A 57,671-nucleotide genomic window follows, 5' to 3' on the forward strand; every position below is an offset into this window, starting at 1 on the left:
CTACCCTGAAGGTAGTGAAGGAGGCCTTCACGGACTTTGGCGAAACCTCGGGAGTCACAGCGGTCACTGCTGTCACGGAAGCGCGTGAAGGTCCCCTTCCCTCGGCTGAGCCGAGGGAAGGGGACCTTCACGCGCAAAGAGGTCTTAGGGGAGCTTCCACTCCACGGGGCCGGCACCCTGATCGGCCAGCAGCTGGTTCGCCCGGCTGAACGGCCGCGACCCGAAGAAGCCGGCATGCGCCGAAAGCGGGCTCGGGTGCGCCGACTCGATGCACGGCACCTTCCCCAGCATCGGCTTCAGGTTCCGCGCGTTGCGGCCCCACAGGATCGCCACCATCGGCTCGTCCCGCGCCGCGAGGGCCTTGATGGCCTGCTCGGTGACCGCTTCCCAGCCCTTGCCCTGATGCGAGTTCGACTTGCCCGGCTGCACGGTCAGCGACCTGTTGAGCAGCAGGACCCCCTGGTCGGCCCACGGCGTCAGATCGCCGTTCGACGGCAGCGGGTGGCCGAGGTCTTCGCAGTACTCCTTGTAGATGTTGATCAGGCTCTTCGGGATCGGCCGGACGTCCGGCGCCACCGAGAAGCTCAGCCCGACCGCGTGCCCGGGCGTCGGGTACGGGTCCTGCCCGACGATCAGCACCCGCACGTCGTGGAACGGCTGCTGGAACGCCCGCAGCACGTGTTCACCCGCCGGGAGGTAGGTCCGGCCCGCGGCGATCTCCGCGCGGAGGAATTCCCCCATCGCGGCGACCTGCGGCGCCACCGGTTCGAGGGCCTGCGCCCAGCCTGCTTCGACGATGTCCTGCAGCGGTCGTGCGGTCACGGCGTGCGAGCTTACTCACGTCACGCAAGCCGCCGGAGTTCGGCCCGGAACCGCCCCGCGCGCTCGACATACCCGTCGACGACCAGCTTGATCTTGTCCGGCCCGAACGACGTGTTCGGCCGCGTCTTCGCGGGCACGCCGAGCGCGATGTGCCCACTGTCCACATAGGACCCGTAGGAGAGAACCGCGCCCGCGCCGACCATCCCGCCGTCTTCGACGACGGTTCCGTTCAGCACCACCGAACCCGAAGCGATCAGACAGCCTTCGCCGATCCGCGCTCCCTCGATGTGCACGGAATGCCCGACGGCGGAGGACTTCCCGATGATCGTCGGCTCCTTGCGGGTGCAGTGCAGCACGCAGCCGTCCTGGACGTTGGACCGCTCGCCGATCTCGATGTAACCGTGGTCGCCCCTCAAGACCGTCTGCGGCCACACCGACGCGAAAGCCGCGATCCGGACGTCGCCGATCACCGTCGCGTCAGGGTGGACGTAGGCGTCCGGGTGGATCGAGGGTTCGAGGTCACCCAGTGCGTAGATCGGCATACGTCCTCCTAGACCAGCGACTTGCCGTAGCAGATGCTTCCCTGCTCGTCCTTGTAGTACCCGAAGCCCGGGATCTCCCGGTAACCCGACGACTCGTACAGCGCGATGGCCTCCGGCTGCTTGTCCCCGGTCTCCAGCACCATGCGCAGCCGTCCGGCCTCGGCGGCCGTCCGTTCCAGGTCGGCGAGCAGCGCCCGCGCGAGGCCGCGGCCGCGCGCCGAGGCCATCACGAACATCCGCTTGATCTCGGCGTCGCCGGGCAACAGCGGATCCGGCCCGTCGTGCGCCCGCCAGGCACCACAGGCGACCGGGACGTCGTCGAGGTAGGCGGCCAGGAACAGTCCCTTCGGCGGGGCGAACTGCGCCGCGTCCATGGGCGTCTCGTCTTCGCTGCCGTACCGGGCGGCCAGCTCGAGCTGGGCTTCGGCCAGCAGTTTCACCGCGTCGGGGTGGTCGTAGGCCAGCACACGAAGGTCCATGAGCGCGAGATTAGCGATCGGCCCTCCCGCGGGGGAAGCGAGCGCTAGGTTCTGCCCATGTCGATCGAAGCAGGCCTCGCCGAGGCGCAACTCCGCCAGGCCCGCAATTCCGCCGCCTTCTGGGCCGCCACCGGCCGCTCCCGCGGTCACGAAGTGATCCGCCGCAACGGTTTTCTCGCCGTCGCCGGTGACGAGCGCGCGGGATTGCGTGTCCTGATCCAGGAACCCGGCCTCTCCGACGGCGAGGTGGCGGAGATCACGGAGCTGGCCAGGCGGGCGAAGGGTCCGGTGGACGCCGAGGATCCCTTCAGTGTCACCGATCTGAGCCACCTCGGGGATATGCGCAGCTGGCGGATGCCCGTCATGCTGCGGCCGCCCTCCCCGGTCGCCGAACCCTCGATGGAGGTGGTCCGGGTCCACGGCGAGGAAGACCTGCGGGCGGCCGAACGCGCGGTCATCGCGGGCTTCGAGCTCGACCGGTTCGAGCCCTACCGCGCGGGAGAGATGTTCCCCCTGGCCCTGCTCGGCGAGCCGGGTGTCGAGGTGTTCGTCGCGCGGCTCGACGGCGAGGTCGCCGGCGCGTGCGTCACCGTCGTCGAGAACGGCTTCGGCAGCCATTACTGGGTCGGCACGCCGCCGGCTTTCCGTTCTCGCGGCGTCGGGCGAGCCGTGATGCTCGGTTCCCTCGCCCCCTTGGCGGAAAACCCGGTCACCCTCACCGCTTCCCGGCTGGGCAGGCCGCTGTACGAATCCCTCGGGTTCACCGTCGCCGGCGAGTCGACCTGGTGGGCGTCCCGCTCCTAACGCCAGTGCTGCCAGCCACTGTCGTGGCCGTACCGCTTCCCGTCCACCGTGACCCCCGAATCCGGCATGGTGACGACGCCGATCTCGGTCCAGCCCTCGGGCAGTTCGGCGAACGACGGGAAGGTGGCCGCGAACGCGTGGTCCTCGCCGCCGGTGAGCACCCATTTCAGCGGGTCGGCGCCGAGTGCGGTGCCGACTTCGGTGAGCCTGCTCGACACGTCGAGATCCGCCGTCCGCACGTCGATCCCGACGCCCGACGCCTCGGCGATGTGGCCGAGGTCGGAAAGGAGCCCGTCGGACACGTCGATCATCGAGGTCGCGCCGCCGTCGGCCGCACGGATACCCGCTTCGTAGTCCGGTTCGGGGCAGCGCTGCGCGTTGACCACACTGACCGGTGACCGGAAACCCCGGCCGAGCACGGCGAGACCGGCGGCCGCCCAGCCGAGCCGCCCGCAGACCGCGACGACGTCGCCGGGACGCGCGCCGGACCGCGTCACCGGCTCCCGGCCGCCGAGGTCACCCAGCGCGGTGACACTGATCACGATCTGGTCGGCGCGCACCATGTCGCCGCCCACGATCCCGACGCCCGCGCGATCTGCCTCAAGCCACATGCCCCGGGTGAGTTCGGTGACGAGGGCCGTCGGAGTGTCCGAGGGACAGGCGAATCCCATGAGGACGGACGTCGGGCGGGCGCCCATCGCGGCGATGTCGGTGAGGTTCACCGCGACCGCCTTGCGGCCCACCTGCTCGGCACTGGACCAGTCGAGGCGGAAGTGGACGCCCTGCACGAGGACGTCGGTGGACGCCACCGTCCGGCCGTCCGGGGTGGCCACGACGGCCGCGTCGTCCCCCGGTCCGAGCAGCGTCGACTCCGGCTGTTTCCGGTCCGCCGTCACCGCTTCGATCAACCGGAATTCACCGGTCCCGGCGACCGTGCCGTCGTTCGGTGACACCCGTCACCTCCACTTTCCCTTGTCCGGACAAATATCGATCACCGATAGTCGGAAGCCCTAGGTTTTTCCCGGGGCTGGCGATACGTTGCTACAACGTTCCTACCTTGAGCCGACTTTTACGAAGGGGCGCGCCGTGGTCCACGCATACATCCTCATCCAGACCGAGGTCGGCAAGGCCGCCGCGGTCGCCGCGGAGATCTCCACCATCTCCGGTGTCACCAGTTCGGAGGATGTCACCGGCCCGTACGACGTGATCGTCAAGGCCGCCGCCGACACCGTCGACCAGCTCGGCCAGCTCGTGGTCGCCAAGGTGCAGAACGTGGAGGGCATCACGCGTACGCTGACCTGCCCGGTGGTGCATCTGTAAGAGGTGGTGTAGTGGTCCGGTGGCTGACACGGACACCGGCGCTCCGCCGAAACCTCTGCTGATCGCGGCCGCCTGCCTGGCGATCCTGCTCGTCGCGGGCGTGGCCGTCTTCGGGCTGACCCGCGGCGCGGAATCCGACGCCCCGGCCGCGGACGGCCCGCTCCCGCTCGTCCCGGTCCCGGCGCCGCAGTCGGGGTCCCCCGAATGCGCGAAACTCATCGGCGCGCTCCCCCACGAGCTCACGTCGTCCGGCACCACGCTGGTCCGGCGGACGCTGGCCGATCCGGCCCCCGAGGCGACGATCGGCTGGGGCACCGGCGATCCGGTGGTCCTGCGGTGCGGTCTCGGCAAGCCGCCGGAGCTGACCCGGACCTCGCAGCTGCGGACGATCAACACCGTCCAGTGGCTGCAGGTCGAAGGCGAGGGCACCGCGACGTGGTTCGTGGTGGACCGTCCCGTCTACACCGCGCTCACCGTGCCGGACACCGCGGGGACGGGGCCGCTCCAGACGGTTTCGGACGTCATCGCCGCCAACCTCCCCGCGGTGCCGCTGCGGTTCTGAGCACTCAGGGCAGGAGCAGGCTCTTCCCGGTGTACCGCCGCGCCTCGATGTCCGAGTGCGCGGCGGACGCCTCCGCCAGCGGATACGTCCGGCCGATGACCGGGGTCACCGTCCCTCTGCCGCCCGTCGCAGGATCTCCCGCACCCGGCGCGGGTTGTCGGGCCAGAACCCGACCAGCTGCGCCATGTCCACAACGGACAGCCGGGCGCGGTCGGCGTCACCGATCACCGTCTCCGCTCCGCTGGACATGCCGTAGCCGGAGAACCGGCCGCCGTTCGCCAGCAAGGCGAGCGATGCGGCGCCGAGTTCACCTCCGACGCCGTCGAAGACCACGTCCAGGCGATGGCCGCCGGTGAGAGCGAGCACGTCGCCCGTCCAGTCCGCCGCCGAGTAGTCCACCGGCTCGGCGCCCAGTTTCCGCGCGATCGCCGCCTTTTCCTCACCGCGGACCGCCGCGAAGACCGTCGCGCCCGCCGCGCGGGCGAGCTGCACCAGCACGCTGCCGAGCCCGCCCACGCCCGGCATCACCAGGATTCGCTCGCCGGCGGCGACCGGGGTCTTCTCCAGCAGCGCCAGCGCGGTACTGCCGTCGTCGAACAGGGCCACCGCGTGCCGGGGATCCAGCCGCTCCGGGATCGGGAAGGTGTCGTCCGGCAGTGCGACGACCGTGTCCGCGTATCCCCCGCCATAGCCGCCCGGAGCGTGGGTGAGGACCACCTCGCCCAGCCAGGCCTCGTCGACACCGGCGCCCACCGCGTCGACGGTGCCCGCCACCGATCCGCCCGGCACGTACGGCGGCTCGACGGCGAACACGTCGGGGCCGTCGCCCCGCCGGATGAGGGCGTCGAGCCAGCCGACCCCGGCCGCCGTCACCGCGACGCGGAGCTCCCCCGGCCCGGGTTCGGGAGTGGACACTTCGACCTGTTCGAGGACGCTGGGATCGCCGAACCGGGACACTCTGATCTCACGCATGACCGCAAGCTATGACCTCCAGCTTGGTCGAGGTCAACCGAGCACGGCGATCAGCGGTTTGAGCGCGGAATGGAGCGCCTCGCGCGAGCAGCCCGCGTAACCGATGAGGTTCCCGAACACCGTCGGTGTCCCGGCGAAGTGCCGGGCCAGCCCGTCGAGCCGGATCCCGGCGCGTTCCGCAGCCGCCATCCGCGCCGCCTCTTCTTCCGCGGATCCACAAGGGACGACCAGATGCGCGCCCGCGTCGTCGCCGAGCACCGGGATCCCCGCCGACGTCAGCGCGGCCGAGACCAGGGACCGGCGCTCCGACAGTTCCCGCCGGAGCTTCCGCAGATGCCTGCCGAGATCGCCGTGCCGCGCCAGTTCGGCGAGCACCCGCTGCCCCGCGGGCGACGGCCGCGTGCCGGTCGCCTCGCGGTACTCCAGCACCGCGGCCGCGACCGGGGCCGGCGCGACCATCCAGCCCGCGCCCAGCGCCGGGGTGAGGATCTTGCTGGTGGTCCCGAGATGCGCGACGACGTCGGGCGCGAGCGCGGCCAGCAGCGGCAGCGGCGCGACGTCGAACCGCAGCTCGCCGTCGTAGTCGTCCTCGATCACCAGCATGCCCTGGGCACGGGCGAGTTCGACCAGGTCGACGCGGCGCGACGCGCTCATCCGGCTGCCGAGCGGATACTGATGCGCCGGCGAACAGTACACCGCGCGTACGTCGGCGGGGACGGCGTCCGGGCGCAGGCCCTCTTCGTCGACCGGGACGGGCACTACCTCCATCCCCGCCCGGCGGAACGCCTGCACAGCCCGCTGATACCCCGGCTCTTCGATCGCGACACGGTCGCCGCGCGAGAGCATCGCGCCCGCGAGTTCGATCACCGCGGCCGTCGTGCCGCCGGTCGCGAGTACCGTTCCGGCCGCGAGACCGCGGTGCCGCAGCAGGTGTTCGGACACGGCGTCCCGGTACGCGAGCAGCCCGGCCCGGTCCTCGCGGTAGGTCGGGCGCGGATCGGCGGCGGCCCGCCACGCGCGGCGCCAAGCAGCCTTCTCGACGCCGTCGGCCCATGGGACACCCGGGGTGAGGTCGACCAGCATGGGCGGCGCGGCGGGTGTGCCGGGAGCGGGGCCCTTCGACGGCCTGTCCGCGGGCGGCGTGGTGGTGACGTACGTGCCGGAGCCGTGGCGGCCCGCGATCCAGCCCTCCGCGTGGAGCTGCTCGTACGCGGCCGACGTCACCGTGCGGCTGACGCCGAGACGGCTCGCGAGCGCCCTGGTCGAGGGCAGCCTGTCCCCGCCGCGCAGATGCCCGTCGCCCGCGGCCGCGCGCAACGCGTCGGCCAGCTGGACCGCGAGCGGGACGGCCGAATCACGGTCGAGACTGACCGGCAGGGCGGTGTCGGACATGGCGTACTCCTGAAGTGGACTTCTCAAGTATAGGAGAATTGGACATTATTACAGGCCACTCGCGTGGGTGAGACTGATCGCATGTCCACCCCGCTCTCACCCACCGACCGGACCACCCTCGGCCGCAAGAAGAACCGCGCGCTCACCGACCGCTCGGCGCTGTACGCGGTGCTCGACGAAGGCCTGATCTGCCACCTGGGCGTCGTGCGCGACGGCGTCCCGCTGGTCATCCCGACCGGCTACGGCCGCGACGGGAACACGCTCTACCTGCATGGATCCACCGGGGCGAGGAGTATGCGCGACTCCGACGGCGTCGAGGTCTGTGTCACGGTGACCCTGCTCGACGGCATCGTGTACGCGCGCTCGGTCAACAACCACTCGATGAACTACCGCAGCGCGGTGATCCTGGGGAAGGCGGCCGCGGTCACCGATCGCGACCGGAAGATGCACGGCCTCCACGTGCTGACCGACCATCTCGCGCCCGGTTCGTGGGAACACGCGCGGGATGTCAACGCGAAGGAGTTCGCGTCCGTTTCGGTGCTGGAGCTGGACCTCACCGAGGCGTCGGTGAAGATGCGCGGCGAAGGCCCGGATGATCCCGAGGACGAGGTCGCGGCCGATCTCTCGTGGGCGGGGGTGCTGCCGGTGCGGACCGTGTTCGGGGAGCCGGAGCCGTCGGTGGACCTGGTCGGTGAGTGGACGGTGCCGGATCACGTGAAGCGGCGGGTCGGGTAGTCGCGCGCCGCTCTTGGTCACTTCCCCGAGTACTTGAAGGCAAGGTGTGAAGGTCGAGTTTGCTCGGCTGAGCCGAGGGAAGGAGGCCTTCACGCGCATCTCCTGTGACTGCTGGTGCAAGTGGGGCGAATATGGCGACTCGCCCGTCCGTGAAGGCCTCCTTGAGGGACCCTGGGTCCCTCAAGGAGGCCTTCACGGACGTACCCACGACCAGACCGGGGTCACGAGCGGCGGCGCGGCAGCCGCACGGTGAACGTCGTCGCCCCCGGCACGCTCTCCACCTCGATCGTCCCGCCGTGCGCCGAAACCAGCGAGAGCACCACCGAGAGCCCGAGCCCGGTCCCGCCGTTGCCGCGGGTGCGAGCGGTGTCGACACGGTAGAACCGGTCGAAGATCCGTTCCCGCGCCTCCGGCGGGATCCCGGGCCCGGCGTCGCTCACCCGCAGCACGACCTCGGATTCCGACGCCGTGGCCGACAAAGTCACCGCGGTCCCGGGCGGCGTGTGCACCGCCGCGTTGGCGAGCAGATTGTCCAGCACCTGCCGCAGGCGCACCGGATCCGCTTGCAGGACAACACCTTCCGGTAACGCGCCGACGCTCAGCGGATGCTCCGGGCGTCCGGCCGCGAAGGCCTCCCCGGCGTCGGTGATCAGCTCGGCGACATCGACGGCGACCAGCCGCAGCGGCGCCTCGGTCTCCGGCGCGTCGAGGCGCGCGAGGAGCAGGAGGTCGTCGACGAGCACGCTCATCCGCTGCGTCTCTTCCCGGATCTTCGACAGATGCGCTTCGCGTTCGGCGGGCTCGTTCGCCGCGGCGTAGCGGAAAAGCTCGGCGTAGCCCCGGATCGACGTCAGCGGCGTCCGCAGTTCGTGGGAGGCGTCGGCGATGAACCGCCGCAGCCGTTCGTTCGCCTCCCGGCGCGCGACCAGCGAGGAATCCAGATGCGCCAGCATGACGTTGAACGCCGTCCGCAGTTCCTCGACCTCGGCGCCGCCGCCACTCGCCTGCGCGCGCACCGGGAGATCGGCGTTCGTGGTGAGGTCGTGCGACGCGATGTCGTGCGCCGTCCCGGCCATGTCGCTCAGCGGCCGCAGCCCTCGCCGCAGCACCAGCCGTCCCGCGATCACCAGCACCGCGAGCGCCAGCAGGAACGCGACCACCTCGACCATGATCAGCTGGCTGACCGTCCGGTCCAGATCCGCCTGCGGCGCGGCGCTGACCAGCACGATGTTCCGCGCCGGTTCGATCGGGCAGGCCCGGACCCGGTACGTGCCCTTGTCCTCGATGTAGACGGTGCGCAGGACCTCGGTCCGCGTCGCGTCCTCGGCGACCTTTTCGAGCGCTTTCGTGTCCGGCGGCAGGGAACCGCCCGCCTGCGGCAGCGCGTCGCCGTTCTGCACCGCGAAGACGGCGGAGAACCACCCGTAGGCCTGCTGCGGTTTCCCGCCGTGCGTGGTGCGCAGCAACGGCACCTGGCTGATCTGGGTCTTGGCGAGCTGTTCGTCGAGCCGGTCGTTCAGATAGCCCTTCATGATGCCGACCATCACGGTGCCGACCACGGCGAACACGACCAGCGCCAGCGCGCCGAGCCCGAGCGCCAGCCGGGTTCCGAGCCTCGACCGGCGCCAGGCGTCGTACCACCGGCGCAAGATCTTCATCTCGCCGCCTGCCGCACGACGTAGCCCACGCCGCGCACGGTGTGGATCAGCGGCTCGTCGCCCGTGTCGAGTTTGCGGCGCAGATGCGAGATGACGAGTTCGACCACATTGGACCGGCCGCCGAAGTCGTACTCCCAGACGTGGTCGAGGATCTGTGCCTTCGTCATCACCGAGGGCGAATGCCGCATGAGGTAGCGCAGCAGTTCGTATTCGGTCGGGGTCAGATCGGCCGGTTTGCCGTCGCGGGCGACCTCGCGGGTGTCCTCGTTGAGGGTCAGGTCGCCGACCCGCAGCACCGCGGCCTTCGCCTGGTTGGTGCTCCGCCGCAGGACCGCGCGCAGCCGCGCCATCAGTTCCTCGACGGAGAACGGCTTGACGAGGTAGTCGTCACCGCCCCGGGTGAGCCCGGCGACCCGATCCGCGGTCGCGTCCTTCGCGGTGAGGAAGACCACGGGCACCGCCGTCCCGGCCTCGCGGAGCTTGTCCAGCACGGTGAACCCGTCGATCCCGGGCAGCATCAGGTCGAGCACGACGATGTCGGGCACGAATTCGGCCGCCTTGGCCAGCGCGGCCTCGCCCGATCCGGCGGTCACGGCCTGCCAGCCCTCGTAACGGGCGACGGTGGCCACCAGATCGGCGATATGCGGCTCGTCGTCCACCACCAGCAGGCGCACGGGGTTCTCGGTGTTCACGAAGCCATCCTCCGTGAACGCGCGCGCGAGGGCGAGGCGGGACCGCACACGACAGCAAGCCGACAGCTTCCGCCAAGAAAGGTCACAGGTTGGCACAGCAGGCTCGGGGCTTGAACCAGCCTGGAAGGGGCCACGTGTGACCACCATGACGCAGACCGCCGTGAAACCGCGCCCGGCGATCCGGCCCAGGATCGCCGCGCGCGCCGGGCTCTTCCTCTTCCTCGGGGCCAACGTGGCCGCCGTGACCATGCTGTTCTTCGCCGCCGGGCCGTCGGACAACGTGCTCATCAGCATCGGCAGGCTCGCCGGGCTGTACGGGGCGCTGACGATGGCGTTCCAGCTGCTGCTGGTCGCCCGGCTGCCATGGCTCGACCGCCGCCTCGGCATGGACCGGCTCACCGGCTGGCACCGCTGGACCGGGTTCGCCCTGCTGTGGACGCTGCTCGCCCATTTCGTGTTCATCGTCTTCGGCTACGCGCAGGTCGAGGACAACGGTGTGGTGGACGAGTTCGTCACGATGGTGACCGAACTGGAGGGGATCCTGCGCGCGGTCGTCGCGTTCGCGCTGATCCTGCTCGTCGGCGCCGTCTCCGCCCGGTTCGCCCGGCGACGGCTGGCGTACGAGACCTGGCATTTCATCCATCTCTACACCTACGCCGCGGTCGTGCTGGCGTTCACGCATCAGATCGCGCTGGGCGGATCGTTCGCGTCTTCGCCCGGGGCCCAGGTCTACTGGTGGGCCGTGTGGGGTGTCGCGCTCGGCTCGGTCGTCGCCGGCCGGGTGGTGCTGCCGCTGGCGCGGAATCTGCGGCACCGGCTGAGGGTCGTCGCCGTGGTGCCCGAATCCCACGACGTCGTCTCGGTGTACATCTCCGGCAAGGATCTCGACAAGATGCCCGCGCGGGCGGGCCAGTTCTTCCTGTGGCGCTTCATGACGCGGGATCGTTGGTGGCAGGCGAATCCGTTCTCGCTGTCGGCCGCGCCGGACGGCCGCACCCTGCGGCTGACCGCGAAGGCCGCCGGCGACGGCAGTGCGTCCTTGCGGTCGCTCAAGGTCGGCACCCGGGTGTTCGCCGAAGGCCCGTACGGCGCGTTCACCACGATGCACCAACAGAAACCGGACGCGCTGCTGGTCGCGGGCGGCGTCGGGATCACCCCGGTGCGCGCACTGCTGGAGGAGATCTCCGGGCATGTCGTGGTGCTCTACCGCGTCCGCGACGAACGCGACGCCGTCCTCCTGCCGGAGCTGATCGACCTTGCCAGGGCGCGCGGCGCGGTCGTCCGAGTCCTCAGTGGACCGTCCGATCAGGCCGGTCCGGTGCTCGGCGCCCCCAATCTGCGGCGCCTGGTGCCGGATATCGCGGAGCGGGACGTCTTCGTCTGCGGCCCGCCCGGGATGACCTCGGCGACGCTGCGCAGCCTGCGGGAACTGCGGGTGCCGGGCAGCCAGGTCCACGCCGAACGTTTCAGCCTCGCCGCCTGAACCAGGGAGACCCGATCATGAAGAAGACCATCGTCGCGGCCACGGTCGCGCTGTCGGCCGCCGGTTTCCTCGGGGTGTGGCTGTACGAACCGGGCCCGCTCGGCTCGGAGACCGTGGCCGTCGCGGCGCCCGCCCCGGCACCGTCGTCGAGTGCGGACGGTGGCGCGTCGGAAGGCGGCGAGCGCACCATCGACGGCTCGGTGGAGAGCAACCGGTACGGCACCGTGCAGGTGCGGCTGGTGATCTCGGCCGAGGACAAGATCGCCGAAGTCCGCCTGCTGCAACGGCCGACGAGCGGCCGCGGGGTCGACGCGATCCCGATCCTGCAGGAGGAGACGCTGACCGCGCAGAGCGCCGACATCGACACCGTCTCCGGCGCCACGTCGACGAGCGAGTCGTACGTCAAATCGCTGCAGGCGGCGCTGGACGCCAGATGAACCGCGTCGAACAGGTGATGGGACTGCCGGTCTCGGTCGACGTCCGGGCGGGTGGCGGGCTCGTCGACCACGCCATCGACGGCGTCTTCGGCTGGCTGCGGGAAGTCGACGCGCGGTTCAGTCCGTTCAAGGCCGACAGCGAGGTCTGCCGTTACGACCGCGGCGAACTCTCGCCTTCGGAACTGAGCGACGACCTCCTGGAAGTGCTTTCGCTGTGCGACCACTACGAACGGCTGTCCGGCGGGGCGTTCACCGCCCGGCTCCCCGGACGGCGGCTCGATCCGAACGCGGTGGTCAAGGGCTGGGCGGTGCAGCAGGCGGCGTCGCTGTTGCTGGCCGAGGGATTGGACGTGTTCTGCATCAACGCGGGCGGGGACGTGATCACCTCCGGCGAACCGGAACCCGGCCGCGCCTGGCGGGTCGGCATCCGGCATCCCGAACGGCCCGACGCGGTCTGCGCCGTGGTGGAATCGTCCGGCGGCGCGGTCGCGACCTCGGCCGAATACGAACGCGGCGCGCATATCCTCGACGGCCGGACGGGGCGCCCGCCGGTCGGGCTGCTGAGCGTCACGGTCGCCGCCGACGACCTCGTCACCGCGGATTCCCTCGCCACGGCCGCCTTCGCGATGGGGACCGAAGGGATCGCGTGGGTCGCTTCGCGGCCGGGTTGCCAGGTGCTGATCATCGACGCGGACCGGCAGGTGCACCGGTCGCCGGGGCTGCGGCTGGCGTAAACCGTTGGCCGGGTTTCGCGGGCTCGGGCAGACTGCGGCGTCATGACCTCTGTCGTACAGAACTTCTTCTTCGACTGCGCCGACGCCTACGAACTGGGCCGCTTCTGGAGCGGTGTCGTCGGCAAGCCGATGGCCGATGACGACGTGCCCGGCGACCCCGAGGCGATCATCGAGATGGACAACGGTGTCACGCTGTTCTTCGGGCAGGTCCCGGAGCCGAAGACGGTGAAGAACCGGATCCACCTCTGCCTCACGCCGGACATCCCGCGCGACGAGGAGGTGGAGCGTCTGCTGAAGCTCGGCGCGACCCTCCTGCACGACCGGCGCAATCCCGACGGCACCGGATGGGCCGTCCTCGGAGACCCCGAAGGCAACGAATTCTGCGTGCTGCGCAGCGCCGCCGAGAAGGCCGCGACTTCGTGACGGATTACGTGACGGTCAACCGGGCGAACTGGGACGAACGCGCTCCCGCGCACGCCGCGTCGGCCGACTACGGCTACCAGAAGTTCGTCGCGGACCCGACGCATCTCAGCGGTGTGGTCACCTTCGACCAGCCGCTGCTCGGCGACGTCTCCGGGGCACGCGGGGTCCACCTGCAGTGCCATATCGGCACGGACACGCTTTCCCTGTCCCGTCTCGGCGCACGGATGACCGGCCTCGACTTTTCCGCGCCCGCGCTGGAGATCGCGCGACGGCTGGCCGCCGAGACCGGCGCGGAGATCGACTACCACGAGTCCGATGTGTACAGTGCCGCCGACGTGCTGGGCGCCGGGGTATTCGACCTCGTCTACACGGGGATCGGCGCGATCTGCTGGCTGCCGGACATCGCCCGCTGGGGACAGGTCGTCGGGAAACTGCTGAAACCGGGCGGGCGGCTGTTCATCCGCGACATGCACCCGATGCTGGGCACCCTCGACGAGACGCAGCCGCAGATCACACCGAAGTACCCGTACTTCGAGCAGGCCGAACCGCTGGTGTTCGACGAGCCGGGGACCTATGTGGACACCGACGTTTCGTTCCAGCACAACCGGACGCACGAATGGAACCACGGGCTGGGCGAGATCGTCACCTCGCTGCTCGACGCGGGGCTGACGCTGACGCGGCTGGTGGAGCACGACAGTGTGCCGTGGAACGCGCTTCCCGGGTTCATGACCCTGAACGAGGCGACCGAGGAATGGCGGCTGACCGAGGATCCGCAGCGGCTGGCGGCGAGTTTCACCATCGAGGCCGTCAAGGCGCGGTGAGCACGGTGAGCATGGGGCTCGCAGGTCCGTGAAGGCCCCAGTAACACCACCGGTCCCAGCAGTCACAGCGGCGGCGCGTGAAGGCCCCCTTCCCTCGGCTGAGCCGAGGAAACTCGCCCTTGCCAAGTACGTGAAGGCCACCTTCATTGCGCCTAGGTACAGGAAGGGGGCCTTCATGTACTTCAGAGGCGAGAAGGTCACACGTGTCTTGTCAGGGATAGCGTCCTGAAGGCCACCTTTGAGACGTTGGATGTCTCAAAGGTGGCCTTCAGGACATCGCTTCTCTCCGGGCCGTGACGCGCCCCGGGCATCGCGCCACATTCGCCTTACCCTCCAGAAAGTTTTGGGAGAATGCCCGTATGAGCGTCTCCCCTGAGAAACGGCCCCTTGTCGCCGTCGCCGCCCTGGGCGGCACCATCTCCATGGTCCCCGGTGACGGCGAAGACCACGCCGTCCCCCGGCTCACCGCCGCCGACCTGCTCGGCGACCTGGGCGAGAACCTCGAGATGGACGTCCGCGCGGAGACGCTGGCGGGGATTTCCAGCGCCTCGATGGACTTCGCGACCCTGATCAGGACAAGGGACTGGGCCGCCAGGGCGGTGAACGAAGGCGCTGAGGGCGTCGTCGTGATCCAGGGCACGGACACGCTCGAAGAGACCGCGTACTTCTTCGAGCTGACGTGGGCTTCCGAGGCGCCGATCGTGGTCACCGGCGCGATGCGCAATCCCAGCCTGCCCAGTGCCGACGGCGCGGGGAACATCCTCGCCGCGCTGACCGTCGCCGCCGAGCCCCGCAGCCGGGGCCGCGGCTCGCTGGTCGCGTTCAACGACGACGTCCACGCCGGACGCTGGGTCCGGAAGACGCATTCGAGCCATGTCGAGGCGTTCTCCTCGGCGCCCGCCGGCCCGCTCGCGCTGGTCAGCGAAGGTTTGGTGCACTACTTCCACCCGGCGGCCGCCCGTCCGGCGGCGCTACCACTGGAGAACGCGGACTTCTCCGGGCTGGTGCCGATCGTCGAGAGCGGCGTCGAGGACACCGGCGAACTCCTGGAAACGCTGGTCAAGGCCGGGGTCAAGGGAGTGGTGCTCGCCGCCAACGGCGCCGGGCACGTTTCGGCGGGGTCCGCCGACGTGATCGAGCGGGCCCTGGCGGAGGTGCCGATCGTGGTCGCCGGCCGCACCGGTGCCGGGCCGACGTTCCGCGGCACCTACGGTTTCCGGGGTTCGGAGTCGGATCTGATCGCGATGGGCGCGACGATGGCGGGCTGGCTGGATCCACGCAAATCCCGGCTCCTGCTGCACACCCTGCTCGCCACCGGCGCCTCCCGCGAGCGCGTCGAGGCCGAATTCCGCCTGCGGGGCGACCTCGCCTGACGCCCGCATTCAGTCCTCTGAATGCGGAAGGGGTCAGTCCCGGATGGGGCCGGTGACGGGGTCCAGGTGGTATGGCCGCATGGCGCGGGGCCGGTGCCGGTAGACGTGCACGCTGACGGCCGGATCCGGCCCGTCGTTGCGCACCTCGTGGACGTAGCCGGGGCCGAAGACGCGGGACTGCCCTTCCGACAGCGAGTGCAGCTCGGTCACGGCCCGCCCGTCGACCGCGCGCCGGGCGACGGTCTCGCTCAGCTTCCCGCTGACGACGGTGAACGCGCCCGCGGCGAATTCGTGGTCGTGCAGGTCGGTGTGCTGGCCGGGCAGCCAGCTCATCAACCAGATCTCCTGCAGTTCGTCCGCGTCGACGAGCGCCGAAAAGCGCTCGTCGGGGTCGTAACGCAGCAGGTGCCGCCAGCGGTCACGGTCCGCGGCGAACTCGAGCGCGACGCGCACCGGGTGGCGCAGGGCCGGGTTTTCGGGAATGACGAGCGTGTTGTCCGGGACGGCGAACATGGAGGTGTCCTCGCAGAAGAAAGAAGGTGTCGAACTGGGCCGGGGCTGGGTTCACCGACAACAACGACACGCGCACGCGACCGCACCAAGACCCGAGAGGCCCCGCGACACAGTCATCCCACGTGCGAACATGCGCCCAGCGAACCAGTGCGGAGCCCGCCGGTCAACAGATCTCATACCGTGGACCGTGAGTTCCGCACCTGGCGTCCATGCTCGCAACACGGGTCCGCCCCGGTCTGTCGCGATATTGCGGACTTGCTCAGGACCACTCGTGCTTCTGCGACCGCCCGAGCAGTTCGGCTCCCGCTCGCCGCGGGTCGACGCCTTCGTGGCACACCCGGTGCATCGCGTCGGTGATCGGCATGTCGACACCGAGGCCCATCGCCAGTTCCCGGATCGACGTGCACGACTTGACGCCCTCGGCGACCTGGCCGCCGGTGGCCGCCAGCGCCTGCTCCAGCGTCTCGCCCCGGCCGAGGCGCTCGCCGAAGGTCCGGTTGCGGGACAGCGGCGACGAGCAGGTCGCCACCAGGTCGCCGACGCCGGCGAGCCCGGCGAAGGTCAGCGGGTCGGCGCCCAGTTTCGCGCCGAGTCTCGCCATCTCGGCCAGCCCGCGGGTGATCAGCGTCGCCACGGTGTTCGCGCCGAGCCCGAGCCCCGCCGCCATGCCGCAGCTGAGCGCGATGACGTTCTTGCACGCCCCGCCCAGCTCGCAGCCGACGACGTCGGTGTTGGTGTACGGCCGGAAGTACTGGTTGAAGCTCGCCTGCTGGATCGCCTTGGCGTTGTCGTGGTCGGTGCAGGCCAGCACCGCCGCCGCGGGCTGCCCCAGCGCGATCTCCTTCGCCAGGTTCGGCCCGGACACGACCACGATCTGCCCGGCGTCGACCCGCGCGATCTCGGCGATGACCTCGCTCATCCGCTTGAGCGTGCCCAGCTCGACACCCTTCGCGAGGCTCACGAGGATCGCGCCGGAGGGCAGCAGACCGGACCACTCCGAGAGATTGGTCCGCAAGGTCTGGCTCGGCACCGCGAGCACCACGGCCTGCGCGCCGTCGAGGGCCTCGGCCGGGTCGGCCGTCGCGGTGATCCGCTCCGGCAGCTCGATACCGGGTAAATAGGACGAATTGAGATGCCGCTCCCGGATCTCGGCCGCGACCTCGGGCCGCCGGGCCCACATGGTCACGTCGCGCCCCGCGTCGCCGAGCACCTTGGCGAACGCCGTCCCCCACGATCCGGCGCCGAGCACGGTCACCCGCTGGACCTCGGCCATCAGGCGTCGTCCTCCGGCTTCTTCGCGGGCGGTTCCTCCTGGCGGATCTCCGCGAGCAGCGCGGTGATCTCCGTCATCATCAGGTCGGTGACCTCGCGCAGCTTGGACGCGCTGCGGGTCGAACCGTCCTTGTAGGCCGAGAGGTCCATCGGCTCGCCGACCAGGTGCGTGATCTTCTTGCGCGGGAACGGCGTGAACTTCTTCGTGTAGCCGTTGAAGATGTGGTTCGTGCCCCAGCGGGCGATCGGGATCACCGGCACGTCGGTCTCCAGGGCGAGCCGCGCGGCCCCGGTGAACGGCTTCTTGGGCCAGCCGTCGGGGTCCTTGGTGATCGTCCCCTCCGGATAGATCACCACGACCTTGCCGTCGGCCAGCGCCTGGTGCGCGGCCTTGAGGCTGTCGCCGGCGGCGGCCGAACCGCGGGACACCGGGATCTGCCCGGCGCCGACGAAGATCTTGCCGAAGAGCGGCGCCCTGGTCAGGCTCTCCTTGCCGAGGAACCGCGGCACCCGCTTCTGCCGGTGCACGAACACCGCGTCCACCGCCGGGTCCATGTGGGACACGTGGTTGAGCAGGAGCAGCGCGCCGCCTTCGCGGGGGATCCGCTCGGCGTTGCGGTAGACCCGCTTGCCGATGGCCGTCGCCGGGTAGAACAGTGCGGCGGCGATGCCCACCCAGATGCCGCCCTTCTCACGCCGGGCCAATTCGTCCTCCTCGAAGTCACACGTGTCGTCCCAGGCCACTGATCCTGCCGCGCGCGTACGAGCGCGGTCCAGGGAGGGTCGGGTAAGAAGTGAGATGTGGACGTGGACCTGATAGTGCCGATGAAACGCCCCGCCGAGGGCAAGTCGCGGCTTCGCGGCGCGGTGGTGCCCGAGCGGCACGCCGAACTGGTGCTGGCGCTGGCCTACGACACGTTGTCCGCGGCGACCTCGGCGGACGGGGTCCGGCGGGTGCTGGTGGTCGCCGCCGACCCGGCGTCGGTGGCGGATCTCACCGAGCTGGGCGTCGAAATCGTCACCGAACCGTCGCGCGGCGGATTGAACGCCGCCCTGCGTCACGGCGAGGAACTGCTGCGCCGGGACAGGCCGTCCGGTCTCGTCGGTGCGCTGCAGGCCGACCTGCCCGCGCTGCGGACCGAAGACCTCACCGCCGCGCTGGCCGGGGCCGCCGGTCATCGGGCGTTCGTCGCGGACCGGCAGGGAACGGGCACCACCCTGTTGCTCGCTGGTGCCGGCCAGGCGTTGGCGCCCCTTTTCGGCGCGGGTTCCGCGCGGGCGCACACCGCCTCCGGTGCGACCCCGCTCACGATCGCCGCGGAATCGCTCCGCGCCGACGTGGACACCGCGGATGATCTCGCTCACGTCCGCACCCTCGGTGTCGGAAAGCGCACTTCAACGCTGCTGGGCACACCCTGCGTGGTGATGTGACGAGAGTTCACCCTGCCGACCCGCGCGCGGCGCACATAATCGCCCCGGGTGGTGAACAATGAAGCCCGTGAGCACAAACGAAGGCGGCACCCCGAACTCGGCAAGGAAGCGGAAGACCTCCGCCGCGAAACCGGAACCGGACAACGGCACGGCGAAACCCGTCCGTGCGCGGAAGACGAACAGCTCGACCCCGCGCACGGCCGTCCGCGCGACGCGAGGCGGTTCGGCGAGCCGTCCCGCCCAGGAGTTCCGCGCGCTGCCCGCCGCGCCGCCGGCGGTGACGGCGGCGCCCACGGCCGCCGGGAGCCTTCCCGACGACCGGTACTTCAACCGTGAGCTGTCGTGGCAGGACTTCAACGCGCGCGTGCTCGCGCTGGCCGAGGACGAGTCGCAGCCGCTGCTCGAACGCGCCAAGTTCCTGGCGATCTTCGCGTCCAATTTGGACGAGTTCTACATGGTGCGGGTCGCCGGGCTGAAACGCCGCGACGAGACCGGCCTCCCGGTCCGCAGCGCGGACGGGCTCACCCCGCGCGAACAGCTGGCGTACATCGCCAAACGCAACCAGGACCTGGTCGAGCGGCACACGAACGCCTTCGAGCTGCACCTGCGGCCGCAGCTGGCCGACGAGGACATCCACATCGTCGGCTGGAACGACCTCGCCGGCGCCGACCAGCTCCGGCTGTCCAACTACTTCAGCGAGCAGATCTTCCCGGTGCTCACACCGCTGGCCGTCGATCCCGCGCACCCGTTCCCCTACATCTCCGGCCTTTCGCTCAACCTCGCGATCACCGTCCGGGACCCGGAGGCGGGCACCGAGCGGTTCGCGCGCGTGAAGGTGCCGAGCAACGTGCCGCGCCTGATGCGCATCGAGCAGCAGCCGCGCGAGGTCCGCACCGCGACCTTCCTGCCGCTGGAGGAACTGATCGCCGCGCACCTCGGCGAGCTGTTCACCGGGATGGAGGTCACCGAGCACCACGCCTTCCGGGTCACCCGCAACGCGGACTTCGAGGTCGAGGAAGACCGGGACGAGGATCTTCTCCAGGCGCTGGAACGTGAACTGGCGCAGCGGCGGTTCGGCCCGCCGGTGCGGCTCGAAGTGGCGCAGGACATGAGCGAGCACATGCTCGAACTGCTGCTGCGCGAACTGGAGGTCGACCCGCGCGACGTCGTCGAGGTCCCGGGTCTGCTGGATCTGACCTGCCTGCACCAGTTGTCCGGCGTCGACCGCAAGGAACTCAAGGACCGCCCTTTCGTTCCCGCCACGCATCCGGCGTTCGGTGAGCGCGAGACGCCGAAGTCGGTGTTCGCGACGCTGCGCGAGGGCGACGTCCTCGTGCACCACCCGTACGACTCGTTCTCCACCAGCGTCCAGCGGTTCATCGAACAGGCCGCCGCGGACTCGAAGGTGCTGGCGATCAAGCAAACGCTGTACCGCACCTCCGGCGACTCCCCGATCGTCGACGCGCTGATCGATGCCGCCGAGGCGGGCAAGCAGGTCGTCGCGCTGGTCGAGATCAAGGCTCGCTTCGACGAACAGGCCAACATCACCTGGGCCCGCACGCTGGAACGCGCCGGCGTGCACGTGGTCTACGGGCTCGTCGGGCTGAAGACGCACTGCAAGGTTTCGATGGTGGTGCGCCAGGAGGGTTCGACCATCCGCCGCTACTGCCATATCGGCACCGGCAACTACAACCCGAAGACCGCGCGCCTGTACGAGGATCTCGGCATCCTGACCGCCGATCCGACGATCGGCGCGGATCTGACGGATCTGTTCAACGTGCTGACCGGGTACTCCCGCCAGGACACCTACCGCAACATCCTCACGTCGCCGCACGGGATCCGGCGCGGCATCGTGCGAGCGATCGGCGAGGAGATCGAGCTCGCCAGGGCGGGCCAGACCGCCGGGATCCGGATCAAGTGCAACTCGCTCGTCGACGAGCAGGTGATCGACGCGCTGTACCACGCCTCACAGGCCGGGGTCCCGGTCGACATCGTGGTGCGCGGGATCTGCGCGCTGAAGCCGGGCGTGGAGGGGCTGAGCGAGAACATCCACGTGCGCTCCATCCTCGGCCGTTTCCTGGAGCACTCGCGGATCTTCACCTTCCTCGCCGGCGGCACGCGCTGGATCGGCAGCGCGGACATGATGCACCGCAACCTGGATCGCCGGATCGAGGCGCTGGTCCGGGTCAAGGATCCGAAACTCACCGCGCAGCTGGACTACATCTTCGAATCCGCGCTGCACCCCTCGACCCGGTGCTGGGTGCTGAACTCCACCGGCGAGTGGACGCCGTTCCCCGCATCCGGCGACGACGTCCGCGACCACCAGGTCGAGCTGGCGAAGCGGCACGGGGCGGCGGGATGAGCGGGGTCGTTCGGGCGGCGGGAGCCGTTCTCTGGCGTCGTCAGGGAGACCGGATCGAGGTCGCGCTGGTCCACCGGCCGCGCTACGACGATTGGTCGCTGCCGAAGGGAAAGCTGGACCCGGGCGAGACCATCGCGGGCGCGGCGGTCCGGGAGATCGCGGAGGAGACCGGATTCGAAGCGGTACTCGGCCGGTATCTGGTCCGGACCGAATACACCGTGGCGGGAGCGCCGAAGACCGTCGACTACTTCTCCGCGCACGCGGTTTCCGGCGCGTTCGCGCCGAACGAGGAGGTCGACGAGCTGCGCTGGCTCGACACGGAGTCGGCGGAGAAACTGTTGACGCGGCCGGGCGACGTCCGGGTGCTGCGCGAGTTCTCCGCGCTGCCGCCCGAACTCACCACGGTGATCCTGGTGCGGCACGCCAAAGCGGGTAAACGCGACGAGTGGAACGGCGACGACGACCTTCGGCCGTTGTCGGACGCGGGCCAGCGTCAAGCCGAGGCTTTGCGTTCGCTGCTGCGGCACTACGCGCCCGGCAGGGTGCTTTCGGCGCCGCGGCTCCGGTGCGTCCAGACGGTGAACGGGCTCGCCGAGGATCTCGGGGTCGAGATCCGGCACGAGCCACTGCTGTCGGAAGAGGGCTACTGGCCGGACCCGGTGCTCGGTGTCGCGCGGCTGCTGGCCATCGCCGGAGACGGTGGGACGCCGGTGATCTCCAGCCAGGGCGGGGTGATCCCGGACGTCGTCAGCGCGCTGGCCGACCGCGACGGCGTCGACCTGACCGCCGCGCGCGGCGGCGTGGTGCCGTCGAAGAAGGGCTCGTTCTGGGTGCTGTCGTTCCGGGCGCCGACCGAAGAGGACGGGCCGGTGTTGGTGGCCGCGGACTATTTCGCGTCGCCTTTGCCCACACCCGCCCCAGCCCATCCCTGACGCTTCATCGCGCGTGAAGGCCCCCTTCCCTCGGCTGAGCCGAGGGAAGGGGGCCTTCACGCGCTACAGGGCTATTTGAGATCTGACTGGACGTATCCGCGTGCCGCGAGGATGTCGCGAAAGTGGCTTTCGCAACCCCCGCGTCGGGCTTGGCCCCTCGAGGAAATCCGACGGCGCCGCTCCCCCACGTGGGTGACGCGCCTACTCCGGCGGTGTCGGCGCGAACCGGAGCTCATCGCTCCACTGTGGAGCCAGTGAGCGGGACGACGCGTCCATCGGAGTGACGATCGAAGCGGATTCTTTTCCGCGACTTCGCCTGACGACACGAGAATCGCATCACATTCGCCCACTGGGCGGCCGCGGTTCCCTGTTGGGACAAGGTTCCCCGGGAGACCGCGCACGAGCGCGTCAGAGGCGATCACGGCCCCGGAAATGCGGCAAGGCCCCGCACGGTGCGCGGGGCCTTGCCGTTGGCTCACTCGTGGAGAGGGAGCTTACTTCTTCTTCGCGGCAGCCGAAGTCCGCTTGGCCGGAGCCTTCTTCGCGGGGGCCTTGGCAGCGGTCGCCTTGGCGGCCGGCTTCGCGGCGGCCTTGGTGGCGGTCGCCTTCTTGGCCGTGGTGGCGCGAGTCGTGGCCTTGGCGGCGGTCTTCGGCGCGGCCTTGGCGGCGGTCGTCTTGGCCGCGGCCTTGGTCGCGGTCGCCTTGGCGGCCGGCTTCGCGGCGGCGCGCGTCGTCGTGGCGGCGGCGCGGGTCCGCGTGGTGGTGGAACGCGTCGCGGCCGGGCGGCTGGCGGCCGTCCGGGTCGTCGTCGCGCGGGTGGCGGTGGCACGGGTGGAGGTGCCGGCGGTCGCGCGCTTCACAGCGGTGGCCTTCGGCAGCTTCTTCGAACCACTGATGACGTCCTTGAAGGTCGTGCCGGCGCGGAACGCGGGCACGTTGGTCTTCTTGACGCGAACGGTCTCACCGGTGCGCGGGTTCCGCGCGGTGCGGGCGGCGCGGGCGCGCTTCTCGAACACACCGAAGCCGGTGATGTTCACCTTCTCGCCCTTGTTGACCGTCCGGATGATGATGTCGACAAGGCCATCGACGGCCTCCGACGCGACCTTCTTGTCGCCCAGGCGCTCCGACAGCGCCTCGATCAGCTGGGCCTTGTTGGCCATTCCAGTCCTCCAAGAAGAACTACTTGTACACGGCCCCGTCGGCCGACTTAGCGCACACGGTATTACCAATGCAGCACAAATTCCAAACGACGCGCGGAAATTTCCCTTGTCTCGGGGGCTGTTCCGCCTCCCGAGGGACCCCTTCGGGGCCTCTCGGGGTGCCGTTCGGTGTGGTTTCGGGGCTGTGTCGAGGACTCCCGGCCGGGGTGCGGATTCCCTGCTCAGCAAGGGAATCCGCCCCCTTCGACCGGCCCTAGGAGGAGGCCGCCGGGAGGGTCACCGGCTTCCAGGAGGGGCGCTGGGTCTCGAAAGTGTCGATCTCATCCGCGTGGCGGAGTGTCAGGGCGATGTCGTCGAGCCCTTCGAGGAGCCGCCAGCGGGTGTAGTCGTCGATCTGGAAGGGCGCGGTGAAGTCCTTGGCCCGTACCGTCTTCGACTCGAGGTCCACCGTGACCTCCGTCCCGGGCTCGTTTTCGAGCAGCTTCCACAGCAGTTCGACGTCCGCCTGCTCGACCTGAGCGGCGACAAGGCCCTGCTTGCCCGAGTTGCCGCGGAAGATGTCCGCGAACCGGGAGGAGATCACGACCCGGAAGCCGTAGTCCATCAAGGCCCACACCGCGTGCTCGCGGGAAGAACCGGTGCCGAAGTCCGGGCCCGCGACCAGGACCGACCCGTTCTTGAAGGGCTCTTGGTTGAGGATGAACGACTCGTCGGACCGCCAGGCGGCGAAGAGCCCGTCCTCGAAGCCGGTGCGGCTCACGCGCTTGAGGTAGACCGCCGGGATGATCTGGTCAGTGTCCACGTTGGACCTGCGCAGCGGGACCCCGACGCCGGTGTGGTGGGTGAACGCGTCCATGTTGGGAACTCCTTCGCGGATGTCAGCGATGTCAGTGCCGTCAGCGGGCGGCGGCGGGCTGCAGGTCTTCGGGGCTGGACAGCGTTCCCCGCACGGCCGTGGCGGCCGCCACGAGCGGCGAGACCAGATGCGTCCGGCCGCCCTTGCCCTGCCTGCCTTCGAAGTTGCGGTTCGAGGTCGACGCGCTGCGCTCGCCCGGCTTGAGCTGGTCCGGGTTCATGCCGAGGCACATCGAGCAGCCGGCCTGACGCCATTCCGCGCCCGCTTCGGTGAAGACCTTGTCCAGCCCTTCGGCTTCCGCCGCCTGGCGGACGCGCATCGAGCCGGGGACGACGAGCATCCGGACCGAGTCGGCGACCTTGTGCCCGCGCAGGACGTCCGCGGCGGCCCTCAGATCTTCGATACGGCCGTTCGTGCACGAGCCGAGGAAGACGGTGTCCACCGCGATCTCGCGCAGCGGCGTGCCCGGCTTCAGGTCCATATAGGACAGGGCCTTCTCAGCGGCGATGCGCTCGTTCTCGTCGCCGATGCGCTCCGGGTCGGGCACCTCGGCGCCCAGCGGGAGCCCCTGGCCCGGGTTCGTGCCCCAGGTCACGAAAGGCGTGAGCTCGTCGGCGTTCAGGCGCACCTCGGCGTCGAAGACGGCGTCGTCGTCCGTGCGGAGTTCACGCCAGTTCTCGACGGCGGCGTCCCAATCGGCGCCCTGCGGCGCGTGCGGACGGCCCTTCAGATACGCGAACGTCGTCTCGTCCGGCGCGATGAGCCCGGCGCGCGCGCCCGCCTCGATGGACATGTTGCACACCGTCATCCGGGCTTCCATCGACAGCTTTTCGATGGCTTCGCCGCGGTACTCGAGGACGTAGCCCTGCCCGCCGCCCGTGCCGATCTTCGCGATCACCGCGAGGATGATGTCCTTCGCCGTGACGCCGGGGCGCAGTTGCCCGTCGACCGTGATCGCCATCGTCTTGAATGGACGGAGCGGCAGGGTCTGCGTGGCCATCACGTGTTCGACCTCGGAGGTGCCGATGCCGAACGCCATGGCGCCGAAGGCACCGTGCGTCGAGGTGTGACTGTCGCCGCACACCACGGTCATCCCGGGCTGGGTCAGGCCCAGCTGCGGGCCGATGACGTGCACGATGCCCTGCTCGGCGTCGCCCATCGGGTGCAGCCGGACGCCGAACTCCTTGCAGTTGGCACGAAGGGTGTCGACCTGGGTGCGGGAAACGGGATCCGCGATCGGCAGCTCGATGTCGATCGTCGGGACGTTGTGGTCCTCGGTGGCGATGGTGAGGTCGGGGCGGCGCAGTTTCCGGCCGGCCAGGCGGAGTCCGTCGAACGCCTGCGGGCTGGTGACCTCGTGCAGCAGGTGGAGATCGATGTAGAGCAGGTCGGGCTCGGCCCCCTCGCCGCGCCGCACCAGGTGCGACTCCCACACTTTCTCGGCCAGTGTCCGGGGCATTTCCGGCTCCTCACATGCGGTGAAATCGGTACTTCCCACCATCTGGACATCTCAAACTTCGGGAAGATAGTATCGGCTTGTGGGACAGCATAGCGGTATCGGAGTACTCGACAAGGCCGTGGCCGTGCTTCAGGCCGTGGCCGAAGATCCTTGTGGCCTGGCGGAACTGTGCACGCGGACCGGATTGCCGCGCGCGACGGCGCATCGGCTCGCGGTCGGCCTGGAAGTGCATCGCCTGTTGCGCCGCGGCCCCGACGGCCGCTGGCGCCCGGGTACCGCACTCGCGGAACTGGCGGGCGGTTCGACCGACCCGCTGCTCGACGCGGCGAGTTCGGTGCTGCCGAAACTGCGCGACATCACCGGCGAAAGCGTTCAGCTGTACCGCCGCGACGGGGTCCAGCGCGTCTGCGTTTCGACGGCGGAACCGCCGAGCGGGCTGCGTGACACGGTGCCGATCGGTTCGCGGCTGCCGATGACCGCGGGCTCCGGCGCGAAGGTGCTCGCCGCGTGGTCGGATCCGCACACCCAGCGCACGATCCTCACCGAGGCGGTGTACGGGGAACGCACGCTGCTCGAAGTCCGCCGTCGCGGCTGGGCCCAGAGCGTGGCCGAACGGGAACCGGGTGTGGCGAGTGTCTCGGCGCCGGTACGGGATTCGACGGGCACCGTCGTCGCCGCGGTGTCGGTTTCCGGGCCCATCGAACGTATAGGGCGTAAGCCGGGGGCGCGCTGGGCCGCGGACCTCCTCGCCGCCGCGGACGCGCTCCAGGAGCGTCTCTGAAGTACGTGAAGGCCCCCTTCACTGCGTCTAGCGCAATGAAGGGGGCCTTCACGTACTTCCGGAGGGTCCGATCAGAACTCGTCGGCCTTGGTCAGCTCGTGTTCGAGGGTGTCGGCACGCGTGACGAGGGAGTTCAGCGGATGCTCGAACTCGTTGACCAGATTCAGGTCGACCAGCGGGATCGTGTGCTTGAGCAGCGCGACCCCGTCCACCACCGCCGCGCCGCCGACCGAGTCACCGCCTGCCAGTTCGAGCAGGCGCCGCAGGTCGATCTTGTCGGCCCAGCCGACCGGAGACGAGATCTCCACCCACTCCGCGCCGTCGTGGTCGGGCAAGTGGTGCAAGGACACCTGCTGGCCGCGGCCGTCGCCGGTGTCGACGCGGAACCGGAGCCAGCCGTCCCGCTCCTCGAGCACCTCGTACCGCGCCCGGACGAAATTGATCACGCCTGCCCAGATGGACACCCTCGTCACCTCTCGGTTTCGCCGCCTCGTGCGCTGTCGAGCATGGCACATCCGGGGCGTGTCCGGCCCGCGGGATGGAGCCGCCTCGACGATCCGCCACGATCCGGCGGTGTGCTGACGGCCCCACCCGGATCGGCGACAGCTCACTTCCAGGTGTCGTCCTCCAGCAGCTGCAAGGAACCCGTATCCGATTCCGCGGCCCGACGGTGGCCGGGAATGGTGAAACCGTTCCCCTCGGCGTCGACCGCCCTGCCACGCAAGGCCGTCGCCACACCGTCGGTCCCCAGCGCGGGCCGCTGATCCTCTGACCGCTCGTGCGGATGCTCCGCCGCTCCCGGTCGCACTGTCCCGGTCGTCCCCGCGCCGTGCTGTGGCATCCCCGGCGGCATCATCCCGCCGCCGGGCGCGCCCTTCGAGGAACCGATCGTGCCTCCCGGCGGGATCTCCGCCATCGGGCTCGAGGCACGCTTGCCCACGCCCGCCCTGGACGCCGGCATGCCGCCGAGCCCACCGGCGGCGCCGAGGGTTCCCAACGGCATCGGCGGTAGCGAAGCCAGACCGGACGGCGGCATCCCACCACCGGACAACCCGCTCGACGGAGCGCCCACGAGCGGACCGGGGGTGAGCGCGTTCGGCGCCAGCCCGGCCAGTGACAGCCCGCCGCCACCGGGATTCGACGCGGACGGCACCTCCGAACCGGTCCAGCCGTCGAGAAGACCCGACGTGTCCGGCAGGGTCCCGCCGGACCCGACGCCGAGCGACTCGGTCAGGCTCTGCACCTCCGTGAGCAGGTTCACCGCCGCGTCGGCCGTCTTCACCGCGTCCGCGGCGGAACCGGTGATCTGCGGGAAACCGGGCAGGATATCGGCCGGATTCGCGATCCCGGCCGCGGTGCACATGGAGAGCATCGCCAGGTCGAAGCGGGTGCCCAAGGTGGAAAGGGCCGCGCCCGCCTGCTGCTGCGCCGCGAACGCCGCCGGGAAGTTGAGCGTGAGCATGAAGGCCTCGTACTCGGCGGCGAGGCCCAGCACGACCGCTTCCGTCCCGGGAAGACTGGCCGCCAGCTCGGCCAGCTTCTCCGACACCTGGGAGTCGTCGATCCGTTGCCCCCACAGCGTCAGATCCGCCAGCGACAGTTCGGTCTTCTCCTCGAACGCCCGGCCGGCATCGTCGGTCCAGTCCGGTGCCAGGTCGTTCGCGCGGGTCTGCAGCTCCACCTTGGCGTCTTCGACCCAGGCTCGCGCCTCCTTCCACATCCTCGACTTCTCGGTGAGGACCGGGATACAGGCCTGTGTCTGCGAGATGCACCCGACAATGACTTCCATCGGAAGTACGCCATACGGAAACAAGAGGGCTCCTTAGGTCGTCTGCGCCGAGCCGTCGCCCGCGGCGGACCCGGTGGAATCGGTGGTGCCGGACTGCGCTCCCCCGGCGCCGGTCACCTGTTTCGCCACGCCGATCACCTTGTTCCCCAGCTTGACGCCGGAAGTGGCCAGATCGAGCGCGCTGGTGATGTCGGCGAGCGAGTAGGTCGCGGCCGCTTGTTTGACCTTCGCCCCGTAAGTGACCATGTCCGCGGTGACATAGCCCAGATAGGCGTTGATCTCGGCGGTGACGGCCACGTCCAGTACCGACAGCAGCGCGCTCTCGACCATCCCGGACAGATTCGCCGGCGTGGCGAGGCCCGCGGTCACCGAGGCCGGTATCGGGGGTGCCTTGAGTTGCTGTGAGTACGCGAACATCGAACCGGGGTCGCCATCCACGACGTCGGACATATGCCCTCCTCCTAGTATCCGGTGCGGTATTTCGGTTGATCGGTCGCCGGATTCACTTGCCACAGGTCTTCGTCGAGCACATGCACGACCTCGTTCTCGACGACGGGTCGGGACCGGGCGACCGGCGGCCGGGGCGGCTTTCCAGCCCTGCCCCGCAGTGCCACACCCGGTTCGCCGTCGGGCTTGCGCGAACGGACCGCGTTGACGTGTTCGGCGGCTCCCGGCCTGATGTCGCCGCCGCCCGCCGCCCTGCCCGCGCCGCTCTGCGGATACATCGGCATCATCCCGGGACTGCCGCCCATCCCCGCCGAACCCGTCCCCACGCCGCTCGTGGGTGTCCCGGTGGCGAATCCAGCCGTGCCCGCGAGGGGTGGAACGGCACCGGACGCAGGCGAACCGGCACCGCCAGTACCGATTCCACCCGCTCCCAGGCCGCCGCCGACCCCGCCGCCCCCACTGTCGAGACCGGCGAGACCCGGCAGGCCCAGCGGATCGGCCGCACCCGGAATCCCACTCAGCGCTGGAAGATCGGCTGGTTTCCACCCGTCCAACGGATTCGGCACGGTCGCCGGATCCGGCACGTCGACCGAGCCGGTCCCGCCGGAGCCGAGCAGCTGCTCCGCGACCTTCCCCGTCAGGTCGACGGCTTTGCCCGCGACTTCGAGCCCCTGTGACGCGAGATCCAACTGTTCGGCGAGTGTGAGCGGCGTTTCCTCTTCGGGGGTTTCCGGTGTGTCGCCGGGATTCGGTTGCCGGGTCTCACCGGGGTTCGGCGCTTCGGCGCCTCCTCCGGTGGTCGGAGCCCCTCCCTCGGAGGGTGTGCCGTCGCCCGGTTCGCGGTCGGATCGCAGCTCCGGGACCACCGCGCTCTGCGCTCCGTTCCAATGCCTTCCGGAGGCACCGGGAAGGGCATCGGCCACCTGGGTGTAGGCGGCTCCGAGCGGAGCGATCAGCTTGACCGATTCCTTCCGATAGAACTCTTCGGCGTTCTTTCGGTCATCACCCGCTTCGGCGGCTCTGACGCCGTCGAACGAGGCATGGTAGTCGCGATGGAAACCGTCCACGGCCGTGAACACGAACTGGAGCTGGTCCGCCAGCGCGCGGAGCTGTCCGGCCATATTGGACGCCACGATGCCCTTCTCGGTGTACTTCCACCCTTCGCCGGGGCTCGTCGAGATCTGCTGGGGCGGCAGGGCGACTTGTTCACCCTCGGCCCTGATCCAGGAACGCATGTTGTTCATGTCGCTTTGGGCCTGCATGGCGAACGCGTCGCCGGCTTTGTCCGGCCAGTGTGAGGCGAGGTTTTCGACCTGCCCTTTGAACCGGGTCAGCGTGTCGCCGATCCACTGGGCGCCTTCCTCCCACATCGCGGCCGCGTCGCGAAGCTTGCCGATGTGCCGGTACTCGACCGTGATCTTGTCGTGCAACTGGAAAAAGGAGAGGTTTTCGTAGCTACCCATCGTCGCGCACCTTCTTCGGGGCCATGAGGTGTCCTACTTCGTCGCCTGCGGCTGCTGGAAACTCTCCAGCCCCGGCAGACCGGACCCGTTGTTCTGCAGACGCCACCCGAGGACGAGATTGGCGGCCGCCGCGGCGTCCGCGTCGCGGTAGGCGATACCGGAATCCCTGGCGAACTTCCCGTAGGCGGCGATGCCATAGCGCACGCTCATGACGAACGTCTGCAGCGAACGAGTGGCCGCGACATCGGCCTGTACGAGCGCCGCGCACTCGTCCAAGCCACCGCCGCACGCGCCTTCGACACGGCGCGACATCAAGTTCGGGACGTCCTGCACGATGCTGTTGAAACTCTGGGCGGCCTCGATCATCACCACGGTGTCGCCGTCGACGGTTTCGCCGGATCCCATGTCCTGCTCCTCGTATCTGTTTCGTCTCAAGAAGGCAACCACGCCGGCGACGTGGCGGGCGGGCCGCGACAGGAAGCGGCCACGCGACACCGGTCATTCCTTCGGCGGCAGCCAGGCGACCTGGGTCAGGCTCTTGCCGCCGCGCCGGTCGACCAGCCAGCCACGGCCGGGCGGGAGCACCTGAGGCCGCATCCCGCCGAGCAGCGGGCCTTCGTCCCGGTCGCCGGACATCATCAGCCCGGACGCACCGACGTCCCGCAGCCTGGCGAGGAACGGCTCGCCGAGGCCGAGACCCGCGCCTCCGCTGCGGCGGGCGAGCACGACATGCAGGCCGATGTCCGACGCCTGCGCGATCAGCGGGAACAGCGCGAACAGCGGGTGCTCCTTGTGCGTCGCCACCATGTCGTAGTCGTCGACCAGCACGAAGATCTCCGGGCCGCTCCACCAGCTGCGGTTCCGCAGTTGCTCGGTGGTGACGTCCGGGCCCGGCAGTCGCGCGGTGAGCTTCTCGGCCAGCTGTGCCAGCAGCTCGGAGCTGTGCGCGTCGTTGACCCCCATCCCGATCAGGTACTCGCCGTCGACCTCGCCGAGCAGTCCTCTGCGGTGGTCGATGAGGACGATCTGCGCCTCGTCCGGGGTGTACGCCTGGCAGATCCGCCTGGCGAGCACCCGGAGGAAGTTGGTCTTGCCGCTGCGGATGTCCGCCAGGACCAGGAAGTGCGGATCGTCGGCGAAATCGAGGCGCAACGGGCTGAGATCGCGTTCATGGATGCCGACGGCGAATCCGGCGACCGGTCCGGACGGCTCGTCGGTGGCGGGCAGCTCCAGATAGGGCAGGACCGACGGCAGCAGCCGCACCGAGGGCGCCGACGGCCCCGGCCACGCCTTCTCGACCGCGTCCACCATGGCGGCCACCCCGGCCGTCAGATCCTCGGTACCGGAAATCCCGTCGACCCTCGGCAGCGCGACCAGCATCTGATGCCCGCTCATCGCGACACCCCGGCCCGGCGAATCGGGCGGCACGCTCATCGCGGCCCGCCGATCGATCACCGAGTCGATCGGGTCGCCGATCTTCAGCTCCAGTGTGCTGACGAACAGATCCCTGACGTTCATCCGCAGATCGAAGGCGCGGGTGGCACCGGCGATGACATGGACACCGAAGGCGAGGCCGCGCGCGATGATGTCGTTGACCGTCTCCTCGAGATCCATGAAATCGTTGCGCAGCGTCAGCCAGCCGTCGATGACGAGGAACACGTCACCGTGGGGGTCGTCGGCGAACCCGCCTTCGGCCCGGAGCTTGCGGTAGGTGGCCATCCCGTCGATCCGGTGCTGGGCGAAAAGCCGTTCCCGTTGGGCGAGCAGCGTCGCCACTTCGGCGATGGTGCGCCGCACCGCGCCCGTGTCGAGGCGGCCGGAGACGCCGCCGACATGGGGCAGACCCGCGATCGAAGCGAGGGTGCCGCCACCGAAGTCGAGGCAGTAGAAGGTCGTTTCCCGTGGCGTGTGCGTGAGCGCGACGCTGCTGATGATCGTGCGCAGGGCGGTGCTCTTGCCCGATCGGGGTCCCCCGAGCACCAGCACATGCCCCGCACCGCCGGACAGATCCAGCACCAGTGGGTCACGTCGTTGCTCGTACGGCCGGTCCACGATGCCGAGCACCGGGCGCAGCGCACCGGCGAGCTCGGCCGAATTCGAGGTCATGCCGCGCTGCGGGTGGACCGTCAGCGAGGGCAGCAACCGGTCCAGGGTCGGCGACTCGCCCAGCGGCGGCAGCCACACCTGATGCGCGGGGGTTCCCCGCCCTTCCAACCGGTCCACCAGGATGTCCAGCAGGGTCTCACCGGCCGTCTGGTCCGGATCGCCGTCCTCGGCGGGTTTCTCCCGCGGCTCCTCGTCGAGATCCGGGGCCAGGTAAGCGGTCGTGTACTCGTGCAGCGCCAACGCTTCGGCGCCCACCGACGGCGCGGCGACCCCGGTGGAGCGCTGATACACGCCGGACACGTAAGCGGACCGGAAGCGTTCCATCGGTTCGGTGCCGACCTTGACGAAACCGTGGCCGGGCGCCCTCGGCAGTTTGAACGCGTCCGGCACACCGAGCACCGCGCGACTGTCCATTTCGGAGAAGGTGCGCAGGCCGATCCGATAGGACAGGTGCGCTTCGAGGCCGCGCAACCTGCCTTCGTCCAGTCGCTGGGATGCGAGCAGCAGATGCACGCCGAGCGACCGCCCGACGCGGCCGATCTGGACGAACATGTCGATGAAGTCCGGTTTGGCCGAGAGCAGTTCGGAGAACTCGTCGCAGATCACCAGCAGCGTGGGTACCTCCGGCAACGGCGCGCCCGCGGCCCTGGCCTTCTCGTAGTCGCGCAAGGAGGAAAAGTTCCCCGCGGCCCGGAGCAGTTCCTGACGGCGGATCAGCTCGCCGTTGATCGCATCGGTCATCCGGTCGACCAGATGCAGTTCGTCCGCCAGGTTCGTGATCACGGCACTGGTGTGCGGGAGGTTGTCCAGCCTGCTGAAGGTGGCGCCACCCTTGAAGTCGACCAAGGCGAAGTTCAGCGAGTTCGGCGGATGGGTGACCGCCAGCGCCAGCACCAGGGTGCGCAGCAGTTCCGACTTCCCCGAGCCGGTCGCGCCGATCAGCAGACCGTGCGGGCCCATCCCGTCCTGTGCGGATTCCTTGAGATCGATTTCGATCGGGTTCCCGTCCTCCTTGATCCCCAGCTTGATCCGGAGCCGGTCGCGGTTGGGCCTGGGCACCCAGGTGTCATCGGGGTCGAACTCGTAGGGGTCGCCCAATTCCAGCAGTTCGGCTAGGCCGAGTTCGTTGCTCATCGGTGCTTCCCCGCGCTGGCCCGCGGTGAGCCGCAACGGGGCGAGTTGCCTCGCGAGGCCTTCGGCAGCCACTTCGCCGAGCTGATCCGCCCGGCCGAGGGAAACCGCGCCGTCGACGGTCTCGCTGATCAGGTCGCCGTCCGCGGCGACGTCGAGGAGCACGGTTGCGCGGTCGAAGGCCCGGGGCGGCGCGGTGCTCATGTCCACCACGGTCACTCCTTCGACACCGCCGCCGGTCATCAGGTGATCGGAACCGGCGACGGCGCCGCCGTCCAGCACCACGACCAGATGCGGTCCGGGCAGCCGGGTGGCCGCGTCCGGGTCGAACCTCGGCCGCCTGGTCAGTTCCTCTTCGAGCATCGACTCCAACGCGGGGACGGTCGCGGCGACCAGGCGCAGCGGGCCGAGTGCGTCGGTACGCTCCGGGTGCAGGGCGTGCGGAAGCCATTTGACCCATTCCCAGTCGGCGCGGCGGTCTTCGCCGACGCAGACAGCGACGCGCAGATCGTCCGGGGACTGCATGACGGCCAGCTGGGCCAGCATCGCGCGCAGCATGCCCAGTACGGCGTCGCGATCGCCGCACGCGTGGATCCGGCTGAAACCGTTGACCGCGATGGCGATCGGGAGCCGGTCGAGGGTGGCGTACGTGGTGACGAACCGGCGCAGCGCCAAGGCCGACAGAGGTTCGAGCTCCTCCAACGGTTTCGTGTCCGGCGCGACCACGGTGAGCGCCGGCCGTTGCCGTCCGCGGGCGATACGGGCGACGGCGAAATCGGGGTCGTCCTTACGCCGCTCCCATAGCCGGTAGCTGACGGCGAGTGACCACAGTGAGACGGGATCCGGGTGCAGGTACTCCATCGCCGAGCGCTGTTTGCGGGCCGAACGGCGCAACCGCAACCGGTGCTGCGAAAGGTGCCGCAGGTACTTTCGCCTGGCATAACCCATTTCCCGTTTACTCGGGCCGCCGCCCTGCAGGAAACCCATGGCGACCATGCCGAGCATGCCGACACCCATCAGTCCGTAGACGACGAAGCGCATCGACCCGCCGATCGAACCGGAGTACATCAGCAGCATCGCCGCCATCATGGCCACCATCGGCAGCACCATGAGGATCTGCGCCCACTGCCTCGACGGCGGCGGCGGGATCTCCGGCGGTGGCTGCAGAAGCAGCTCTCCGGCCGGCATTTCCGGAGCAGGCCGGCGGGCAGGCCTCTTCACGACGACTGTCGACATACCCGAATCGTCCGCGACCGCGCGGCCTTCGCGACGGCGATGGCAGGAAGATGCCTGCCACCCGAGAACGGGCGCCACGCCGCCTACCTTCGACGAGGACGGGTAACGATCGTCGATCCGGCAAAGGAAGGAGAGCCCCTTGACGAATCCAGAAATCGACCTCGATCTGGTGGCCGGTCAGCGCCACGTGTCGTTGATGAACGACTCGGTCGGCCAGATCCAGGACGGCCAGCAGCGGTTGAACAGCACCACCGAGGCGATGATGGCGATGAACAGCGGGCGGATGAACATCGCCGCCAACGACGCGTACAGCCTTCTCGGCACGAACGTCACCAAGGTGGGTGCCGATTACACCGATACCGCGGACGGTATCCACTACGGCCTGCAGACGCACGGCTCCGCCGACGCGGAAGCAGCGGCCGGATTCAACTACGGAAGGTAGGCGAATGGCCTTCAACACCGACAGGGTCACCGTCCGCGTGGGCGAGACCCTCGAGACGGCCCAGACCACCAAGGCGACCGGCGCGGCCGCCCGCGACAACACCGATCTCATGCATCGCCGGGCACAGGGGTTCCATGAAGAAGGCGCGCAGGGGCAGTACGGCGACGCGATCGTGGCGACGGATCGTCGCAACCAGCGGCTCGCCAACGAGCAGTGGAACAGCCACGACCTGACGAGCAACGCTCTGACCAACGGGGTCCACTCGCTGACGAACGCACGTGACCAGTCGATCGCGCGGCTGGGCAACATGGGCTGAGTCTGTGCCCTGTGCATGAAGGCCCCCTCTCTCGCGACCGCCGCGGGGAGGGGGCCTTCATGCACTCGGTGCCCTTGGGAAGATGGTGTGTCCATGGGACCGGCGATCACGTAATCCGTGAAGGCCTCCTTCCCTACCTTCAGGGTAGGCAAGGAGGCCTTCACGGACCTGCGGCCGGTCAGCGACCACGGATCAGGAAAACCTGATCCGGCGGTTCCGGGACTCGCGGCTCGGCCGGCATCGAAGCCGTTCTGCCCGGCCGCCAGCGGCGTTTGTTCCCGCGCGGGACGACCGCCGCCGTGAGCCCTGCCAGGACCAGCGCGCCGGCCACGGCGGCGGTCAGCCATTTCGCCGTCGTCCCCGTTTCCTCGGTTCGCGCGGCCTTCTCCAGCCTCGCCAGGTCCGGTGGCGGGGGCAGGTAGGCGGGCATCGCCGCGGGTTTCTCCGGATCGAGACCGTCGGTCACCGCGCGGTAGGGATCGACCAGCCCTGCGCCGTAGGCGTCGCTGCCGAGTCCGCCTCGCGCCGGGTCGGCGGTGGCCTTCAGCCGCTGGATCACTTGCGCGGCGGACAATCGCGGCCACGCCGAGCGCACCAGTGCCGCGGTCGCGGCGACGAACGGGGCGGCGAAACTGGTGCCGTCGACCTGGGTGTGCCCGTCTTCTCTGGCCGTGGTCAGGATTTCCGCGCCGGGCGCGACGATGCCGACATAAGGGCCGACCTGGGAGGTGCCCATCCTCGCCCCCGCCCGGTCGACCGCGCCGACGCCGAGCACGCCGTCGTAGGAGGCCGGATAGGACGGCAGCCCGGCGGGTGCGTTCTGCTGCGAATTGCCCGCCGCGGCCACCACGACCGCGTCCCTGGCCACGGCGTGGGCCACGGCCGCCCGGATGACGGGGAAGTCGCTGAAACCCGCCAGCGACAGATTGATCACCCGTGCGCCCTGGTCTGCCGCGTAACGGATTCCGGCGGCCACCGCGTCCGGGTTGATCCGCAGTGATTCGCCCCGGTCGCTGATGTCCCGGTCGGTGATCCGCACCGGCAGTATCTCCGCGTCGGGTGCCAGGCCGTGGAAACCGATACCGGGCAACGGATCGGCGGCGATGACGCCGGCCACGCCGGTGCCGTGGGAGACGCAGTCGAAGTTTCCCGGCAACGCGCCGGGCAGGTAGAAGTCCCGGCCCGTCCGCACTTTGCCCGGTCTCCGCAGCTGGGGATGATCGGCGTCGACGCCCGAATCGACCACCGCGACCAGCACCCCCGCGCCCCGGCTGCGCGGCCAGACCCGTTGCGGGTCCAGGGTTTGCAGGGCCCACGGGCGCATCTGCACCCGTTCGCGAGCCGGTTCGGGATCGTGACACACCCCCGCCGGAGGAGCCGCGGACGCCGGAACGGCCCCGCCGGCCAGCTGGATCGCGGCCAGCGCACCGGCCGCCGCGAGTGCCGCAAGTCGTCTCATTCCGGCAATCGTCGGGCAGACGGCGCCGGGTCTCGCCGCGATGGCCACAACCTGTCACGTCACCTCGCGGCCCCCTCGCTCCGGCGACACTCGTCTCGGACCGAATCGAGGAGGCACGGTGGGCGACCACGCCGACAGGAAAGCCGGATACGCGAAGACGGAAAAGGGGCTCCGCGAACAGCAACGACGGATGGCGGAGATCCGGGCGACGGCCGAATCCGACGACGAGCTGATCAGCGCGACCGTCGGCGGCTACGGCGAATTGGTGGAGCTGCGCCTCGACCCGAGGGTCTTCCGCACCCCCGATTCGACAGGATTGGCACAGGCCATCACGAAGACCGTCCAACGGGCGGCGGAACTCGCCCACGAAGAGGGTTTCGGCGTCATCTCGGATCTGTTCCCCGCCGATGTCACCGCGAAGGAGGCCGATCTCCGCCTCGGTCCCGTATTGCACGAACTGGACCGGCGGATCGCGGGAGGTGGACGATGAGCGCGGACGACGGCGTCAGCATGGACGGCGACGACGTGGTCGACATGTACCCGGCCGACACGGCACAGCAGATGACCGTGATCGACGCGGAGGGTGTGCATCTTTCGACGTCGTGGACCGGTATCGAGGGCACGCTGGCCGCGCCCAACACGTTCGGCCACGAGTTGCTCGGCGCCGTGTTCAACGAGCGAACGCGCGAAGCGGACGCTTCGATCCGCCAGGCGGCACCCGCGGCGCCGCGGTACTACCGCGACATCGCCGAGGCCGGGCGATTACTGGTGAAGGCCTACGAAGCGCGCGACGCCGAGGCCGCCAACGACATCCTCATCCAGCTTTCCTGAACGGGGTCCGGCGAGTATGGCCGACGGCGACGTCCAGCAACCCGACTGCGACCTGTGGGACGCGGTCCGCGCACTGCTGCCCGCGAACGCCGGGTGGCCGCCGGACAGCGAAACGCTCGCGGAACACCAGTCCGGCCAATGGACCAAGGCCAAAGACGTGTTCAACGCCTCCATGGACATCGTCGACTCGGCGGCGGCGAAGATCCACCCGCCCGGTGGAGCAGGCGGTACCTGGCCGGACCCGGCCGGCGGCTTCATGCAACGCGTCATCGCGAAGGCGAACGGCAAGGAGGGGTTCCGCCAGATCGCCGACGCGATGGCTGGCATGGCCTCCGAGTACCACCTCTACAAGGAGATCCTCAAGAGCGCCAAAACGTCGATCAAGGACTACGTCGAAGACCTGAGCTGGCAGTACACCGCGATGGGCTTCGGCATACCGCGCCAGGCGAAGCGCAACCAAGAGGACTTCGCCAGGGGCGTGGCGTCCAACGTCCTGAAGATGTTGGAACAGCACGCCGGCTGGCTCAAGGACCCGAGCACCCTCCCGCAGCCGGAGGAACCCAGCAACAACTTCTTCAGCGGACTGTGGGATTCGGCGAAGGATCAGGTCAAAGCGCTGGCGGGGCTCTTCGGCCGCGGCGAGGACGGCAGCTGGTCGGTGTTCAACGCCCAGGTGGCGTGGGGCCATATGGACAAACTCCTCGCCGGGCTGGCGTTGTACTCCCTGCCCGGCGATCTGGGCAGGCAGATCGACAACCGGCTGCTCGACGGTGTGCTGGGCGAATATCTCGCCGACGCGGGCAAGGCGTTCGTCGACTACGAGAACTGGGACAACGCTCCTTTGCACGCCGTCGGTTACACCACCGGCATGGTCGCCGGGCTGCTCGGCCCCACCCGGGGTGTCGGCGCCGCGGTCAAGCTCGCCGGAAGAGGATTCAAGGCCCCGAAGGTCATCAAGTTCGGGGAGGGAATCCAGAAGGCCACTCTGACCAACGGCGTCATCAAGTCCATCGGCAAACTCGACGACACCCTCAAAGCGCGGAGGATCGCGAAGGGGGACGAGTTCGCACTGCATCCCAGCGTCACCCCCGAAGTCGCGCGCTTGATCCACGACCGTCCTCAGGGGTCTCCCAACGCGGTCCCGCACGGCAACGGCACCCCGGAACCGCACGGGCCCGGCCCCACCAAACCGCCTGCCACGCAGGTGCCGCATCCCGAAGCCCGCCCGGAGCCGACTCCACCGCGCGACGGGAACCCACCGTCGAACCCGCCGGTGCGGGAGCAGCATTCGCCGCCCCCCAACGGTCACGGCGAACGGCTCGCCGGTGAGGCCCCGCGTGCGGAACCGCGGGCTCCGCACGGCGACCAGACGCCGGTGGCCAAGAACGACGGTCCCGGGAGTCCCAACCGAGAGCCAGGCCCTTCCACCACCGAACCACCCGCCGCCCGCCACGATCCTTCCCCGGAAACCCCCGAACCACGGGAGCCACAACCACATCGGAACGCTCTCGACGGCACACCGTCGCCTGCCGCGGACCACGCGGCCGCACCCGGCGCCGAAGGCAGGCCGTCGAGCCATGGGGCCGAGGCCACGCACACCCGAAGTGCCGACACCCCGTCGAGCGCGCCGGGCCGGGAGGCACCCTCGGCCACCCCGCCCCTGCACACGACCGTGGGGGATTCCCCGGCCAACGCGGCGAAACGGGCGGACACGGGCGGACCGGAACGCGGGACGCCACCCAAGCCGTCCGCGGACGAGATCAGGCGGCTTCTCGACGACCGCGCGATGGCTCGGCTGGAGCGGAAGCTCTACGAGGACGCGCAAAAAGCGGACGGAGGCGTCGTCTACCCGGACCACGTCGTCAGGGACTGGGTCCGATACGCGGCGCATTCCGAATCCGTCCGGGCCGGGCACGGGACGCCCGGTGAGCTTCCGGCCCGGCCCCGAACGGGGCTCCGTTCGGACGAAATACTCCGCCAACGCGGGGCACATCCCGAACCCGAAACCGGCGGCCCGCACGGCAACGACAAGAACTCGGCCGGAAAACCCTCCCGCAGCGACGAGCACGGCCGCCGGGGCACATCGGATCCGGACCGCCCGGGGGCGGAGAACGTCCGGAACCCACCACGGCGGCTCGGGCTGGACGAGTTCGCCAAGGAATACCATCCGAGCGAGTACCGCAGAGCCCACGGGGACGACGGCGGGCCACCGGACGAAGGTCCGTCCGGTGGGGGAACCGCGAATCCGGATCGGCCATCGCCAGGCCCATCCGGCTCCGGGGGCGCCGCACAGACCGAGGTCGCGCGAGGCGGCCTCGCGCTCGAAACACGGCCGCCCGCCGTCGAAAAGGCTCCGCAACCGGTCGGCGCGCCCACCGCGGCCAAAGCCCAGGTCGAAACACCGAAGCCCGAGCCGCGGACCGCTCAGCCCATCCCGGACAAACCGGCCGTCCCCCGTCCGGACGGCACGCCCGAGCCCCTGCCGCCGATGACGGTGACCCCGGTGGAGATCCACCCGGATCCGGTCACCGGGCCGGGAAAGCCGGTCGATCCCGCCGTACCGTCACGCATGAACCCCGGGTGGGCCGAACCGCCCCGGTTCGGCGATCCCGAGCCGCCTCGGTTCGGCGATCCCGAGCCGCCTCGGTTCGGCGATCCCGAACCGCCCCGGTTCGGCGACCCCGAACCACCTCGATTCGGCGACCCCGAGCGGCCGAGTGTCGGCTGGCCGGTGCGCCCGGTTCCGGGTGACCCGCCGGTCCGGCCCGATCGCGCCGGCGATCCGTCGCCGCCCACCCTCCCCCGGACATCCCCGCCCTCGGAGAAGCCCGGCGTTCCGGTGCTCCCGGACGTCCCGCGGATCCCGGAAATCCCGGAGTTGCCTCGAGAACCGGAGATCCGGGAACTGCCAACGGACCCCGAAGTCCCGGTGGTTCCCGAAGGTGCCCGGATCGCCGAACTTCCGACGGATCCCGAAATCCCGCTCCTGCCCAAGGAGCCGGAGATCCCCGAGCCGCCGAGGGAACCGGAGATTCCCTCGGATCCGCTCCGGGCCGCGCAAGAGAAGCCTGCTCCCGAGTTCCGGCCATGGGACACGTGGCACGACCCCGGGGCGCGGGAGCCGTGGCCGCGACCGGAGGGCGTCCAGGAGTACATCGACGGTCTCATCGAGCGCGGCGCCCCGAAAGCGGAGGCCGAGGCCGGGTCCGCCGCGGGCGAAGCGCATCTCGACGACGTGGCTTTCGGGGTCGCGAGCGACAAGGAACTGTCCCCCGAGGACTGGGCGAAAGTCGCGGCGATGGACGACTACGCCCCCGAGCTTCCCGAGCTCCGTGCCCAGTTGGACCACGTGCGGGTGAGCGACCCGGAGCGCTACGCCGGTCTGGTCGGACTGCTCTCCGACCCCGGATTGCCGTTCGACAAGAGGCTCTTTTACGCGACGACGTTCCTCATGCCTCCCATGCCATCGCCCCTTCCGGCGCAACTCCGGTCCGCGGCGCCGTCGGTCCGGGACCGGCTGGAGCGAGCCGTGGCCGACGGCATGATGCCGCCCGAGGAGTTCCAGCGGCGTAGGACGGCGTGGGCCGACTTCGTCGTACGGGCCGACGGGCTACGCGAATCGATCGACGAGGCGAACAGGACCGACGACGTCCGGCCGCTACTCGGCGAACTGCGCGCGTTCAGCGAAGCCTTGCGCGAGTACGCCAGAACGCACGCGGATTCCGCCGTCCCCGCGTGGCGTGAGGTCGTCCGATTCGATCTGCTGGACCCCCATCGGCTGCGGACCCTCCGGCCATCGGTCACCGAGGATGGCCACTTCGACGTCGTGACCCAGGCGATCGTGGCGCATTGGTTCGATTCGATCTTCGGTGCGCCTGGGCTGGACTACGCCACCAGGGCCGCCGCCCTCGCGGTGCCGCTGGACAGCGCGGCGCTGAAGCAGCGTTTCCCCAATGTGGACGTCGATGCGGTCTTCGGAGACCTGGTAAGGGTCGACAACCCGCTCGACGGCATGTTCATGACGGAGACGGGGACCGGGTTTCTCCGCCCTCAGCTCGGGATGGCCGATTTCATCACCACCATGCTGCACGAGTTCGCGGTGCACGGTCTGCAGGATCCGGCCTCCGTCCCCGCCGCCGGGCCATGGACCGACCTCCTGTTCCGCGTTGCTCACGAATTCCAGGGCCGGAGCGGGGAAATCCTGGTGGCCGAGGCGATGCGCGCCGAGGCGGAGAAGTCGATCGTGCCGCCGGAACTTCGCCGCGACGTGTCGGATCTGCCGCGGTTGTCACCGAAGGCACGGGATGCGCACCAGCTCGACCAGGTGATCCGGATCGAGGCCGGTGGCCTCGCCCCCGAGCACAAAGCGGCGTTGACCGAACAGCTGATGGCGATCGGGGTCGGCCATGAACGCGATCTGACCCGGATCCGCGACGCCGTGGCGGGCGGCCCGAAGATCCGGAACCCCGTGGTCGAAGCCTTCGAGGCCGATCCGCACGGATTCACGACCAAGTATTCCCTGCCCAAGCCACCGGATGAGCCCGAACCGCCGGACGCGCCGTCCCCAGGGCCCGTCGATCACCCGACCCCGCCTGGGCCGGGTATGCCACCGTCGGCGGCGTCGTCGGACACTCACACGGATCCGTCCGGTCCGGTGACACTCGGCGGACAGCCGCGCCCTGACCCGCGTGTTCCCGCCCGGCAGCCCGAATCCGGGGTTCCGGCGAGCACACGGACGCCTTCGCCGCTGCCACCGCCCGGAATCCCCTTCACCGTATGGCGCGAACTGAGCGCCGCCGAACGGCTCGCGCTCGCCACCCTCCACTCCCGCGGCCTGAACGCGGCGGGCACCCTGACGGCGACCGTCGCCCAGGTGCGAAGCAAGACGAAGCCGACCGCGATGCGGAAACTCCCCCGCCTGCTGGGCAAAATGCCCGCGGGCCGGCGAGCAGAGGTCGAAGCGCGGCTGACCGGATTCACGCTCGAGGGACCGGCACCGTCATTCCCGCCGCGCTACCTCGATCGGACGGGGGATCTCAGTGGACCGGCCACCCTGACCGAGGCCGACCACAAGAGCCTCGGCCACGTCGCCGCGCTCGACCGGGAGATCGGCCGGTCGTGGGCGAACCCGTGGCGACGGCGACGGCTGCTGGACGAACTGAGCGGTCTCCTGGACGAGCTGGGCCTGAACCCGAACCACCGCGATTTCGCACACCGGGCGGCCGCGCTGGAGAACCATCCGGTCGCACCGGTGGTGTGGCGGCGGCTCGGCCCGCTCGACGATCCGCACGGACTCCCCGTCACCTCCGACAACCTCGTGACCCAGCTCAGCGGAACGATCATCCCCGGCACGGTCCCGAGCGCGGTGTTCATCGCCATGGGCAGCGTGCAGGCAGGCATCGCCTACACGCTGACGACCTTCCTCGCCGCGGTGACCGCCGGTCTGCTCACCCGGCGGCACGAGATCGGGGACGACGCGGCCATCGCCGCGCGAAGGAAGGAACTGGACGCTCTGCGGCAGTACGAGCAGGTCTTCATGCCGACAGATCGGCTACGGCTGCACCTGCGACGGCTGGGACTGCCCGAAGACCACGGCCCGGATCTGGCCGCGGTCAAGGCCCCGGAAGACCCCAGCTCGCCCGGCACACAGAAGCTGCGGTACTTCTACCTGCGGTACGGCGTCCCACCGCTGACCGGGGTCGGGGTGGCGGTGGCCCCGGTGCTGGAGCTGGCGGCGTCGGCCAGGTTGGGGCTCGCCATCGGCGGTGGCGTGGCCGCCATCGTGGCGCCGCTCCTCCAGTGGAAACGGGCGCGCGCCAAGGTGAACACCGAACTCCGGGCGGGCGAACGCAACGCCCGCGCGCTCCTGACCGAGGCGAAACACGCCGAGGACGTGGCCTACCGCGAACAGGTACGTGCACTGAGCGGCCGTCCGATCGCCGATCCGAACGCCCCGGGCCCCGCGCCGGACCCGGTGGACCCCGACCTGCCGATGAGCGCCACCACGACGGAGGGCGTCGAAGGGCTCGTCCAAATCGGACGGCGGGTGGTGCCACCGTCCCAGCCGAAACCCCTCGACCCGAACGCGGTGTTCAAGGTCACCCTGTACGAAGCCATGGTCGACTACGGCATCGCCAAGGCGTTGCTCGTCCTTCCCGCGATCCCGTTGGTCAGCCGCGCCGACAAGATCGAGATGATCAACAAGGTCGCCAGGACGGCCGTCGACAAACGAGCCAGGTTCGAAGCGGAGCAGGCGAAGGAGCGAGAACTCCAAGCCTCGCAGGTGGCCGCCCTGGAAGCCGCTCGCACCGCGGCGGCCGATGCGGTGGCACCACGTCCGGGCCTGCTCCGCCGCATGTTCGGCGAATCGCCCACCGAGACGGCTCCGGTTCCGGCACGCCCGGCGGAGACCACGCCTCCGCTGTCACCGATTCCCGCCGAGAGGCCGGGCTCGGTGACGAAGTCCGACTACAAGAACATCCAGCGCGCGCTCGCCGTCGTGGGCGCCTTCGGTTCGGCCGCCACCGCGCTGGCACTCGGGCTGGACGTCGCCTACGCGGTCGCGGCGCTGACCGGGGTGGCCACCGGAGGCTGGGTGGGCCGGGACAAATGGCGGCACCGGCAGGTCGAACTGGCCGCGAGGAACAAGAAAGCCGACGCCGACGCGGTGACCGGCTTCGAGGACTTCGAGCACGACGCCACCGCGCTCGCCGACTTCCTCACCGAACGGCTGACCGATCCCCTGCTGTCCATCGCCGAGGACGCGACACGAGCGGGCCGCTCGGATGTACTCGATCTGCTGGCGAACATCTGGGGAATGCTGGCGAAGAACGTCGAGGGCGGGCCGGAGACGACATCGCCGGCGACACCTTTCGACGACCTCGGACCGCTGCCGATCGAGGGCGACCGCTGGCACGATCCGGCGGTGCGGGACCGCGCCCTGACCGCACTCGAAGAGATCCGCCGTTCGGCCGCGGCCGAACGGTTCGGACTTGCCGTCCACTCCGGCGATTGGTCGACGCTGCCCGAACGGCTCGGTCTGCTGGCAGGCGTCCTCGACCTCGCTGCCCGGGCGGTGACGCATCTCGGCCGCATCGGGGAGAACGGCGCCGGGCCGGTACAGACGACGGTCGCCGCGCTGAACGACGCCGTACACGACTACCAGCAGGGCGGGCCAAGGTACCTCGAACCACCCGAGCATATTCGGGCGGCCCGAGCGAATTTGTCCGAAGTGGACAGTGCGGCCGCCCGTTACCTGGACCGGAGCGCACCGACGTGGCGCCGCCCCCGCACCGCCGACATGCGGGCCGCGCTCGACGCCGTGGACGCGGCCATCCACCGGTACCGGCGGCCCGCCGTCCCAGGCGAGCACTCGACGGGCGAAGAGGCCGCAGTGCACGAAGCCATCGATCGCTATGAACGTCTCCGGGATCCGAACCGGCATGAACCGTCCCCGGCCGTGCTGCGGGCGGCGGTCACCGAGCTGCGGAACGCGATCGACCGGCACCGGCGGGAGACCGCGCCGGGCTGGCGGTGGCCGGAACCCGCCACCGACGAGGTCATGACCGCGCTGACCGGGTTGAAACACGCGATCACCCGCCATCACCAGCTCAGTGCCACGCACCGGACGAACCCTCGCGCCGGTGACGTCACCGCCGCGCTCAACGAGATCGAGCGGATCATCGATCGCTACCGGCGCGAAAGCGCGCCGAAGTGGCGTGAGCCCGCCGGTCAGGAAGCGAAACTCGGCCAGGTGCTCGGTGAACTGCACTGGGCCCTCCACCACCATTGGCTCGTCAGCGCTCCGCGTGGACGCGCGTCCACCGGCTACGACAAGGCTTTGAAGGCCGCGGACAAGGACCTGAAGAAGGCGATCTACGCCGTCAAGAAGCTGGACGTCGCCGGGCTGAAGGGAAAGCCCGTCGAGCCGGCTCCCCTGCCTGCCGGGCACGCGCCGAGCACCGGGCAAGACGTCCACTACGCACCCTCGGGAATGTCCGTCGGGCACGCGACGGAGACGCACAAGGCGCATCTGCGGACGATGCTCGCGAACCGGCCGGATCCCGCCCAGCCGTACGTGGTGACGGTGCACGACGACGGCGCGCTTCCCAGCCCCGAGGAACTCGCCGCCGCGACTCTGCGCAGCGAGTACTACACACCGGGGCGGCCGGTGCGGCTGCATTCCTGTCGCTCGGCGACGTGGGCGCGGCGGTTCGCCATCGCGCTGGGCGCCCCGGTGGTGGCCCCGGTCGCCGACCTGCACGTGCTGGGCCGTCGGACCGAACTGCCGGACGGCACGGTGCTGCCGTTCGGGCAGGAGGTCGTCGAGGGGTACGCGATCGGCGACGGGTGGGCGGAATTCCCGCCGAGCGGGAAGAGGCCGGTCATGCTCCGCTCGGCGGCGGGCTCCCGCCCGGTCACCCTCGACGAGCTGAACAGCGCGAACCCGGTCGCGCTGGGACATCCCGACGATTTCGCGAAACTGTTCAGGAGCACACAGCTCCACGAACTGAGCTCCCTCCACGCCGGGACCGCGCGGCTGCGCCCGGCGGAGGCCAAGACGTATCTCGAGGAGTTCCATCCGCAGCTCGGCAAGGTCAATCCCGGGTTCCACGAGGAAGACGCGGTGGCCCGCGGGTACACGACGAACTGCACCCGCGCGGTGGTCTATCACGAGCGCCGCCGGCTCGGCGAAGATGTCACCGCGCCGCCACTGCGGCCGGAAGACGCCGCGCTCGGCACCCTGGGTTATGTCTCCGACCGGCTCGGCGGTGAGTGGGACCACAGCCACGGCACCAGCTACGACAGCGTGATCTCCGCGATGCTGGACCGGCCGGTGGGTGCGATGGCCGTGATCGCCGTCGACTCCAAAACCCCCAAGGGCGCGGAGAACAAGCATGTCGCGCTGGTGAGCAGGGACCGGCACGGGATCGTTTTCCTCGATCCACTGGACGGCGCGCTGATGGAATTACCGTTGAGGCCGACGAAGATCTCCCTGCTGCCCTACACGGACGCGAACACGCCGTCCGGGAATCTCCACCTGCCGGAACCGGCGAGAAGTCGTGAAGTGGGCGAGAAGGTCGTCACGACGTCTCCTGACGGCGAGGCCGTCTACCGATCGCTGACGGAGTTGTCCTCCGACTTCGGTTTCAACGGGCATCCCGCCTACGACCGTTACCCGCCCTCCCCGGAATCCGGGCCGGAGGACGGCTCGGCGTTGTTCCGTGCGACGCCGCTCCACTCGCTGCCCGCGATGGACGCGGACACCGTGGACGGCCGCTGGCGGGAGGCCGTCGCGTTCATCATGGAGCACTTCCCCCAGCTGCCCGAGACCAATCCCGGCTACTACGCGGACTGGGCCGCCCAGCTCGGCTTCCACACCAACTGCACTCGGTCCGTGGTCTGTTTCGTCCGGCGGTCGCTCGGCGAAGAGCTGACGGCACCGCCGGTGCCGGTGGAACTCAAGGACGACATCGCCACGCTGGACTACGTGTCGAACAATCTGGGCGGGCGATGGACGGAAATCGAGGATGCGAGTTACGACGGTGTCATCTCGGCCATGCTGGCCCGTCCCGTCGGAACGCTGGCAGCGGTGAACTTCTTCTATCAGAAGGACAGGAAGACGACCGGATCGCATGTGGCACTGGTCGCCCACCACCCGGGCGGAGTCGTGTTCCTCGACCCGCTGACGGGCTGGCTGACCCTGCTCGAGGAGATCCCCTTGCAGATTCTGTTGCTCCCCTTCCCCGGAAATCGAGGTGTTTAGTGCAGGCGCAGGAAGCGGTCGCGAAGGTCGAGGAATGGCTGCGAGCCGGCGGCGAGTACGCGGTCCGGGTCGATCAGGCGCATGTCCTGCGCGTACCAGAGGGCTGGTTCGTGCCCTACGACACGATTCGCGCGCTGGACGGCGGTGACCGGCTGGCCTCACTGGTGCCGAAACCGGCGCTGATCGTGCGTGAGGACGGGGAACTGCGTCGTCCGGACACCGGCAGGGAAGGGACTGGACCGAGCAGTCCGGTACCGATGGCGGGTGAGGACGACTGGCGGGAGATCCTGGAACCCGAGTTCCGCCGCAGCGGTGTCGCCTATCTCGGTGTCCCCTCCCGAGCGGTGATGGCATGGCGCAAATACGCTCCCGACGGCTCCGCGACCGGCGAGACCCGGGGCAATCCGGACTACCGGCCCGGTCCGGAACGGCTGGGGTACCCACCCATGGACACCCCGGTGGACCACCTCCTCGGTTACCTGGCCGCGGAGTGGTACGACCGCGCGCGGTATCTCGCCGGTCTGCTGTGCGCGGAGGTGCTCATCCCCCTCGATTTCCGGACCGAGCAGGTCCTTCCCCTGCTCTGGCAGGAAGAACCGCGCACGCTGCGGGTCTTCGGTTCGCGACGGCGGTTGCCACCCGGTACGGAGAAGTGGTTGCGCCTGGACGTCCTTTCGTTCGTCCGCGAGTTCCCCGGAGTCGGTTTGTCGATCAATCCCGGCTCGTTCCCGTCGGATACCGTCGACGCGGCCGAGCTGGCGGACGCCGTGCCGCGGTGGCCGGATTTCCTGGCCACCACCCGCGTCGTGGAGGTCTCACCGGAGTATTCGGAGTCCGTGCTTGTCGTGGCCGAGCGGATCAGGGACGAACTGGGGCTCGCCGGACCCGTCACCGGGCTCAGGGAAGCCGCCGCCAAGGCACGGTCGGCCGGTTTCGAGCTCTCGGAGCGGGAATGCGAGCTGTTCGTCCTCGGCAGGGCCTGGGAACAGCGCAACGCCGTGCCGGCCGACCCCGCCGGACGGCATTGGCCGGACGACCTCCACGCCAACGGGCTCGCCGCCGGGTACGACGAGGCGGGCCGGATCCGGCCACACGCGGCGACCTTCGGCAAATTCTTCCGTCATGCGGCGGATGACGGCGAGTCCGCCTGGCATCGCGTCGCCGGAGCGTTCACCGGATTCGCCCTCGGCGAGTCTCTCGGCTCGGCGGTGGACACGCTCGGCTGGGCGGAGATCGTGGCGCGCTTCGGCGAGAACGGGATCACCGGACCGCCCGGGGCCATCCGGATCGGCCCGCTCACCCGGCGGTTGCTGTTCTGCACGGAGGGTCTGCTGCGAGCGCTGCCCAGTCCGTACCGGGGTGCCGTGCCGAGTGGACTGATGACCGTCGGCGTGCGGGCAAGACGGCGCGAGCAGGACGGCTGGCTCAGCCACGTCCCGGAACTGCGTGCGATCCCGCCGGAGGCGCCGGGTCCCGGTGACGACGCCGGTTTCCTCGTGCCGGGCATCGTGGCCGCGCTGTGCGGCCGGACGGCCCCGCGCGTCGCCCGCCTGCTGGTCTCAGGCGATGGCGCCGGCGAAGAGACCGCCGAGGCCGCTTCCGTGGTGGCGGGGCTGTTCGCCGAGCTGTTCCAGCGCGAACCGGCGCCACCGCACGTCCTCGCGCGGCGGCTGATCGACTCGGGCACGGCGACCGGCCCGGTGGCCGGGGTGCTGGCCGCCGCGCTGGACCTCGGCGGCGTCGATCACTTGCCGGCGGCCGGTACTTCCGCCGTGGACACCCTGGGACAGTCCATGGCCGCGGTGTTCGGGCATTTCTTCGATCCACAAAGGACGATGCTCGCCGCGGTCAACCACTCCGGCCGCAGCGCGATCGCCGGCGCGCTCGCCGGAGCCGTCGCCGGATCGCGAGCCGGGATTCCCGGCCTGCCACCGGGCTGGCTCGCCCGGTTCGCCGCACGCGACCTGGTCGAGACCGTGGCGGGTGACGCCTTCTGGCACTTCTCCGCGCATCCGCCGTCCGCGGACGAGTGGGCGAGGCGCTATCCGCGGGATCTATGACAGGGGCGGGATTCCGCCTGCCGATCGCGCCGGCGGCGAGGTGGCCGGCGCGAGTGAGTGGCCGGCCCGGCCGCACCGCGCCACATCTGGCTTACCTCTCACTATGACCGCGGCAGGCCGAAGTGCCGCAGGAGGTCGGCCAGCTGCTCGTACGGTGGCCGCGGTCCGCCGTCGAATGTGCACCAGGCCGCGGACCCGAGGAGCTCGATCCGCGCGGTCGGGGCACGCTCGGCGTGCTCCACCCCGCGCGCCGCGACTATCTCTTGTCCGGCAAGGAGTCCGTAAGGCAAAGCGGGACGACTCGGCGTGCTGGAACGCGAACCTCCCCGCCTGCCGGGATGCACCGCGACGAGCATCAGCCGCGCGGTCCCGGCGACCTGCCCGGCGAGCGAGGCGACGTCTTCCGGGCGGACGGTTCCGGCCCCAGGGCCGCTCAGTAGCGTCTCCTCGACCAGGCCCCGATCCGCGGACGAGACGCGTAGTTGCCCCGTCATCCCTGGGCCGACCACGACGAGCTGGGTGTGCCCCGGCGCCCGGTTCCGGCAGTATTCGGTGACCTCTTCCGCCGACCATGGCCGGGTGGCGGGCTCGGCGTTCCCCCATCCGGTGGGAGCTTCGCCGGTCAGCGCGCGCAGCGCCGCTTCGACGGCGGTCCCGAGGCGGAGCGGTGCCTCTGCCGGATGCACGACGCTGATCCGGATCTCGAGATCGCCGGTGTCGATCTCCGGCTCCTGCGGCGGGACGGCCCGCCTGCCGGGATCGCGAGCGAAACGCGTTCCGGTCCAGCTCATCGGGACACCACGGATCCCGTCGCGGTAACGGCTCGCGTCCTCCTGAACGATCCACTCCGCCGCGGCGTCGGCGAGCAACAGCTCCATCGGGTAGGTGATCCGGCTTTCCTCCGGGGTGAGCACCTGGAGAATCCTTTTGCTCCGCAAGGCGGATCGCGCCGCGTCGATCACCCACGAGGAAGCGGGCACGACACCGCGGGACTGCTCGACGATCAACGCCTCCTCGGTGGCCAGATCGGCCGCCGGATGCCCGGTCACCTGCTCGACCACGACAAGCCTCCCGTCCCGCCCACCAGCGCGTCGGTGAACGCCCTCGCGACGAACTCCGCCTCCGGGTCGTTTTCGGGAGCGCGGCTTTCCACCCACCACACCGGATGCGGCACTTCGGTCCCGGTGGCGATACCGAGCACCCGCCGCGCCTCGCCGGGGACACGCACCAACCGGGTTTCCTCGATGCTCAGGAGCAACCGGCCGTCGGGATGGCACAGCCGCACCAACGGCCGCCCCTTCACCGTGGACACGGTCAGCCCGCCGCTCAGCGGCAGGACCGCCTCGATGGCGGCCGCCGGATCCGGTTGTTCCGCGCACAGACCGATGATGTCGAAGGTCACGCGGTGATTAGACGTCCGCCGGGAGGGCCGTGACCGCCGCTGGCCGGAACCTGCCGCTTCTGGTCAGAGCGGCGCCATCCGGTACCCCGAACCCCGGACGGTGTGGATCAGCGGCGGATCCTTCAGCTTCCGCCGCAGCCGGGCGATCACGACGTCCAGCACGTTCGACGCCGGATCCGCCATCTCGTCCCACGCGTACCGGATGAGCTCCCGTCGCGAGACCGGCCGCCCGGTCGCGGCCAGCAGCCGCTCCATGACGAGATACTCCTTGCGGGTCACGGTGAGCAGGACCCCGGCACGGGAGATCTGGTGCCTGCCGGTGTCGAGTTCGACGTCGGCACAGCGCAGCACCACCGCTTGCCCGGCCATGTCCCGGCGGCACAGGCTGCGCACCCGCGCGATCAGTTCCGGCATCGCGAACGGCTTGACCAGGTAGTCGCCGCCGCCGACGCGTAAACCGTCGATCCGGTCGGCGACGCTGTCGCGGGCGGTGAGGAACAGCACCGGCATCGGCCATCCGGCGCTGCGCCGGTTGCGGACGTACGCCAGCGCGTCACCCGAAGGCAGCATCCGGTCGAACACCGCGCAGTCGTAGGCGTTCACCATCAGCGCCTCGTCGGCGCCGGGCAGGTCGGCGGCGGTGTCCACCGCGAACCCGTCCCCGCGCAGCGCGAACTCCAGCGCCACCCGCAAGTTTTCGTCGTCCTCGGTCACCAGCACCCGCACACTGGCACCTTAGTGTCAATCGGTGGACCTGTGTCCGCGATCGACGGGCGTCAGCGTGTGATCGCCACCTCCACGTCCGCCACGTGCAGCCCGCGCAGTTCCTCGACGGTCGGCATCCGGCCCAGCAACCGCAACCGTTGCGATTGCGCCTTGCGCGCCCCTTCGAACAGGCGGCGCGCGTCCCGCGCGTTGCCGAAGTTGACGTCGCCGGAAACACGCTGGAAGTGTCCGGTCAACACCGGGTCGGCGTCCGGATCGAGTGCGTAGTCGCCCGCGGTCACCATGCGACGGAAGATGGAGAGCAGCTCGCCGGGGCTGTAGTCCTCGAACTCGATCGTCTTGCCGAACCGGGACGCGAGACCGGGGTTGGCGGCGAGGAAATCGACCATCTCGCCGGTGTACCCGGCCACGATCACCGCCACTTCGTCGCGATGCTCCTCCATCAGCGGCACCAGGGTGTCGATCGCCTCCTGACCGAAGTCGCCGCCGGAACCGGCGAGCCGCGAAAGCGTGTACGCCTCATCGATGAAGAGGACACCACCCTTGGCCTCCTCGAACACGGTGGCCGTCTTCTCCGCCGTATGCCCGATGTACTGCCCGACCAGATCCCGGCGGGAGACCTCGCGGAACTGCCCTTGCGGCAGGATTCCCAGTGCCTTCAGCAGTTTCCCGTAGATCCGCGCGACCGTGGTCTTACCGGTACCCGGCGCGCCCGCGAAGATCAGGTGATGCGCGGCGGCGCCGATCGGCAGCCCCGCCCGGCGGCGCCATTCGTTGACCTGCAACTCGTCGACGAGCGCGTGTACCTCTTCCTTCACCCCTGGCAGGCCGATCATGGCGTCCAGTTCGGCCAGCATCTCGTCGAGTTCGAAGTCACCGGAACCGCCGCGTCCCGACGGATCGGCCGCGGCGGTGACGGTGGCGGTCGCCCCGTCGGCGATCGCGATCCCCGGTTCGGCGGTGCGCTCGACCCGGCAGGCGGTGACGGAACCGCCACAGCCCGAACCGAACACGATCCCGGAACCACCCACTTCGCTGACGGTGCACCGCTTCAACACGGGCGTGCTGTGGTGCGCCACGGCGATGCCCTCATGGCCCACGTTCGATATCGCGCAACCTTCGATGACGGGCCTCGCGTACTGGTAGACGTAGAAACCGCGCAGCCCACATCCGGTCACCGTGCAGTTGCGGACGACCGGATCGGCACCGGATCCGATGGTGATCCCGTCACCGGTCACGTTTTCGACGGTCGTGTCTTCGATCCTGCCGGGAGCGCCGTCGACGGCGATCCCCTGCTCGGCCGCGGAGATCACACAGCCGGTGACGGTGAAGGCCGCGGCCCCGCGGAGCGTGACGGCGGGACCGCGGCCGCCTGAGACGGTGCAGCGATCCATGACCAATTCGGTGTCGTCGGCGACGACCGCGGACGACGTGTCGGCCAACAGCTCCAATCCGTTCAGGACGAGCCCTCCGCCGGTGGCACGGACGACAGGCCGGTCTGCGCCGCGGCCGTCGATGACCACGCTGGCCCCCTTCGCCGCCGAAAGGGTCACCCGGAGCCCGGACAGTTCGACGGTCTCGGCGTACTCGCCGCCCGCGATGGTGACGACGGCGCCGTCGGACGCGTCCATCAACGCGTCGCCGATGGTCGGATACGCACCCGGCCGCTGGGCGACCAGCAGGACCCGGCCGGAGGTCGAGGTGGTCATCAGCCCGCCTTCGCCATCAGCCAGCCGCGGTCGACGGCCTTGGCGCCGGCCTGGAACCGGCTGCGGGCACCGAGCCGGTTCATGATGTCGGCGACCATCCGGCGCACCGTGCGCACCGAGACACCGAGCCGCGCGGCGGCGGATTCGTCGGTCGTGCCGGAGAAGAGCAGCGTCAGCAGTTCCTGTTCGCGGCAGGTGAGGATCGAAGCGTTCTCGGATTCGGGGAGGTCCAGCGGGACGAGCGGGGCGGCCGTCTGCCAGATCCGCTCGAACAACCCGACCGTCGCGGTGACCACGCCGGGCAGCCGGAACACCGCGGAACCGGCCTGCCTGCCTTCCGCCGGAAGGACGACCGAGGTCCGGTCGATCACCAGCGCGTCCATCGGGACCTCGGCGTCGGTCCGCACCTCGGCACCGGCCCGCGACATCCGGTTCAGCGCGCCGGACATCCGTGCGGAGTCGGGGAAGAGCACCTTGTGGCGTACCCCGGGGCGCACGTTCGCGAGCGCGATCCGCTGGAACGCGGTGTCCGTCCCCGTGCTCATGACGAGCACCTCGCCGGTCGCGTCCGCGAGCAGTTCGCCGAGCCCCGCCCGGTCGCCGCCCGGGCCCGCTCCCGTGACCAGACTGAGCTGGCCGGTCTGCACGGTCATCGCAGGTACCTCCCTCTTCCCCCGGCGCGGTGCCGCCGACGACGTCCTGTTCATGCCAGTTCCCCGCCGCCGGGGCGGTCACGGGCACCCGACGCGTTAGCGTTCAGGGGCACCGGGAACTGCACGCGTCTACTTTCGCTGTCCGAACATGAGGTTTTGATGACACGGGTGATGGTCGTCGAAGACGACGAGAATCTGCGGCTCGCACTGGTCACGCAGCTGCGCGCGGCCGGCTTCGCCGTCGACGAGGCGGGCGACATCGCGACCGCGGACCGGTTGCTGCGCGGAACGCACCACGACTGCGTGGTCCTGGACCGGATGCTGCCGGACGGCGACGCCATCGAATACGTGCACATGCGACGGCAGCTGGGCTGGCGGGCGCCGGTGCTGTTCCTCACCGCCCGCGACGCGCTCGCCGACCGGGTGGCGGGTTTCGAGCACGGCGGCGACGACTATCTCGTGAAGCCGTTCGTGATGGCCGAGCTGACCGAGCGGGTGGCGAACCTGTGCCACCGATCCGCGTTCGACCGGCCTTCGGTGCTGCAGCACGAAGACCTGGTGATGGACTGCGCGCGGCGTGAGGTGCGCCGCGCTGGCGTGCTGCTCACCTTGACCAACAAGGAGTACGCGGTGCTCGAATACCTGCTGACGAGGGCGGGACTGCCCGTGCAGCGGGCCGATCTGATCGAGCACTGCTGGGACGCGCAGGCCGATCCGATGTCCAATGTGGTCGATGTGGTGGTGAAGCGGTTGCGCCGCAAGCTGAAGGAACCCGAGCTGATCCACGCCGTCCGCGGCCTCGGCTACCGGCTGGGCGCCCGGTGAACACCCACTCCTCGGCCGACCGGCTGCGCAAGCTGCGCTGGACGCTGACCGCGTTGTTCACCGCGATGAACACGCTCGGGCTGGTCGTCTTCGCCTGGCTGCTCATCAACGAGGACGGTGACCAGGGCGAGGAACGGATCGACGCCGCGCTGAACCAGGTCACGTCGTCGGTCAGCAGGCTGGTCGAATTCGACGGCACCATCGGCTTCGGTCTGGTGAACACCGACGTGCTGAACGACCGCTGTCCCCAGTTCGCGATCCTGTCCGGCGGGGCACCCGCGTTCCAGCCGCACTTCTCGCGGTCGACCTGCGTCCCGATGAGCACGCAGCTGTTGAACGGCCTGGCGACCGAGGCGGTGAAGTCCGGCAAGCTGGTGCAGGGGCACCAAAAGGCGACCGACGGCGCCATGGTCAAGGTCCGCGCCGAACCGCTGCGCGACAGCGACGGCAAGACATTCGCGGCAGTCGTCGCGGTGCAGTCCACCGAGGCCGAAGACTCCGCTCACACCCAGTTCACGCTGCTGGTGATCGGCGGCACCGTGCTGCTGGTCGCGATACTGGGCTTCGCGGGCCACCTGCTGTCCGGCCGCTCGATCCGCCCCGCGGCCGCGGCCCTGCAGCAGCAAGAGGTCCTGCTCGCCGAGACCGCGCACGACCTCCGCACCCCGGTCGCCGCCCTGCGCGCGCTCGCCGAAACCGCGATGGCCAACCCCGCGCAATCCGCGGAACTCCTGCCGCGCACCGTCCGGCTCGCCGCGCGAATGGGCGGGATCATCGACGACCTGCTCGTCCGTGCCCGGCTGGCCGCGGGCGTGGAACAGCTGAGCATCCAGCCGATCTGGCTCGACCAGCTGGTGGTGGGCATCGTCGAGGACACCGCCACCGAAGGCGCCGAAGTCACCGTCACCGCCGCGCCCACGAAGGTCAACGCCGACCCCGCACTGCTGCAACGGGCGATCGGAAACCTCCTCGACAACGCCATGCGCTACGGCCGCCACCCGGGCGCGAAGGCGTTCGTGCACCTGACCGTCGCCGGCGGCACCGTGACCGTCGCCGACCACGGCCCGGGGATCGACACGACGATGGCGGGCGACGCCTTCGACCGGTTCGCCAGCACCGGCGGGTCTTCCGGGCTCGGGCTGTCGATCGTGCGGTGGGTCGCGCAGGCGCACGGCGGCACGCTCGCGGTGTACAACGCCGACGAGGGCGGCGCGATCTTCGAACTGCGGTTCCCGGTCAGCGGCTCCTGACTTCACCGTCCACACCGGGCTGAAGGGAGCTTTCCCCGCATCTCATGCGGGGAAAGCTCCCTTCAGCGCGTCGGGGTCGGTCAGCCGCCCAGGGTTTGGCGCCGCGCGGCGGCCGGGTCGAGGCTCGGCCCCTCGGGCAGCCGCGCCACCAGACCGGCGGGCAGCCGCACCGGACGCGCCGACGGATAGCCCAGCATCTTCAGCACGTCGGGTGAAGCCAGCGGATAGCGGCGCCCCATGTCGGTCACGACGGTCAGCGTTCCGACAGCCGCGGAAGGGGAGGGCATCGCTTCGACGACGATCGCGCTGCCGGGCGGCACGTGGACGCGGTCCGCGAGCGGGGTCCCGGAGGCGGTCCGGCGGGCGGTCGTGGACATCGGGTCCGCGGGCGGCATCGCCGGATCGACGGTCAGGGCGGGGGCCGCAGAACCGTCGCCGAAGGTCGCGCACACGGTGGTGTCCTGGTCGCGCAGGCGCGCGATGGCCGGACGTGTGGCGGGTGCGGCGCCCGTGTCGGCCCGGACGGGGTCCAGCTGCCGGGACATCGTCGCCAGCGACGGCGCCAGCGGCACGGTTTTCGGTTCCCCGCCGGGATACGCGGCGAGCATCTGGGCGCTCGCGCGCTGGACGTCGTACTGCAGTTCGCTGATCGGCCGCAGGGCGTCCCGTTCGGCCAGATAGTGCTGCTGTCCCCCGCCGGAGGTCTGCACCATGAGCAGCATCCCGTTCCGGATGTCGGCCCGGCCCGGCACCGCGGTCGACACCTCACCCGCCGCGGCCACCGGCAGCGGGCCGATCGGCGTGCCTTCGGGGAGCACGTCGAGCCACGCCCGGCCGACCCGCGCCCACGGCTCGGCGGTCAGCGCGAGCCCGGTGCCGACGGCGCCGTAGTCGGTGATCCGGTGCCGATGCCCGCGCCACACGACGAACCGGTCGCCGGTCGAGGTCGATTCCACCAGCAGCGCCTGGTCCCCCAGTTCCGCACCGCCCGACGGCGAGGCGCCCGCCAACAGCACCGATTCCTCGATCCGGCTGCCCGCCAGGTCGCTCGCGGGCGCGGAGCACAGCGACCACGATCCGGTGAGCAGTTTTTCGGGCCCGGGCAAGCCGTCCGGCGCGTCGGCGATGCCGATCCGGGGCCCTCGCGGGACTCCGGCGAGTGATTCGCGCGAAACCCGTTCCGTGGTGCCGTGTTCGCCGAGCAGCAGCAGCGCGGACGCGTAGTTCGCGACGGGATGCAGCCGTTCGTCCAGGTAGACGTACCGGGTCCCGCTCTCCTTCTCCACGATGACGGCGGCGTTCTTGCGCCAGGCATTGTTCCCGCCGGGCACGATCATCCCGTAGACCCCGACGCACGCCAGCGCCACGATCGCCAGTGCGACACCGGCGAAAGCGGCACCGGAGGGACGGCGGAACGGCGGCTGCTCCGGGTCGGTCTCCCTCGTCACGAGCGCGGAAATGGCGCGCTGCACCAGGAATTGGTACGCCTGCAGTTGATCCCGTTTGGACGCCATGGTCTCAGCCCCCCAGTCCGCGCACGTAGCCGTACAGGCCGAGCACCGAACACGCCACCGGGACGACGGCGATCGTCACCAGGATCTCGAAGTACTCGGCGATCCGGCCGAGATACGGGTTGGCGGCGCGGGTGCTCAGCACGACACCGGAGGCGATCACACCCGCCGCCACCGCGAGCGACAACGGTCCGGCGAGGACGAGCAACAGCGAGCGGTCCGCCATGAGCGGGCCCGCCAGCAGGCATCCGGCGCCGAAGATCCCGGCCACCAGGATCGGCGTCCGTTGCCGCAGGATCGGGTACAGCCGTGCCCGCACCAGGAAACCCGCCGCCAGCAGGGCGACGAGGACGACCGCGGCCTCGCTGTCGCTGTGGATCAGCTGCAGCTGGCAGTACATGGCGACGATCGCCGCCCCGCCCAGCATCCCGGTGAGCAGCGCGTCCGCTCTGACGACGGCGGCGTGCACGAGTTCGAGCGGTGGCTGGGGATCGTCGCGGACCAGATCCGCGGTCGACCGCGGCAGCACCGGCA

At 70.0% G+C, this 57,671-nt stretch carries 49 protein-coding genes and 1 pseudogene (1 of these 50 only partly in view); 22 read left to right on the top strand and 28 right to left on the bottom strand.

Annotation, left to right across the window (positions count from 1 at the left end; all coding sequences use genetic code 11):
* Positions 1-144 precede the first annotated feature (144 nt).
* From AVR91_RS10080 to AVR91_RS10090, 3 genes are read right to left on the bottom strand one after another with little or no spacing between them, the layout of a single operon-like run.
* Positions 145-822 (bottom strand): uracil-DNA glycosylase, encoded by a 678-nt coding sequence (locus AVR91_RS10080; RefSeq protein WP_063274349.1) that lies wholly within the window; start codon positions 820-822, stop codon positions 145-147.
* Positions 823-842: 20 nt separating this feature from the next.
* Positions 843-1,364, bottom strand: a complete 522-nt coding sequence (locus tag AVR91_RS10085; protein WP_063274348.1) for a gamma carbonic anhydrase family protein — start codon at positions 1,362-1,364, stop codon at positions 843-845.
* Positions 1,365-1,372: 8 nt separating this feature from the next.
* Positions 1,373-1,843, bottom strand: a complete 471-nt coding sequence (locus AVR91_RS10090) for a GNAT family N-acetyltransferase (protein WP_063274347.1) — start codon at positions 1,841-1,843, stop codon at positions 1,373-1,375.
* 57 nt (positions 1,844-1,900) lie between these two features.
* On the opposite strand from AVR91_RS10090, the gene AVR91_RS10095 reads away from it, so the two are divergent.
* Positions 1,901-2,647, top strand: coding sequence for a GNAT family N-acetyltransferase (locus AVR91_RS10095; protein ID WP_063274346.1), 747 nt, complete (start codon positions 1,901-1,903; stop codon positions 2,645-2,647).
* On the opposite strand, the gene AVR91_RS10100 is transcribed toward AVR91_RS10095, so the two are convergent.
* The gene (locus AVR91_RS10100; RefSeq protein ID WP_063274345.1) at positions 2,644-3,600 is read right to left on the bottom strand and encodes a thiamine-phosphate kinase; all 957 of its coding nucleotides are present in this window, start codon (positions 3,598-3,600) and stop codon (positions 2,644-2,646) included. The two genes, AVR91_RS10095 and AVR91_RS10100, sit on opposite strands and share 4 nt — an antisense overlap.
* Before the next feature lie 133 nt (positions 3,601-3,733).
* On the opposite strand from AVR91_RS10100, the gene AVR91_RS10105 reads away from it, so the two are divergent.
* Both AVR91_RS10105 and AVR91_RS10110 read left to right on the top strand, forming a co-directional pair.
* Positions 3,734-3,967 carry an Lrp/AsnC ligand binding domain-containing protein gene (locus AVR91_RS10105; RefSeq protein WP_005160289.1) on the top strand — a complete coding sequence of 78 codons (234 nt, stop codon included), beginning with the start codon at positions 3,734-3,736 and terminating at the stop codon, positions 3,965-3,967.
* A gap of 19 nt (positions 3,968-3,986) precedes the next feature.
* Complete coding sequence (locus AVR91_RS10110; protein WP_016336430.1) at positions 3,987-4,529, top strand: DUF3515 domain-containing protein; 543 nt, start codon at positions 3,987-3,989, stop codon at positions 4,527-4,529.
* 4 nt (positions 4,530-4,533) lie between these two features.
* Here AVR91_RS10110 and AVR91_RS10115 read toward each other — a convergent pair.
* A pseudogene (locus tag AVR91_RS10115) lies at positions 4,534-5,501 on the bottom strand (zinc-binding dehydrogenase).
* A gap of 33 nt (positions 5,502-5,534) precedes the next feature.
* On the bottom strand, positions 5,535-6,893 hold the full coding sequence (pdxR, locus tag AVR91_RS10120) for a MocR-like pyridoxine biosynthesis transcription factor PdxR (RefSeq protein WP_063274344.1): 1,359 nt from the start codon (positions 6,891-6,893) through the stop codon (positions 5,535-5,537).
* An 81-nt stretch (positions 6,894-6,974) separates the two neighbouring features.
* Between pdxR and AVR91_RS10125 the strand changes: the two genes are divergently transcribed.
* Entirely contained in the window at positions 6,975-7,628 is a 654-nt protein-coding gene (locus AVR91_RS10125) for a pyridoxamine 5'-phosphate oxidase family protein (protein ID WP_063274343.1), read from the top strand.
* Positions 7,629-7,849: 221 nt separating this feature from the next.
* On the opposite strand, the gene AVR91_RS10130 is transcribed toward AVR91_RS10125, so the two are convergent.
* Positions 7,850-9,286: a sensor histidine kinase gene (locus AVR91_RS10130; protein WP_063273253.1), complete on the bottom strand. Its 1,437-nt coding sequence runs from the start codon at positions 9,284-9,286 to the stop codon at positions 7,850-7,852.
* On the bottom strand, positions 9,283-9,978 hold the full coding sequence (locus tag AVR91_RS10135) for a response regulator transcription factor (protein WP_038522680.1): 696 nt from the start codon (positions 9,976-9,978) through the stop codon (positions 9,283-9,285). The genes AVR91_RS10130 and AVR91_RS10135 overlap by 4 nt, the downstream gene beginning before the upstream one ends.
* Positions 9,979-10,123: 145 nt before the next feature.
* On the opposite strand from AVR91_RS10135, the gene AVR91_RS10140 reads away from it, so the two are divergent.
* The 6 genes from AVR91_RS10140 to AVR91_RS10165 all read left to right on the top strand — a co-directional run bounded on the left by AVR91_RS10140 (position 10,124) and on the right by AVR91_RS10165 (position 15,249).
* Positions 10,124-11,461 (top strand): ferredoxin reductase family protein, encoded by a 1,338-nt coding sequence (locus AVR91_RS10140; protein WP_063273254.1) that lies wholly within the window; start codon positions 10,124-10,126, stop codon positions 11,459-11,461.
* Positions 11,462-11,478: 17 nt separating this feature from the next.
* Positions 11,479-11,898 (top strand): FMN-binding protein, encoded by a 420-nt coding sequence (locus AVR91_RS10145; protein WP_063273252.1) that lies wholly within the window; start codon positions 11,479-11,481, stop codon positions 11,896-11,898.
* The gene (locus tag AVR91_RS10150) at positions 11,895-12,632 is read left to right on the top strand and encodes an FAD:protein FMN transferase (protein ID WP_063273251.1); all 738 of its coding nucleotides are present in this window, start codon (positions 11,895-11,897) and stop codon (positions 12,630-12,632) included. The genes AVR91_RS10145 and AVR91_RS10150 overlap by 4 nt, the downstream gene beginning before the upstream one ends.
* A 42-nt stretch (positions 12,633-12,674) precedes the next feature.
* On the top strand, positions 12,675-13,055 hold the full coding sequence (locus AVR91_RS10155) for a VOC family protein (RefSeq protein WP_016336439.1): 381 nt from the start codon (positions 12,675-12,677) through the stop codon (positions 13,053-13,055).
* Entirely contained in the window at positions 13,052-13,876 is an 825-nt protein-coding gene (locus tag AVR91_RS10160) for a class I SAM-dependent methyltransferase (protein ID WP_063273250.1), read from the top strand. The genes AVR91_RS10155 and AVR91_RS10160 overlap by 4 nt, the downstream gene beginning before the upstream one ends.
* Before the next feature lie 359 nt (positions 13,877-14,235).
* Complete coding sequence (locus tag AVR91_RS10165) at positions 14,236-15,249, top strand: asparaginase (protein WP_063273249.1); 1,014 nt, start codon at positions 14,236-14,238, stop codon at positions 15,247-15,249.
* A gap of 33 nt (positions 15,250-15,282) precedes the next feature.
* Here AVR91_RS10165 and AVR91_RS10170 read toward each other — a convergent pair whose 3' ends face one another.
* The 3 genes from AVR91_RS10170 to AVR91_RS10180 all read right to left on the bottom strand — a co-directional run bounded on the left by AVR91_RS10170 (position 15,283) and on the right by AVR91_RS10180 (position 17,778).
* A complete protein-coding gene (locus AVR91_RS10170) occupies positions 15,283-15,762 on the bottom strand; it encodes a cysteine dioxygenase (protein ID WP_016336442.1) in 480 nt (159 codons plus the stop codon).
* A gap of 259 nt (positions 15,763-16,021) precedes the next feature.
* Complete coding sequence (locus AVR91_RS10175) at positions 16,022-17,035, bottom strand: NAD(P)H-dependent glycerol-3-phosphate dehydrogenase (protein ID WP_083715356.1); 1,014 nt, start codon at positions 17,033-17,035, stop codon at positions 16,022-16,024.
* On the bottom strand, positions 17,035-17,778 hold the full coding sequence (locus tag AVR91_RS10180; protein WP_063273247.1) for a lysophospholipid acyltransferase family protein: 744 nt from the start codon (positions 17,776-17,778) through the stop codon (positions 17,035-17,037). The genes AVR91_RS10175 and AVR91_RS10180 overlap by 1 nt, the downstream gene beginning before the upstream one ends.
* A gap of 57 nt (positions 17,779-17,835) precedes the next feature.
* Between AVR91_RS10180 and cofC the strand changes: the two genes are divergently transcribed.
* The 3 genes from cofC to AVR91_RS10195 are packed head-to-tail and all read left to right on the top strand — an operon-like array spanning position 17,836 to position 21,759.
* Positions 17,836-18,465 (top strand): 2-phospho-L-lactate guanylyltransferase, encoded by a 630-nt coding sequence (gene cofC, locus AVR91_RS10185; protein ID WP_063273246.1) that lies wholly within the window; start codon positions 17,836-17,838, stop codon positions 18,463-18,465.
* Between the two features lie 58 nt (positions 18,466-18,523).
* Positions 18,524-20,827 (top strand): RNA degradosome polyphosphate kinase, encoded by a 2,304-nt coding sequence (locus AVR91_RS10190; RefSeq protein ID WP_016336446.1) that lies wholly within the window; start codon positions 18,524-18,526, stop codon positions 20,825-20,827.
* Positions 20,824-21,759, top strand: coding sequence for an NUDIX hydrolase (locus AVR91_RS10195; RefSeq protein ID WP_063273245.1), 936 nt, complete (start codon positions 20,824-20,826; stop codon positions 21,757-21,759). Before AVR91_RS10190 ends, AVR91_RS10195 begins: the two co-directional genes overlap by 4 nt.
* A 494-nt stretch (positions 21,760-22,253) precedes the next feature.
* On the opposite strand, the gene AVR91_RS10200 is transcribed toward AVR91_RS10195, so the two are convergent.
* From AVR91_RS10200 to leuC, 3 genes are all read right to left on the bottom strand, one after another.
* Entirely contained in the window at positions 22,254-22,919 is a 666-nt protein-coding gene (locus AVR91_RS10200) for an HU family DNA-binding protein (protein ID WP_063273590.1), read from the bottom strand.
* Positions 22,920-23,172: 253 nt separating this feature from the next.
* On the bottom strand, positions 23,173-23,775 hold the full coding sequence (leuD, locus tag AVR91_RS10205; RefSeq protein WP_063273591.1) for a 3-isopropylmalate dehydratase small subunit: 603 nt from the start codon (positions 23,773-23,775) through the stop codon (positions 23,173-23,175).
* A 40-nt stretch (positions 23,776-23,815) separates the two neighbouring features.
* Complete coding sequence (gene leuC / locus AVR91_RS10210) at positions 23,816-25,234, bottom strand: 3-isopropylmalate dehydratase large subunit (RefSeq protein ID WP_063273592.1); 1,419 nt, start codon at positions 25,232-25,234, stop codon at positions 23,816-23,818.
* A 79-nt stretch (positions 25,235-25,313) separates the two neighbouring features.
* On the opposite strand from leuC, the gene AVR91_RS10215 reads away from it, so the two are divergent.
* On the top strand, positions 25,314-26,015 hold the full coding sequence (locus AVR91_RS10215; protein WP_007031477.1) for an IclR family transcriptional regulator: 702 nt from the start codon (positions 25,314-25,316) through the stop codon (positions 26,013-26,015).
* A 71-nt stretch (positions 26,016-26,086) separates the two neighbouring features.
* Here AVR91_RS10215 and AVR91_RS10220 read toward each other — a convergent pair whose 3' ends face one another.
* The 6 genes from AVR91_RS10220 to eccCa form a co-directional block, all read right to left on the bottom strand.
* The gene (locus AVR91_RS10220; protein WP_037342590.1) at positions 26,087-26,479 is read right to left on the bottom strand and encodes a hypothetical protein; all 393 of its coding nucleotides are present in this window, start codon (positions 26,477-26,479) and stop codon (positions 26,087-26,089) included.
* A gap of 143 nt (positions 26,480-26,622) precedes the next feature.
* Positions 26,623-27,804 (bottom strand): hypothetical protein, encoded by a 1,182-nt coding sequence (locus AVR91_RS10225; RefSeq protein ID WP_063273593.1) that lies wholly within the window; start codon positions 27,802-27,804, stop codon positions 26,623-26,625.
* A gap of 33 nt (positions 27,805-27,837) precedes the next feature.
* Positions 27,838-28,254 (bottom strand): hypothetical protein, encoded by a 417-nt coding sequence (locus tag AVR91_RS43135; protein WP_063273594.1) that lies wholly within the window; start codon positions 28,252-28,254, stop codon positions 27,838-27,840.
* Between the two features lie 11 nt (positions 28,255-28,265).
* Positions 28,266-29,714 (bottom strand): WXG100 family type VII secretion target, encoded by a 1,449-nt coding sequence (locus tag AVR91_RS10235; protein ID WP_063273595.1) that lies wholly within the window; start codon positions 29,712-29,714, stop codon positions 28,266-28,268.
* Between the two features lie 33 nt (positions 29,715-29,747).
* A complete protein-coding gene (locus AVR91_RS10240) occupies positions 29,748-30,119 on the bottom strand; it encodes a hypothetical protein (protein ID WP_063273596.1) in 372 nt (123 codons plus the stop codon).
* A gap of 93 nt (positions 30,120-30,212) precedes the next feature.
* The gene (eccCa, locus tag AVR91_RS10245) at positions 30,213-34,187 is read right to left on the bottom strand and encodes a type VII secretion protein EccCa (RefSeq protein ID WP_063273597.1); all 3,975 of its coding nucleotides are present in this window, start codon (positions 34,185-34,187) and stop codon (positions 30,213-30,215) included.
* A gap of 139 nt (positions 34,188-34,326) precedes the next feature.
* On the opposite strand from eccCa, the gene AVR91_RS10250 reads away from it, so the two are divergent.
* Together AVR91_RS10250 and AVR91_RS10255 are read left to right on the top strand one after the other, a co-directional pair.
* Positions 34,327-34,629, top strand: coding sequence for a hypothetical protein (locus tag AVR91_RS10250; protein WP_063273598.1), 303 nt, complete (start codon positions 34,327-34,329; stop codon positions 34,627-34,629).
* Between the two features lie 4 nt (positions 34,630-34,633).
* Entirely contained in the window at positions 34,634-34,945 is a 312-nt protein-coding gene (locus AVR91_RS10255) for a hypothetical protein (protein WP_063273599.1), read from the top strand.
* A gap of 178 nt (positions 34,946-35,123) precedes the next feature.
* Here the strand turns inward: AVR91_RS10255 and mycP are convergent, their stop codons facing one another.
* The gene (gene mycP / locus AVR91_RS10260) at positions 35,124-36,404 is read right to left on the bottom strand and encodes a type VII secretion-associated serine protease mycosin (RefSeq protein WP_063273600.1); all 1,281 of its coding nucleotides are present in this window, start codon (positions 36,402-36,404) and stop codon (positions 35,124-35,126) included.
* 118 nt (positions 36,405-36,522) lie between these two features.
* Here mycP and AVR91_RS10265 point away from each other — a divergent pair, with 118 nt between their 5' ends.
* From AVR91_RS10265 to AVR91_RS10280, 4 genes are read left to right on the top strand one after another with little or no spacing between them, the layout of a single operon-like run.
* Positions 36,523-36,894 carry a YbaB/EbfC family nucleoid-associated protein gene (locus tag AVR91_RS10265; protein ID WP_063273601.1) on the top strand — a complete coding sequence of 124 codons (372 nt, stop codon included), beginning with the start codon at positions 36,523-36,525 and terminating at the stop codon, positions 36,892-36,894.
* Complete coding sequence (locus AVR91_RS10270; protein WP_063273602.1) at positions 36,891-37,235, top strand: hypothetical protein; 345 nt, start codon at positions 36,891-36,893, stop codon at positions 37,233-37,235. Before AVR91_RS10265 ends, AVR91_RS10270 begins: the two co-directional genes overlap by 4 nt.
* A gap of 16 nt (positions 37,236-37,251) precedes the next feature.
* Positions 37,252-47,001 carry a toxin glutamine deamidase domain-containing protein gene (locus AVR91_RS10275; protein WP_063273603.1) on the top strand — a complete coding sequence of 3,250 codons (9,750 nt, stop codon included), beginning with the start codon at positions 37,252-37,254 and terminating at the stop codon, positions 46,999-47,001.
* Positions 47,001-49,061 (top strand): YrhB domain-containing protein, encoded by a 2,061-nt coding sequence (locus tag AVR91_RS10280; RefSeq protein WP_063273604.1) that lies wholly within the window; start codon positions 47,001-47,003, stop codon positions 49,059-49,061. The genes AVR91_RS10275 and AVR91_RS10280 overlap by 1 nt, the downstream gene beginning before the upstream one ends.
* A gap of 101 nt (positions 49,062-49,162) precedes the next feature.
* Here AVR91_RS10280 and AVR91_RS10285 read toward each other — a convergent pair whose 3' ends face one another.
* From AVR91_RS10285 to AVR91_RS10305, 5 genes are all read right to left on the bottom strand, one after another.
* The gene (locus tag AVR91_RS10285) at positions 49,163-50,122 is read right to left on the bottom strand and encodes a DUF6177 family protein (protein WP_063273605.1); all 960 of its coding nucleotides are present in this window, start codon (positions 50,120-50,122) and stop codon (positions 49,163-49,165) included.
* Entirely contained in the window at positions 50,107-50,463 is a 357-nt protein-coding gene (locus AVR91_RS10290) for a hypothetical protein (RefSeq protein ID WP_063273606.1), read from the bottom strand. Before AVR91_RS10290 ends, AVR91_RS10285 begins: the two co-directional genes overlap by 16 nt.
* A gap of 63 nt (positions 50,464-50,526) precedes the next feature.
* Positions 50,527-51,189: a winged helix-turn-helix domain-containing protein gene (locus AVR91_RS10295; RefSeq protein WP_063273607.1), complete on the bottom strand. Its 663-nt coding sequence runs from the start codon at positions 51,187-51,189 to the stop codon at positions 50,527-50,529.
* A 50-nt stretch (positions 51,190-51,239) separates the two neighbouring features.
* Entirely contained in the window at positions 51,240-52,898 is a 1,659-nt protein-coding gene (locus tag AVR91_RS10300) for a right-handed parallel beta-helix repeat-containing protein (RefSeq protein WP_063273608.1), read from the bottom strand.
* The gene (locus AVR91_RS10305) at positions 52,898-53,551 is read right to left on the bottom strand and encodes a helix-turn-helix transcriptional regulator (protein WP_063273609.1); all 654 of its coding nucleotides are present in this window, start codon (positions 53,549-53,551) and stop codon (positions 52,898-52,900) included. The genes AVR91_RS10300 and AVR91_RS10305 overlap by 1 nt, the downstream gene beginning before the upstream one ends.
* Before the next feature lie 159 nt (positions 53,552-53,710).
* Here AVR91_RS10305 and AVR91_RS10310 point away from each other — a divergent pair, with 159 nt between their 5' ends.
* Positions 53,711-54,376, top strand: coding sequence for a response regulator transcription factor (locus AVR91_RS10310; protein WP_172843577.1), 666 nt, complete (start codon positions 53,711-53,713; stop codon positions 54,374-54,376).
* Entirely contained in the window at positions 54,373-55,626 is a 1,254-nt protein-coding gene (locus AVR91_RS10315) for a sensor histidine kinase (RefSeq protein WP_063273610.1), read from the top strand. The genes AVR91_RS10310 and AVR91_RS10315 overlap by 4 nt, the downstream gene beginning before the upstream one ends.
* 80 nt (positions 55,627-55,706) lie before the next feature.
* Here AVR91_RS10315 and eccB read toward each other — a convergent pair whose 3' ends face one another.
* Together eccB and eccD are read right to left on the bottom strand one after the other, a co-directional pair.
* The gene (eccB, locus tag AVR91_RS10320) at positions 55,707-57,140 is read right to left on the bottom strand and encodes a type VII secretion protein EccB (RefSeq protein WP_063273611.1); all 1,434 of its coding nucleotides are present in this window, start codon (positions 57,138-57,140) and stop codon (positions 55,707-55,709) included.
* Between the two features lie 4 nt (positions 57,141-57,144).
* Positions 57,145-57,671, bottom strand: the end of a protein-coding gene (gene eccD, locus AVR91_RS10325; RefSeq protein ID WP_063273612.1) for a type VII secretion integral membrane protein EccD. Its footprint extends 856 nt past the window's final position; only the last 527 of its 1,383 coding nucleotides appear in the window; the start codon falls outside the window, past its right edge; the stop codon is at positions 57,145-57,147.

Origin of the sequence: Amycolatopsis keratiniphila subsp. keratiniphila, assembly GCF_001620365.2 — a bacterium.
GTDB classification, from domain to species: Bacteria; Actinomycetota; Actinomycetes; order Mycobacteriales; family Pseudonocardiaceae; genus Amycolatopsis; species Amycolatopsis keratiniphila.

Bases quoted from the DNA above. Each gene is read 5' to 3' on its own strand.
- AVR91_RS10235 (WP_063273595.1), bottom strand. From the start codon at position 29,714: ATGGGTAGCTACGAAAACCTCTCCTTTTTCCAGTTGCACGACAAGATC.
- AVR91_RS10255 (WP_063273599.1), top strand. From the start codon at position 34,634: ATGGCCTTCAACACCGACAGGGTCACCGTCCGCGTGGGCGAGACCCTC.
- AVR91_RS10130 (WP_063273253.1), bottom strand. From the start codon at position 9,286: ATGAAGATCTTGCGCCGGTGGTACGACGCCTGGCGCCGGTCGAGGCTC.
- AVR91_RS10305 (WP_063273609.1), bottom strand. From the start codon at position 53,551: ATGACCGTGCAGACCGGCCAGCTCAGTCTGGTCACGGGAGCGGGCCCG.
- AVR91_RS10140 (WP_063273254.1), top strand. From the start codon at position 10,124: ATGACGCAGACCGCCGTGAAACCGCGCCCGGCGATCCGGCCCAGGATC.
- pdxR (WP_063274344.1), bottom strand. From the start codon at position 6,893: ATGTCCGACACCGCCCTGCCGGTCAGTCTCGACCGTGATTCGGCCGTC.
- AVR91_RS10190 (WP_016336446.1), top strand. From the start codon at position 18,524: ATGAAGCCCGTGAGCACAAACGAAGGCGGCACCCCGAACTCGGCAAGG.
- AVR91_RS43135 (WP_063273594.1), bottom strand. From the start codon at position 28,254: ATGTCCGACGTCGTGGATGGCGACCCCGGTTCGATGTTCGCGTACTCA.
- mycP (WP_063273600.1), bottom strand. From the start codon at position 36,404: ATGAGACGACTTGCGGCACTCGCGGCGGCCGGTGCGCTGGCCGCGATC.
- leuC (WP_063273592.1), bottom strand. From the start codon at position 25,234: ATGCCCCGGACACTGGCCGAGAAAGTGTGGGAGTCGCACCTGGTGCGG.
- AVR91_RS10195 (WP_063273245.1), top strand. From the start codon at position 20,824: ATGAGCGGGGTCGTTCGGGCGGCGGGAGCCGTTCTCTGGCGTCGTCAG.
- AVR91_RS10200 (WP_063273590.1), bottom strand. From the start codon at position 22,919: ATGGCCAACAAGGCCCAGCTGATCGAGGCGCTGTCGGAGCGCCTGGGC.
- AVR91_RS10300 (WP_063273608.1), bottom strand. From the start codon at position 52,898: ATGACCACCTCGACCTCCGGCCGGGTCCTGCTGGTCGCCCAGCGGCCG.
- AVR91_RS10240 (WP_063273596.1), bottom strand. From the start codon at position 30,119: ATGGGATCCGGCGAAACCGTCGACGGCGACACCGTGGTGATGATCGAG.
- AVR91_RS10145 (WP_063273252.1), top strand. From the start codon at position 11,479: ATGAAGAAGACCATCGTCGCGGCCACGGTCGCGCTGTCGGCCGCCGGT.
- AVR91_RS10225 (WP_063273593.1), bottom strand. From the start codon at position 27,804: ATGGAAGTCATTGTCGGGTGCATCTCGCAGACACAGGCCTGTATCCCG.
- AVR91_RS10270 (WP_063273602.1), top strand. From the start codon at position 36,891: ATGAGCGCGGACGACGGCGTCAGCATGGACGGCGACGACGTGGTCGAC.
- AVR91_RS10170 (WP_016336442.1), bottom strand. From the start codon at position 15,762: ATGTTCGCCGTCCCGGACAACACGCTCGTCATTCCCGAAAACCCGGCC.
- AVR91_RS10085 (WP_063274348.1), bottom strand. From the start codon at position 1,364: ATGCCGATCTACGCACTGGGTGACCTCGAACCCTCGATCCACCCGGAC.
- AVR91_RS10275 (WP_063273603.1), top strand. From the start codon at position 37,252: ATGGCCGACGGCGACGTCCAGCAACCCGACTGCGACCTGTGGGACGCG.
- AVR91_RS10125 (WP_063274343.1), top strand. From the start codon at position 6,975: ATGTCCACCCCGCTCTCACCCACCGACCGGACCACCCTCGGCCGCAAG.
- AVR91_RS10150 (WP_063273251.1), top strand. From the start codon at position 11,895: ATGAACCGCGTCGAACAGGTGATGGGACTGCCGGTCTCGGTCGACGTC.
- leuD (WP_063273591.1), bottom strand. From the start codon at position 23,775: ATGGACGCGTTCACCCACCACACCGGCGTCGGGGTCCCGCTGCGCAGG.
- eccB (WP_063273611.1), bottom strand. From the start codon at position 57,140: ATGGCGTCCAAACGGGATCAACTGCAGGCGTACCAATTCCTGGTGCAG.
- AVR91_RS10165 (WP_063273249.1), top strand. From the start codon at position 14,236: ATGAGCGTCTCCCCTGAGAAACGGCCCCTTGTCGCCGTCGCCGCCCTG.
- AVR91_RS10310 (WP_172843577.1), top strand. From the start codon at position 53,711: ATGACACGGGTGATGGTCGTCGAAGACGACGAGAATCTGCGGCTCGCA.
- AVR91_RS10155 (WP_016336439.1), top strand. From the start codon at position 12,675: ATGACCTCTGTCGTACAGAACTTCTTCTTCGACTGCGCCGACGCCTAC.
- AVR91_RS10175 (WP_083715356.1), bottom strand. From the start codon at position 17,035: ATGGCCGAGGTCCAGCGGGTGACCGTGCTCGGCGCCGGATCGTGGGGG.
- eccCa (WP_063273597.1), bottom strand. From the start codon at position 34,187: ATGTCGACAGTCGTCGTGAAGAGGCCTGCCCGCCGGCCTGCTCCGGAA.
- AVR91_RS10090 (WP_063274347.1), bottom strand. From the start codon at position 1,843: ATGGACCTTCGTGTGCTGGCCTACGACCACCCCGACGCGGTGAAACTG.
- AVR91_RS10095 (WP_063274346.1), top strand. From the start codon at position 1,901: ATGTCGATCGAAGCAGGCCTCGCCGAGGCGCAACTCCGCCAGGCCCGC.